The organism is Methylobacterium sp. Leaf108 (assembly GCF_001423265.1).
GTDB lineage: Bacteria > Pseudomonadota > Alphaproteobacteria > Rhizobiales > Beijerinckiaceae > Methylobacterium.
In genome coordinates this window covers 1-57,671 of the sequence record NZ_LMND01000010.1, presented here as the reverse complement: position 1 = coordinate 57,671, position 57,671 = coordinate 1, and the positions used below count along the sequence as shown (strand labels likewise).

The following is a 57,671-nucleotide window of genomic DNA, read 5'->3' as shown; positions in this document are numbered from 1 at the left end:
CTGGACGAGTTCGCTCAAGGCGCCGGATGCTTCAACAGCCATGGCATACACCTGTCATTTTTTTTAGAAGCTTGGGGGCGTGGGCGGAGTCCTTGGATAGCGACAGGCCGAGAGCTCACGTCGCTTAGGTCTTGCTCCTTGCCGCCCTTTTTTGAGGTGACCTCTTTGTCGAGGTGCCTCCGGCCATCGTCAGGGGTACCGGACCGGCGGAGGGTTTTCCGGAAGTGGGATGAACTCGGATTCGCCAGGCACGGTGTCGAAGCGAGCTTGCCGCCAGTCTTCCTTGGCTTGTTCGATCCGCTCAAGACGTGAGGAGACGAAGTTCCACCAGAGATGACGTGGGCCATCCATCGGCTCGCCTCCGAGGACCATGAAGCGTGCCGCCTCAGTCGCTCGAACGCTAATGCGGTCGCCTGGACGGAAGACCAGTAGCTGACCGGGGCCGAACCCGTCACCCGCGATCTCGATGGCGCCAGAAATCGTGTAGATCGCTCGCTCGTCGTAGGTTGGGTCGATGGGTAGGACGGCACCCGCTTCGAGCGCCACGTCGGCGTAGACCATTGGACTTGAGGTCCGAACCGGGGATTTGATGCCGAAGGCCTCGCCGGCGATTAACCGGACATTCTTGACCTCGCCGGTCAAGACCGGCAGCGCCTCGGCCTCGTAATGCTCGAAGGCCGGAGCGTTCTCCTCGTCCTTGCCGCTGAGCGCGACCCAACTCTGGATGCCGAACAGCTTCGAGCCGCTCTGCCGGAGATCGGACCCCGTGCGCTCCGAATGGGTAATGCCGCGACCCGCGGTCATCCAGTTCAGCTCGCCCGGACGGATCGGCAGCTCCGTACCGAGGCTGTCCCGGTGCATGATCTCGCCGTCGAACAGATAGGTGACGGTCGACAGTCCGATATGGGGATGTGGACGCACGTCCATCCCTTGTCCGAGCAGGAACTCGGATGGGCCCATCTGATCGAAGAAGATGAAGGGACCGACCATCCGGCACTCGGTCGAGGGAAGAGCCCTCCGCACGGCGAACGAACCAAGATCACGCGAACGCGGAACGATCAACGTCTTGATGGCATCACAGGTAAAGTGATCACCGGGGATGGGGTCTTCCGCGCTGTGCCAACTCATTGCCGATCCGCCTCTTGCTTCGTGCGATTGACGACTGAAGCGGATTGCAGAGCAAACCCGGCTACAACGCTCACCGCCATCTTGGCCACCTGTTGGGACGCGAGCCGGTGTTGAGAGGCGAGCCGGGTTACCCGGCTCGCGGTGACAGCTTCAGCCGCGTGCAAAAGCCAGCAGGTCTGGGTTGATGATGTCGGGATGCGTCGTGCACATCCCGTGCGGAAGGCCCTCATAGGTCTTCAGGGTTCCGTTCTTCAGCAGCGGGTGGGCGAGCAGCGCCGAGTCGGCAATCGGCACGATCTGGTCGTCGGTGCCGTGCATCACCAGCACCGGGACATCGATCGCCTTCAGGTCCTCTGTGAAGTCCGTTTCCGAGAATGCCCTGATGCAATCGTATTGCGCCTTGGCGCCGCCCATCATGCCCTGCCGCCACCAATTATCGACGGCTCCCTGCGAGACCTTCGCACCGTCACGATTGAACCCATAGAACGGGCCTGCCGGAACGTCGCGATAGAACTGAGCACGGTTCGCGATGAGGGCGGCGCGGAAGCCGTCGAACACCTCGATCGACAGACCGCCCGGGTTGCGCTCGGACTTGACCATCACGGGCGGCACCGCCCCGATCAGCACCGCCTTGTCGACGCGGCCTGCCTCTGCGCGGGCGACGTAGTGAGCAACTTCACCGCCTCCGGTCGAGTGGCCGACATGGATCGCACTCTTCAGGTCGAGAACCCCAACCAACTCGGCGACGTCAGCCGCGTAGGTGTCCATCTCGTTGCCGGCCGCCGTCTGTGACGAGCGGCCATGGCCGCGGCGATCATGTGCGATCACGCGATACCCATGACCAAGGAAGAACATCATCTGGTTGTCCCAGTCGTCGCCGCTAAGCGGCCAACCGTGATGAAAGACGATCGGCTGCGCGTCCTTCGGACCCCAATCCTTGTAAAAGATCTCTGCGCCGTCCTGGGTCGTGAAAGTGGGCATGTCGCTTCTCCGTGTGGTGAAGTGGAAGCGCCTCGTTTGGCGCGGTGTCGAAGCGGTGAACCTCAAGCGGCCGTGGGTGTCTGCGGGATCGCTCCCTTGAAGGCGCTGTAGCTTGTCATCAGGTTGCGGTAATCGGGGATGTGAGCGGCCAGCAGAGTCGCTAGGCCTTCGACGTCGCGGCGCCAGTCACGGTGCAGTTCGCACGCCACGCCGAACCAGTTGATGAGCTGCACCCCGGCCGACGACATCCGGATCCAGGCCGCATCGCGCACGCCCTCATTGAAGGTGCCGGACGCGTCCGTGACCGCGAAGACCTCGTAGCCATCCGCGATCGCCGACAGCGCGACGAAGGCGACGCAGACCTCCGTGACTACTCCGGCCAGGATGATCTGCTTGCGGCCCGTCGCATTGATGGCGGCAACGAAGTCGGGATTGTCCCAGGCGTTGATCTGGCCCGGTCGCGCGATGTAGGGCGCATTGGGAAACTTCGCCTTCAGCTCCGGCATCAGGGGACCATTGGGACCGTCTTCGAAGCTCGTGGTCAGGATCGTCGGAAGCTTGAAGTAGGCGGCGAGATCGGCAACCGCCAGAACGTTGTTTTTGAACTGATCGGGGTTGTAGTCGCGCACGAGCGACATCAACCCGGCCTGATGATCCACGAGGAGGACCACGGCTTGGTCAAGGTCGAGGCGGGTGTAGGGCTTGCTTATCATCGTTTCCATCGATCGAGGTGCGGCGCGTTTGCAGTGCAACAATTATGCGCTTATGTGACAGTCGTAAAACAGAAACGATAAAAACTCACCGTTTCTGGAACATGCCTGATGCGCCTACCTGACTTCGAAGCGTGGGCCATCTTTTCCAAGGTGTTCGAGACCGGCTCGTTCAGTCGGGCTGCCACTGAACTCGGGTTGTAGAAAGCGACGGTCTCGAAGGCCGTCAGTCGCTTGGAGGCACGCATCGGTGCCCGTCTGTTCCATCGCACCTCGCGCAAGCTCGCCCTGACGGAGGCTGGACAGGCCACGAAGGACAGCGCCGCACGAATCTTGTCCGAAGGAGAGGCCGCCGAGGTCCAGGCAATCGCTGGAGCTTTGGAACCTTGTGGTTTAGTGCGGCTTGCCGCGCCGATGTCGTTCGGTGTGATGCATGTCGCGCCGCGACTGCCTCCATTCCTGAGCCAGTACCCGGCCGTGTCGGTCGATCTGCACATAAGTGATGCTTTGGTCGACCTTATCGGAGGGGGCTTTGATATCGGCTTGCGGATCGCGGCTCTGGCAGACTCCTCGTTGCGGGCTCGCCGGCTCTGCGCGATCCGTCGATCGCTGGTGGCGACGCCCGGGGCGAAGATGAGCGGCACGAAAGCCTGAGCCGTGACCGAAGCGCGCTCACGCTTCCAGATTTTGGCATAGCGCCGAACGGCATCGTAGCCGCCCTCGTAGCCGAGCCCGCGCAGCGCCTCGTAGATTCGGATCAGCGTCAGCCGCTCGCGGGCGGACTTGCCGGCGTTGGTGGTCAGCATCCGATCGAGATCGTCGCGCCACGGTCCGAGCTTGGGCAGCGGCTGCACTTCGCGCTCGTAGGCGAAGGCGGTGGCCCCCGACCGGATGACCTTCCGGACCGTGTTGCGGAAGACGTGCAGGTCGCGGACGATGTCCTTGATCGCGCGGCCGCGGGTGAAGAACTCGCGCCGGATGCGCGCAATCGTGTCCACGCCCTTCATCCCCCTACACCACCCTTCCGGCCGTACCGGAGAGCAGTCTGCGAGAACGAGCTTAGGGGGTTAGAATTGGACGCCGATCCCCCACCTCACGGGGTCAAAGTTGCACGCCGATACACATCAGGTCCGAGATCGCCCGACGCAGACGCAGGTTCTCAGTCTCCAGAGACTTCAGCCGCTTGACCTGATCACCCTTCAGACCGCCGTACTCGGACCGCCAACTGTTAGACCCTGTTTCATAAGGCTCGGGCGATCCGTCTGACGAGGATCATGGCTGCGGCGAGGACGAAGAAGGCGAGCGCAGAGGACGGAGTAGCCTCGTGGTCGCGGGCCAGCCTGCGGCAGCGGGCGATCCAGCCGAAGCTCCTCTCGATGACCCACCGCCTGGGCTGCACCGCGAAGCCCTTCTGGCCCTCCTTGGGTTCGACGATCTCGACCGTGATGGTCGTGGCCGCGCCAACGCGCTCGCCGCGATAGGCTCGGTCGGCAAAGCAGTGGGCCAGAAAGGGGAACAGTCCACGCGAGGCGCGAAGCAAGGCAATCGCGCCGTGGCTGTCGTGCAGGTCAGCGGGTGAGACCGCAGCCACGAGGAGACGGCCGTCCGTATCCGTCAGCGCGTGGCGTTTGCGCCCGACGACCCGCCGGGCCGGATCGTAACCGCGCTTGCCGGCCATCCCCACGCCCCCTGAGCGGGCAGCTTGCGCATCGACGACGCAGCCGGTCGGGCTTGCCTCGCGTCCGACGCGCTCGCGGTCGGCCATCGTGAGGGCATGGGCGAGACGCTCGAACACGCCTGTCTGGGAGAGGCGCAAGAACCAGCGATGCACCGTGCTCCACGGCGGGAAGTCCAGCGGCAGATGCCGCCACGCGCATCCTGTCCGCAGCACGTACAGGATGCCGTCGAAAACCGCCCGCAGGGGCCGGCGCCATGGGCGGCCTGTGCTGGACGGCGCAGGCAGAAGCGGCGCGAGCACCGCCCACTCGGCCTCGCTGAGGCTGGTTGCGTAAGGCAGGCTCTCGCGCGCAAGCTCGGCGCGGGCGGCGGGCGTCCACATCGGGGTTCCTGGATGAGCGTCAGACACTCTCCCAACGCCCGCGATGCTCGCCGCTCACCCAAAGCTAAGCTGTTCTGCCTGTTATGAAACGGGGTCTCACGACCCAACCCAACCATGCCGACCACCATCAGCACTTTCCCAAAGCGGCCGTTTGTCTGCCCTCCGGCAACTTCGGTTAGGGGTAGATTTCGTTGAAAAACTGGTTCTCGGCCGAGATTGGAGCGTGGGCGGGATGAGAGTTCGTCCTTGGGCCGGGTATCGGAGGCCGGCCAATTGGAGTCTGCGGAGACACACAATGATACAGTCATAGTGCTATTCAAGTCCGATCGCTAGACTTTATCTTGCGCCGGCCGTCGAGCCATGCTCGGGCATCTCTAAAAAATTTCAAAACATTCAATCGGGCGAGGGAGATTTAGGAACATCAGGACGCGTGATTGCAGAACGACGCAAAGCTGGTCATCCTACACGCGGGTGGTTACGGCGGAGGCGCACTGATGGCGCGGAGCGGTGCCGATGATTGGGTTCGGGCCGAGGGTCTGGTGGAGGGCGAGCGGTCGCATGCGCAACGTGATACGCAGCAAGGCTCGTCGTTGCATTACGGGCGTGTCGCTAACCCGTACACGGCCCTGGGCCTCGCTGTCGATCATCTGATGTCGAAGCCGGCCTACGCATCGATCGGCTTCGTGGCCTGGTCGAAGGTGTTAGCGGGACAGATTAACCGCGGCCATTATGTGCTCGTGCTTGATGAGAAGAGCCAGGTCGTCGGCATGTTGGGGTGGGCTTACGCCAATCGGGAAGCGGCTTGGAGCTGGGCTTCTGGCGATGGCGGCTTGGGCGACGGCCGATCAGGCGATTGTATCGTGTTCAACGTTTGGTCGGCCAACAGCCGGGCCGTCAAGGTTCTTCTGCTCAGGGGGGCACGGCGCGCCATCATGGGGAGGCGTGAGATCGTTTATCGCCGCCTCTACCCGGACGGGCGGTTGCGACCGGTGCGGCTGTCCGTGAACGGGTTCGTCGCGAACCATCTGGCCAGACCCGATGAAGCGTCGTCCGCACACGCCTCTCGTTCGAAGGAGCATTCGCATGGCTGACTTCTACGGCACTCAGGGCGCCGACCAAATTACACGGCGCAATCAAGGCTCGGAAATAATCTACGGGCTAGGCGGAAACGATATCATCGATGCCGATAACGGACTTGATACGATATACGGGGGCGATGGCGATGACCTAATCACCGGCGACATTTTTCCCGATGTTTATGGACGGATTGACGCCTACGGCGAAGCGGGTAACGACAAGTTCGTAGTCGGCTACGGAGTTACATTCGATCAGATCGATGGCGGTGGTGACACCGACACTCTTGAGTTGCTTTATAACGCCACCACTGTCTACCTCCCATATAATGGCCGATACGGATATCTCTACCAGTTCTATAATGGGCAATGGACCGAGGGTGTCAGCCTTACCTCGATTGAGAACGTCGTTGGCGGTTACGGCAACGATTACATCTCCGGAAACGGTAGCAACAATGTCATTGAGGGTGGCTTCGGGGCCGATTACATTCTCGGCGAGGCTGGCGCGGACACGCTGAATGGCGACAGCCGCTTTAGCAGTGACTCCGCAATCGATACCGTCAGCTACGAAAGCTCGTCAGCGGGCGTGCAGGTGGGAATCAACGGGCGTGGGCGCGGCGGAGACGCCGAAGGCGACGCACTGTCCGGTTTCGAGAACCTCATCGGCTCGCAGCACGGTGACCAAATCCAGGGCGACCCCTTCGGCAACCGCCTTAGTGGACTCGGTGGGGACGACACGATCAAGGGTTTCGCTGGCGACGACGTGCTCGATGGCGGCGTGGGCGCTGACCTGCTTCAAGGCAGCGTCGGCAACGATGTTTACATCATCGACGAGTTCGACATCGTGGATGAGGCGACCCTGAATGCAAACGGCATTGACCGGGTCGAGGCCGCTGTGTCGGTCGACCTGTCGAACGCGTCGCGTTTCAAGGGCAGCATCGAGGATGTCCTACTCACCGGCACGACTGCGGCGAATGTGACGGGCAACGACCTCGCCAACACGATCACCGGCAACGGGGAAAGCAACGTGCTGGCCGGCGGGGGTGGTAGCGACACACTGATCGGCGGAGGCGGCAGAGACATCCTGAGAGGTGGATCGAGCGACGATACCTACGTGGTCGACAGCACGGACGACGTTATCGACGAGGGATTAACCGGTTCAAACGGCCTCGACACCGTCCGCAGCTCGGTCTCGTTCAGCCTCGCGGGTTCAACCACGCTGTTCGGAGACGTCGAGAGCCTTGTCCTCACGGGTACGGAGACCTTGTCCGGCACCGGAAACGGACTTGCCAACGCAATCACCGGCAATGACGGCGCCAATCTTCTGAACGGCGGGGGCGGAAATGACACGCTTTCGGGCGGCGGCGGGATTGACCGGCTTCTCGGCGGAACGGGCGTCGACTGGCTCGATGGCGGCGAGGCGGCCGACATCCTTCAAGGCGGCGCGGGCGACGACACCTATCTGATCGATGCGACCGACGAGGCCGACGAGAGCGTCGCGGGCTCAAGCGGGATCGACACCGTCGTTGCCGACTTTACCGTCTCGCTTACCGGCAATGCCAGGTTGAAGGGCAACATCGAGAACTTACGCCTGGCGGGCACGGGGAACATCGACGGAACGGGCAACGCACTGAACAACGTGATTAACGGCAACCGCGGCGTGAACGCGCTGTTCGGTCTGGACGGCGATGACACGTTTGGCGGCGAGGGTGGCGGCGATAAGCTCTACGGCGGCCGAGGTGACGACACCTACTACCTAAATTCGGACGATACGATTATTGAGAGTGCGGGCGAAGGCAGCGACAGGCTGATCTTCTACTACGGGGGCAACGGCTTCACGCTCGGCGCGGGCGTCAGCGTCGAAGTTATGGAGATGGACCGCTCGGTGACCGCCACCGCCCGCGACCTTACGGGCAATGAGATCGCACAGACGCTGCGCGGTAACGGTTTCGCAAATAGGCTCGACGGTGGTACCGGTGTCGACACCATGTCCGGCGGAGCAGGCTCGGACACCTACTACGTCGACAACGTCGGCGACAAAGCCGTCGAGGTCACCGGCGCTGTCGGTACCGATCTCGTCTACGCCTCGGTGTCGTACTCGCTNGGCTCGGACACCTACTACGTCGACAACGTCGGCGACAAAGCCGTCGAGGTCACCGGCGCTGTCGGTACCGATCTCGTCTACGCCTCGGTGTCGTACTCGCTGGGCGGCTCGGATCTGGAGAGCCTGATCCTGACCGGCACCGGCAATCTCAATGGGACCGGCAACTCCATCGCCAACACCCTTACCGGCAACGGCGGCGCCAACGTCCTCAACGGGCTCGGCGGAGCCGACATAATGATCGGCGGGGCTGGGTCCGACACCTACTACGTCGACAATGCCGGCGACCGTGCCATCGAGGCCGACAGCGCGATCGGCACCGATCTCGTCTACGCCTCGGTATCGTACTCGCTCGCCGGATCGCATCTGGAGAACCTGACGCTCACCGGCACCGGTAGCCTCAATGGGACCGGCAACTCGCTGACCAACGTCATCAACGGCAACGCTGGCGCCAACGTCCTCAACGGGATGGGTGGTGCTGATACAATGTCCGGCGGGGCGGGCTCGGACACCTACTACGTCGACAACGTCGGCGACAAAGCCGTCGAGGTCACCGGCGCTGTCGGTACCGATCTCGTCTACGCCTCGGTGTCGTACTCGCTCGCCGGGTCGGACCTGGAGAACCTGTCGCTGACCGGCACCGGCAACCTCAATAGCACCGGCAACTCNGGCTCGGACACCTACTACGTCGACAACGTCGGCGACAAAGCCGTCGAGGTCACCGGCGCTGTCGGTACCGATCTCGTCTACGCCTCGGTGTCGTACTCGCTCGCCGGCTCGGACCTGGAGAGCCTGATCCTGACCGGAACCGGCAATCTCGCTGGGACCGGCAACTCCATCGCCAACACCCTCACCGGCAACGGCGGCGCCAACGTCCTCAACGGGCTCGGCGGAGCCGACATAATGATCGGCGGGGCTGGGTCCGACACCTACTACGTCGACAACGTCGGCGACAAAGCTATCGAGGCCAGCGGCGCCGTTGGCACCGATCTCGTCTACGCCTCGGTGTCGTACTCGCTGGGCGGTTCGGATCTGGAGAGCCTGATCCTGACCGGCACCGGCAATCTCAATGGGACCGGCAACTCCATCGCCAACACGCTCACCGGCAACGGCGGTGCCAACGTCCTGACCGGCGGTGCCGGGGCGGACAGCTTCGTGTTCAGGACGGCGCTGGGCCCGAGCAACCTCGACCGCATCACCGACTTCTCGGTCATCGACGACACGGTGCAACTCGCGCGCAGCGTCTTCACGGCGCTGGGAGCCGGTCCCCTGGCCGAGGCGGCGTTCAAGGACCTCTCCACCGGAGCGGCCGATGCCGGCGACCGCATCCACCGACTTCTCGGTCATCGACGACACGGTGCAACTCGCGCGCAGCGTCTTCACGGCGCTGGGAGCCGGTCCCCTGGCCGAGGCGGCGTTCAAGGACCTCTCCACCGGATCAGCCGATGCTAGCGACCGCATCCTCTACGATAAGGCGACGGGAGCCTTGTCCTACGACGCCGACGGCAGCGGCCTGGCCTCGGCCGCGGTGCAGTTCGCCACCATCGACACCAAGGCCGCCCTCACCCACCTCGACTTCTTGATCGTATGAGCCAAGCGACATCGCAGCCGGGTCGATCCGAGCCGACCCGGCTGCGGAGCAGAGGAGATGCTTTCGATCTAGGTCGAAAGGGCCATTTTAACGGAGACGTTCCACCACCCGTCAAAGCGGCTCTATCACGTCGTAAAAACGACCGTTTTCCCGACGCTGGTGAGAGGCAGGTACTGAACCCACCAAAACGGCCGCGTTTCTGTCGGGAAAATATGACCGGTATTCTATTGCGGATCAAACGCTCCTGACTCACTACCCCGACATGCTCGTCGGATATGCCCGCGTCTTCACCCTCGATCAGAACCTCGACCTCCAGCGCAATGCGTTGAGCAAAGTCAGCTGATCAAGCGGACATTCAGTTGGATCATAGCCGCTGCTGCAGGCTAGCCCGCAATCACGAGGCCACCGTCTCTTCCGCGCTCGTTTTCATAGTGCACGTTGCAATCATCATCTTGATCACATAGCTAGTCGATGTAATATCGTAAAGCATCTAGATTGAATAAACCTATCAAACATTGCGCTTTTTTCCTGAAAGATAAATCAATTTGGTATCTTACATCAAGGCGATGCCCCCAGCCTGTGTATCACCGCTGCCACATAATATTCGCGCATGACGGCGCGGGTGCCGAATTTTTGCCCAAGTGCCATTGCGTGTGGTTATTGACTTTTGGCGAACGCCTTCGTGGGTGATGCGCCTCGTTTCATAAGGCTTCTGCCTTTAACGACGCCGCTGGCGTCACACGCGGATCACATCAATGTCGGTCACGTTCAACAACGCCGTCGACGTCATGACCGGCACTGGTCCCTATTCGGTGACGACGGCGGACGTGAACGGAGACGGCAAGACCGACTTGCTAGTCGCCAACAGCAGCGGCGACACGATCTCGGTGCAGCTGGGCAACGGCGATGGTAGCTTTACCGGCGCCGCTGACGTTGCAACCAGCAGCGTTCCCTATTCGGTGACGACAGCGGATGTGAACGGTGACGGCAAGACTGATCTGATCTTCACCAACTACGATAGCCACACGGTCTCGGTGCGTTTGGGCAACGGCGACGGCAGCTTTACCAGCGCAGACGACGTCGCAACCGGCTTAAACCCGCGCTCCGTGACGACGGCGGACGTGAACGGGGACGGCCGGACCGACCTGCTCGTCGCCAACCAATTTAGCAACACGGTCTCGGTGCGTCTGGGTAACGGCGACGGCAGCTTCACCAGCGCCGCCGACGTCTTCACCGGCAGCCGTCCCTTCTCCGTGACGACGGCGGACGTGAACGGGGACGGCAAGACCGACCTACTCGTTGCCAACGCATTCGGCGATAGGGTCACGGTACGGCTGGGCAACGGTAACGGCAGCTTTACCGCCGCCGCCGACGTCTTCACCGGCAGCCGTCCCTTATCTGTGACGACGGCGGACGTGAACGGGGATGGCAAGACCGACCTGCTCGTCGCCAACCAGGACATCAACACGGTCTCGGTGCGTTTGGGCAACGGCGACGGCAGCTTCACCAGCGCCGCGGACGTCGCAACCGGCAGCGCTCCGCGCTCTATAACGACAGGGGACGTGAACGGAGACGGCAAGACCGACATGCTCGTCGGCAACAGCGGCAGCGACACGGTCTCGGTGCATCTGGGCAACGGCGACGGCAGCTTCAACAACGCCGCCGACGTAGCAACCGGCAGCCGTCCCTTTTCGGTGACGACCGCGGACGTGAATAGAGACGGCAGGATCGACCTGCTCGTCGCCAACTACAACAGCAGTACGGTTTCGGTACTGCTGGGTAGCGAAATCACGGCGGCGACGGAGATTTTGACCAACACGACACAAATTGGCCCACAGAAGGCTGGCGATCAGATCACCTTCACCCTCGTCACCGAAGCTCCGGTAACGGCTTCAGGTAGCCCACGATTGACCCTGAGCAACGGCGCCGTTGCGACCTATTCGGGTGTGGATGCTCAATCGCGACCGCAATTCACCTACACGGTAGCGGCCGATAACGACACGAGCGATCTCGCAGTTACGGGACTCGATCTCAACGGCGGCGCGCTCGGTGTGCAAGGCCAGACCAGCTTCGGCATTGCGTCGAGCATCGCAACTGGCAGCACACCCTACTCCGTCACGACGGCGGACGTGAACGGGGACGGCAAGACCGATTTGCTCGTTGCCAACGCGAACAGCAACACGGTCTCGCTGCAACTGGGAAGCGGCGACGGCAGCTTCATTAGCGCCGCAGACGTCGCAACCGGCGACTCTCCTTTTTCGGTGACGACGGCGGACGTGAACGAGGACGGCAAGACCGACCTGCTCGTTGCCAACGCGGGCAACAATACAGTCTCGGTGCGGCTCGGTAACGGCGACGGCAGCTTCACCAGCGCCGCCGACGTCGCAACTGGCGACATTCCCTATTCGGTGACGACGGCGGACGTAAACGGTGACGGCAAGACCGATTTGCTCGTTGCTAACGCAAACAGCAACACGGTCTCGGTGCGGCTGGGCAACGGCGACGGTAGCTTTACTAATGCCGTCGACGTCGCAGCCGGCAGCGGTCCCATCTCGGTGACGACGGCGGACGTGAATAGGGACGGCAAGACCGACCTCCTCGTCGCCAACTTGAACAGCGACACGGTTTCGGTGAGGCTGGGCAACGGCAACGGCAGCTTCACCAACGCTGTTGACGTCCCGACTGGTGGTATACCTCAATCGGTGACGACGGCGGACGTGAACGGGGACGGCAAGACCGATCTGCTCGTTGCCAGCTTGGGTAGCAACACGGTCTCGGTGCGTCTGGGCAACGGCGATGGCAGCTTCACCAACGCAGCGGACGTTGCAACCGGCAGCGTTCCGCGCTCAGTGACGACGGCGGACGTGAACGGGGACGGTAGGATCGACCTGCTCGTCGCCAACCAGAGCAGCAATACGGTCTCTGTGCGGCTGGGCGACGGTACTGGCAGCTTCACTAGCGACTTCGACGTTTCAGCCGGCGGTAGTCCCTTTTCGGTGTCGACAGCGGACGTGAACGGGGACGGCAAAATTGACCTGCTCATCGCTAACGTCGGCAGCGATACGGTCTCGGTTGTACTCAACACCTCGACCAGATCAGCGTCCTTCGATCCAAACAGCCTCACCACGGCGATCGGCAGTGACACGGGGCTCGATGTCGATACGATTGCTCCGCTCCTGACGGCGGCCCTGGTCACGGATAGCGGGGCCGCCGGAAGCGATGGCCTCACCAACGATGCCACGCTGGCGACCGTGGTCTCGGACACCAACGGCGCCACCCTGAGCTACAAACTCGACGACGCGAGCACCTTCACGTCGAGCTACGACCCGACCACGTTGTCGGATGGGGCGCACACGGTGGTGGTGCGAGCCACCGATGGTGCCGGCAACGTCACCGATGAGACCGTGAGCTTCACCCTCGACCAGACCGGGCCGGTGCTGACGGCGGCTCTGGTCACGGACAGCGGAGCCGCCGGAAGCGACGGCCTCACCAACGATGCCGCGTTGGCGACCACGGTCTCGGACACCAACGGCGCCACCCTGAGCTACAAGCTCGACGACGCCACCACATTTGCGTCGAGCTACGACCCGACCGCGCTGGCGGATGGGGCGCATATGGTGGTGGTGCGCGCCATCGACGGTGCCGGCAACGTCATCGATGAGACCGTGAGCTTCACCCTCGACAAAACGGCGGCCACGGTGGCGTCGGTGACGGCCTCCGCGGTCGGCCTCATGGCGGGGGCGGGCACACTGACGGTCGGCCAGTCCGTGACGTTGACGCTGACGTTGTCCGAACCGGTCACCCTGTCCGACGCCGACGACTTTCGACTGACGCTGAATGACGGCGGTGTCGCCCTCTACGACGCTGCGGCCTCGACCACCACGCAACTCGTCTTCACGCACACGGTCGAGGTCGACCGGATCAGCGCCGACCTCGCGGTTACCGGCGTGGTCCTCGGGACCACCACGATCCGCGACGGGGCCGGCAATGACGCTGACCTTTCCGGCCTCGTCGGCAATCCCGCAGGCACGTTGGTCATCGATGGCTACACCGGCACAGCCGCGGCCGAGACTTTCCTCGGCACCACCGGTGCGGAGACCTTCCGGGGTCGCTCCGGCAACGACACCTACCGGATCGATAACGCCGGCGATGAAGTGATCGAGGCGGCAGGCGAGGGCACCGACACGGTCGAAGCCTCCATCACCTACACGTTGGCCGACAACGTCGAGACCCTGACGCTGACCGGCTCCGACGCCCTGGACGGTACCGGCAACGAACTCGCTAACCGCATCACGGGCAACAGTGCCGCCAACATCCTCGATGGTGGTGCGGGCGACGACGTCATCGAGGGCGGCGAAGACGCAGACACGTTGATTGGCGGCAACGACAACGACACGTTGACCGGTGATCTGGGCAACGACGTCATCGAAGGTGGTGACGGTCTCGATCAGATCATAGGAGGAGATGGCGACGACATTCTGAGCGAAGGCGGAGCCGCCGGCGGCGTTTTTGGCGGTGCGGGTGACGACCTCATCAAGATTGGCGTCGATGAGTATAACAACGGTTTTTATGTCGATGTAATGGTGGGTGGCGATGGCTACGACACCGTCGAGATTGCTTCGGACTCCGTCGTCGTATTGCAGGGGCTCTATCCCGGCGCCGGCTACGACGGCTGGTTCTCCGAAATTGAGAAAGTGGTATTGGTTGGAACGTCGGGTATCGATGCTTTTGGTCAGACGGAGAACCTTCTGGTCGAAGGCGGCTCTGGCTCAAACTCCATCGGAGGCGGTTCCGGCAACGATACGATCACTGCTGGTTCAGGTGACGATACGCTGGACGGCGGTGCGGGCACCGACGACCTGACGGGCGGACTTGGCGACGACCGCTTCTACGTCGAGAACATCGGCGACCGGGTGATCGAGGTAGCAGGCGAGGGTACCGATCGCGTGCTGACCAGCATCAGCTACACGCTCTCGGCCGGACAGGAGATCGAGCGGCTGGAGGTGCTGGACGCCGCCAGCACCACAGTCGTCAACCTCACCGGCAATGAGTTTGCCAACACCCTGGTGGGCAATGCCGGTGCCAACAGCCTGACCGGCGGGGCCGGCGCTGACGTGATGGAAGGTCGAGCCGGCAACGACGTGTACTCCGTCGAGGACCTTGGCGATCAGGTGATCGAGGCCGTTGGCGGTGGCACAGACCGGGTGCTGACCAGCGTCAGTTATACGATCGCCGCTGGTCAGGAGATCGAGAGGCTCGACACCACCAACGACGCGGGCACGAATTCAATCAATCTTACCGGCAACGAGATTGCCAACGTCATCACCGGCAATAGCGGCGCCAACGTCCTCGATGGGCTCCTCGGTGCCGATACGATGTCGGGCGGGGCGGGATCGGACACCTACTACGTCGACGACGTCGGCGACCGCGCCATCGAGGCCAACGGCGCCGCCGGTACCGATCTCGTCTTCTCCTCGGTGTCGTACTCGTTGGGTGGCTCGGAACTAGAGAACTTGATCCTCACCGGGACCGGCAACCTCAACGGCACCGGCAACTCCGTTGCCAACGTGATCACCGGCAATGCCGGCGCCAACGTCCTCAACGGGCTCGGCGGGGCTGACACGATGTCTGGCGGGGCGGGCTCGGACACCTACTACGTCGACAACGTCGGCGACCGCGCCATCGAGGCCAACGGGGCTGCGGGTACCGATCTCGTCTACGCCGCGGTGTCGTACTCCCTGGCTGGATCACATCTCGAGAACCTGACCCTGACCGGGACGGGCAACCTCAGCGGGACCGGCAACGGCCTCGCCAACGTCATCACCGGCAACAGTGGCGCCAACGTCCTCAACGGGCTCGTCGGAGCCGATACGATGTCCGGCGGCGCGGGCTCGGACACCTACTACGTCGACAACGTCGGCGACAAAGTCATCGAGGCCACCGGCGCTGTCGGCACCGACCTCGTCTACGCCTCGGTGTCGTACGGGCTTGGCGGCGCGGATCTGGAGACCCTGATCCTCACCGGCGCCGGCAACCTCAATGGGACCGGCAACGGCCTCGCCAACGTCATCACTGGTAATGCCGGCGCCAACGTCCTCAACGGGCTCGGCGGGGCTGACACGATGTCGGGCGGGGCGGGATCGGACACCTACTACGTCGATAACGTCGGCGACCGCGCTATCGAAGCCACCGGCGCTGCAGGCACCGATCTGGTCTACGCCTCGGTGTCGTACTCGCTCGCCGGGTCGGACCTGGAGAACCTGTCGCTGACCGGCACCGGCAACCTCAATAGCACCGGCAACTCGCTCGCCAACGTCATCACCGGCAATGCCGGCGCCAACGTCCTCAACGGCGGTCTCGGGGCCGACACGATGTCCGGCGGTGCAGGCTCGGACACCTACTACGTCGACAACGTCGGCGACCGCGCTGTCGAAGCCACCGGCGCTGTCGGCACCGATCTCGTCTACGCCTCGGTGTCGTACTCGCTGGCCGGAGCGGAACTGGAGGCACTGATCCTCACCGGCGCCGGGAACCTGAACGGTACCGGCAACTCCATCGCCAACACGCTCACCGGCAACGGCGGCGCCAACGTCCTCGACGGCCAGGGCGGCAACGACCTCCTGACCGGCGGTGCCGGGGCGGACACCTTCGTGTTCAGGACGGCGCTTGCACCTCGCGCGCAGCGTGTTCACGGCGCTGGGAGCCGGTCCCCTGGCCGAGGGGGCGTTCAAGGACCTCTCCACCGGAGCGGCCGATGCCAGCGACCGCATCATCTACGATAGGGCGACGGGAGCCTTGTCCTACGACGCCGACGGCAGCGGTATGGCTTCGGCCGCGGTGCAGTTCGCCACCATCGACAACAAGGCCGCCGTCACCCACCTCGACTTCTTCATCGTGTGAGCCACGCCGCGTCGCAGCCGGATTGATCCGAAGCTAACCCGGCTGCGATGCCAATGAGACGCCACCGCCCCACGTCGTATGCATAGGTTGTCCGACGTCAGCACCTGTGGGACAGATTGAGGGTCTTCACGAACGGAGAATGGCTAGTTCATCGTAGCCCCTGAGGAGCGAAGATGAAGCAGACATCCGGACCGGCCAAGAAGCCGGCAGAAGCGGTGATCAAGGACATCCGTCGGGCCACACGTCGGCAGTTCTCGTCCGAGGAGAAGATCCGCGTGGTACTGGAAGGCTTGCGTGGCGAGGACAGCATCGCCGAGTTGTGCCGGCGCGAGGGGATCGCCGCCTCGATGTACTACGGCTGGTCCAAGGAGTTCCTGGAGGCTGGCAAGAAGCGCCTGTCCGGCGACACCGCTCGTGCGGCCACCACGGATGAGGTGCGGGATCTGCGCCGCGAGACGGGGGCGCTCAAAGAGGTCGTGGCTGATCTCGTCCTGGAGAATCGCCTGCTCAAAAAAGCATGAGCGGGGCTGGGGGCGACGAGGCATGAGGTATCCGGCCCCCGAGAAGCTGCAGATCATCCGGCTCGTCGAGCAATCCCACCTGCCGGTGCGTGCCACCCTGGACAAGCTCGGCATCACGCGCTCGACGTTTTACCGCTGGTACGACGCCTACCAGCGCGGCGGCCCCGAGGCGTTGAATGACCATCCCTCGCGGCCGAGCCGGGTCTGGAACCGCCTGCCTGCGGAGATCCGCGAGCAGATCGTGGCCCTGGCCTTGGAGCAGCCTGAACTCAGCCCGCGTGAGCTGGCGGTGCGCTTCACAGATGAGCGTCGCTACTTCGTCTCGGAAGCGACCGTCTACCGGTTGCTCAAGTCTCAGGACCTGATCACCAGCCCGGCCTATATAGTCATCAAGGCCGCCGACGAGTTCCGCGATAAGACCACCGCGCCCAACCAGCTTTGGCAGACGGACTTCACCTACCTGAAGGTCGTTGGCTGGGGCTGGTACTACCTGCCGACGGTGCCGGACGACTTCTCGCGCTATATCGTGGCGTGGAAGCTGTGCACGACGATGCAGGCCAGCGACGTCACCGCCACGCTCGACCTGGCGCTGGGTGCGGCTGGGCTCGATCAGACGCGGGTGATGCATCGTCCCCGCCTGCTGAGCGACAACGGTCCAAGCTACGTCGCCAGCGACCTGGCTGACTGGCTCGGCATTCGGGGCATGACCCACATCCGCGGTGCGCCATGCCATCCTCAAACGCAGGGCAAGATCGAGCGTTGGCATCAGACGCTCAAGAACCGCATCCTGCTCGAACACGCCCACTTGCCCGGCGAGCTGGAGACGCAGGTTGCCAACTTCGTCGAGCACTACAACCATGCCCGAGCCCATGAGAGCCTGAGCAACCTCACGCCCGCTGACGTCTACTTCGGACGCGGCGAAGGGATCCTGGCCGAGCGGGAACGCATCAAGCGCCAGACCCTCATGGATCGCCGCTTGCGCCACCACGCGCAGGCTGCCTAACCTCTCACCCCAGATGGACCAGAGCCTCCGCTCCTGAACGCCGCTGAATGTCCCAAATCATCTGACGACGGACAATTGTTATAAGCCCGATAGCCGGAGGGGTGACGCTTCAAATCTTGTTCATACACCAACGGAGAGCGTGGCCTATGCAAACGACCGTTATGCCTTGGTCGATTTGAGCTCTACTGCCCCGCAGCCGGGTTGGCTCGGATCAACCCGACTGCGATGTGGCATGGCTCACACGATGAAGAAGTCGAGGTGGGTGAGGGCGGCCTTGGTGTCGATGGTGGCGAACTGCACCGCAGCTGAGGCCGATCCGCTTCCATCGGCGTCGTAGGACAGCGCCCCCGTTGCCTTGTCGTAGAGGATGCGGTCGCTGGCATCGGCCGATCCCGTAGACAAGTCCTTGTACGCCGCCTCGGCCAGCGGACCGGCTCCCAACGCCGTGAAGACGCTGCGCACGAGTTGCACCGTGTCGTCCACCACAGAGAAGTCCGCGATCCGGTCGAAGTTGCCCGACCCCAGCGCCGTCCTGAACACGAAGGTGTCCGCCCCGGCACCACCTGTCAGGATGTTTGCACCGTCGTTGCCGATGATCACGTTGGCTAGCGAGTTGCCGGTACCATTGAGATTGCCGGTGCCGGTCAGGGTGAGGTTCTCCAAGTCTGAACCGGCGAGCGAGTACGACACCGAGGCGTAGACGAGATCGGTGCCCGCACCGGTGGCTTCGATAGCGCGGTCGCTGACGTTATCGACGTAGTAGGTGTCCGAGCCCGCCCCACCCGACATCGTGTCGGCACCGACGAGCCCGTTGAGGACGTTGGCGCCGGCATTGCCGGTGATCACGTTGGCGAGGCCGTTGCCGGTCCCATTGAGGTTGCCGGTGCCGGTCAGGATCAGGTTCTCCAGATCCGCGCCGCTAAGCCCATACGACACCGAGGCATAGACGAGATCGGTGCCGACCGCGCCGGTGGCCTCGACGACTTTGTCGCCGACGTCGTCGACGTAGTAGGTGTCCGAGCCTGCTCCACCGGACATCGTATCGGCACCGACGAGCCCGTTGAGGACGTTGGCGCCGGCATTGCCGGTGATCACGTTGGCGAGGCCGTTCCCGGTTCCATTGAGGTTGCCGGTCCCGGTCAGGATCAGGTTCTCCAGATCCGCGCCGCTAAGCCCGTACGATACCGATGCATAGACGAGGTCGATGCCGACAGCGCCAGTGGCCTCGACGACTTTGTCGTTGATGTTGTCGACATAGTAGGTGTCCGAGCCCGCCCCACCGGACATCGTATCGGCACCGACGAGCCCGTTGAGGACGTTGGCGCCGGCATTGCCGGTGATCACGTTGGCGAGGCCGTTGCCGGTGCCATTGAGGTTGCCGGTGCCGGTGAGGATCAGGTTCTCCAGATCCGCGCCGCCAAGCCCGTACGACACCGAGGCGTAGACGAGGTCGATGCCGACAGCACCGGTGGCCTCGATGACTTTGTCGCCGACGTCGTCGACGTAGTAGGTGTCCGAGCCCGCCCCGCCGGACATTGTATCGGCACCGACAAGCCCGTTAAGGACGTTGGCGCCGGCATTGCCGGTGATGATGTTGGCAAGGCCGTTGCCGGTCCCATTGAGGTTGCCGGTGCCGGTGAGGATCAGGTTCTCCAGATCCGCGCCGCTAAGCCCGTACGAGACCGAGGCGTAGACGAGGTCGGTGCCGATAGCGCCGGTCGCCTCGACGACTTTGTCGCCGATATCGTCAACGTAGTAGGTGTCCGAGCCCCCCCCGCCCGACATTGTATCGGCACCGACAAGCCCGTTGAGGACGTTGGAAACGGCGTTACCGGTGATGATGTTGGCGAGGCCGTTGCCGTTGCCATTGAGGTTGCCGGTGCCGGTGAGGATCAGGTTCTCCAGATCCGCGCCGCCGAGCGAGTAGGACACCGAGGCATAGACGAGATCGGTGCCGGCGGCACCGGTGGCTTCGACGACTTTGTCACCGCCGTTATCGACGTAGTAGGTATCCGAGCCCGCCCCGCCGGACATCGTATCGGCACCACCGAGCCCATTGATGATGTTGGCGCCGGCGTTGCCGGTGATCACGTTGGCGAGCGAGTTGCCGGTCCCAGTGAGATTACCGGTGCCGGTCAGGATCAAGTTCTCCAGATCTGCGTCGCCAAGCCCGTAGGAAACGGAGGCGTAGACGAGATCGGTGCCGGCAACACCGGAAGCCTCAATAGCGCGGTCGCCAATGTTGTCGACGTAGTAAGTGTCGGACCCCACCCCGCCGGACATCGTATCAGCACCACCGAGCCCGTTGAGGACATTACTTCCTGCGTTGCCAATCACAATATTTGCAAACTCATTCCCGGTAATATTGATCGCGACAGTGGAAACCTCATCAATTGCCTCGAGCTGCTCAATCTCCTGACCGGTAGCTAAGATATAGTTTACACTAGTACGGACTAAATCAGTTCCGTTATTTGCAGCCTCGATCACCTGATCACTGGCTGCATAAACCAGATAGCTGTCGTCGCCGCCTCTGCCTTCAAGCCGGTCCCCATTGCCGTCGCTGACAAGAGTATTGGCGGCACTGTTACCGATAAGGATGAGCGGCGCGCTTCCAAAATCAGCCACCAAGCCTTCTACGAACGAGCCTTCGGCGAGCTGCCAATTCTGTCGCGTGTAGACGAAATCGAAACCCCCGCCGTCCTGCTCGACGATCTGGTCATCAACACTGTTGACATAATAGTGGTCGTTGCCTGCCCCGCCGATGAGAGTATCGTTGCCAGCGCCGCTAGAAAAACTGTTTTCAAGCTCGTTACCGGTCAATCTCAGCCCATTACTTCCGGCATTCGCGTGCAGGTTTTCGATCTCCTGTCCGACACTCAAAACCCAATCGATAGAAGTAAATATGCTATCTTCGCCACTGTTGGCATACTCGTCGACACGGTCGTTAATATTATCGACAATGTACAGGTCGTTACCGGTCCCACCATTCATCACGTCGGCGCCGGTGCCACCGTCGAGGATATCATCGCCGGCAGCACCGTTCAGGTAATCGACGTCGCCACCTCCGTAGAGCTCGTCATCGCCAGCCCCACCGTTGAGGTTGTCGTTACCGAATTCGCCGTAGAGTTGGTTCACTGTGCCGGCAAGGTCCTGGTAGCCAGCAGATAGGGAATCTGCGTCGTTGCCGCCATAGAGAGTATCGGCCCCGAACCCACCGTCGATGTAATCTCCACCATCGCCGCCTCGGATGAGGTCGTCACCGTTGTCGCCATACAGATTATCTGTGGCTACGCCGCCATCGATGTTATCGTCGCCTTCACCCCCATAGATCTGATCGTAGCCGTCGAGCCCAGTGATCGTGTCGGCCCCGGCCACGCCGTAGATCTGGTCGGCCACGGCCGTGCCAGTTAGGGTGTCGTTGCCCGCGCCCCCGACAATCACCTGGAATGTGTTGGCCACGAAGTCCGACTGCGTCAGCAGGGTAGGGGCAGAAGCGCCGGTCAGTTCGACCACGAAGTCGCTGCCGTCGAGCATATTGTTCTGGTTGAGATCAGCGATCATCACCGTCTTGGCCGAGGGCCCAGTGCCGAGGCGTACCGACCAGACCTGAATGAAGTCGGTGCCAAGGTCCTGGCCCGGCAGGGAGGCGCCATCGGTATAGGTAAAGCCAGGGCTCACTGCCAGGAGATCGCCCTTGAAGACCAAGGGATCGTAAGGGCCAAGACCGGCAAAGTAGTTCTGGCCGATGTCGATCTTGTCGCCCTGGGCACGGCTGAAGTCGGTGATCTGGTCAGGAGTGGCGAACGAAGAGATCGAGTAATTGGTGTAGTTCGCGCTGAAGGTGAACACGTCTGCTTCAGTGCCACCCGTGAGCGTGTCCTTACCCACATCGCCTGTCAGCCGGTCGATGCCGGCTCCGCCCAGCAGGGTGTCGTTACCCTCGCCGCCGGAGAGTGTGTCGGCGCCATCCCCGCCATCGAGCCGATCGGTACCGGCAGCACCGTACAATCCATCGTCGTCCGCGCCTCCGTAGAGCTCGTCATTGCCAGCTCCACCGTTGAGGTAATCGTTGCCGAACTCGCCGTAGAGCAGATTCGCCGTGCCGGCGACATCGTTGTAGCCGGCGTTGAGGCTGTCGGCATCGTTACCGCCGTAGAGAGTGTCACCCCCGATCCCACCGTCGATGATGTCCCGACCATCGCCGCCCAGGAGGGTATCGTTGCCGTCCTCACCGTAGATGGTATCTSCGTCGAGCCCACCGTCGATGCTGTCGTTGCCRGTGCCGCCGTAGATGCGGTCGTAGCCGTCGAGCCCKGTGATCGTGTCGGCCCCGGCCACGCCGTAGATCTGATCGGCCGCCGCCGTACCGGTCAGGCTGTCGTTGCCCGCCCCTCCGACGATCACCTGGAAGGTAAGTCGCTGCCGTCGAGGAGGTTGTTGCGGTTGAGGTCAGCGATCAGCACCGTCTTGGCGCTGGCGCCACTGCCGACCCGTACCGACCAGACCTGATCGAAGCCGGTGCCAAGGTCCTGGCCCGGCAAAGAGGCGCCTTCGGTATAGGTAAAGCCCGGGTTCACCGCCAGGAGATCGCCACGGAACACTAACGGCGTGGTGCGGTAGTAGTCACCCGCAAAGTAGTTCTGGCCGATGTCGATCTTGTCGCCCTGGATGCGGCTGAAGTCGGTGACCTGGTCGGACGCAGCAAACGAGCCGTCATTGTAGCCAGCGTAGTAATAGCCGAAGGCAAAAACGTCAGCTTCGGTCCCACCCGTGAGCACGTCCTTGCCAACGCCGCCCGTGAGCCTGTCAGTGCCGGCCCCACCCAGGAGGGTATCGTCGCCCTCGCCGCCATTGAGCGTGTCGGCGCCATCCCCGCCGTCGAGCCGGTCGGTGCCGGCACCATCGGACAGAGTATCGTCGTCGGCGCCGCCAAAGAGCTGATCGTTGCCAGCCCCACCGTTAAGGTAATCGTTGCCGGCCTCGCCGTAGAGCAGGTTCACCGTACCGGCGACATCCTGGTAGCCGGCGTTGAGGCTATCGYTCCCGATGCCGCCGTAGAGCGTGTCGGCCCCGAGGCCGCCATCGAGGTTATCTCCGTCATCGCCGCCTCTGAGCAGATCGCCGCCGTCCCCACCTTGAAGCTGATCTATCGTTGCCGAGCCCACCATAGATGATGTCGCTACCTCCCGCTCCCAAGACGCTGTCTGCGCCCCCGAGAGCGTAAATCGTTTCAGCAGCATCCGAAGCGACGAAAGCATCGTCCGTTTCAGTGAGACGGATGACAGGAAAGTTGTTGACGAAGTCGTTAAACTCGATCGTGGTCGAGCCGTCTGCCGTCCTCGGCAGGAAAATCAGCATATCGACTTCACTGAATTGGCCGTCGTCGTTCGCGTCGACCCAGATCTCGTTCTGGGTCAGTGCCGCATTGTAGCGCCAAAACACATCGACGAACCCGTCGCCGGCGTTTGCGCCCGGTTGCGACCCCGAGGTGCCGAACCCAACGAAACTGAAGGCAATCGGATTGATGTTGAACGCGAGGGGCAGATAATTATTGAAGCCAGGCAAGCTGATAAGATCGCCGCCGGCAGTGCCACGTCCCTCGAAGTCCGTGATCGTGTCGGCCAGATTCGGCGCGCTTTCGCTACGTGGAATGCCAAACCCGAACGTATAGACATCGTTGCCGGCTCCGCCCGTCAGTGTCTCCTGACCGAGACCACCTGTGATCGTGTCGTTCCCGCCACCACCTGACACGGAGTCATTGCCGTCACCGGCATTTAGCACATCGCCTCCAGAGCCTCCAATCAGGGTATCGTTGCCAGCGCCTGTGTTAACAAACAGCGTTCCGCTCGTGACGTTCGAGCCGTCGAGAAAGGTGAGATCCGCCTGCGTCTGCATAGAGCCGTCATAGGTCAGGCGGTGGGAGACAGCATCTGGGGTCGTGCTGGCGACGGTATTGTCAGCTAGCTGCAAACGGATCTGACTGTTCACCCCTGCCCGGATGGTCTCGACCCCGGTGATCGTCGTGGCCGTCAGTGAAATGGTGCTAGCATAGCTCCCGGAAAGTCGCAGTTCATCGGCCGTACCTACGCCAGCGTCTATTCTGTCCGCTACGTCAAGGGCTGACCCTACAACAATGAGGTCGTTCCCACTACCAGCAGTAACTGTATCGCTTCCACCTTTTGTAATGTTGACGTAATCGCTACCTGTGTTAGTCGATAATATGTCGCCTCCGGATGAATCTAACTTTACAAGGTCACCATTTGAGAAACTAAAACTCGCGCTGATCAAAGCAGCAAAATTCAGGTTCGCAAAGCGGACCAATTGGCCATAAATAAATACGATAACATCAGCCCCGTCCTGCTCAATGCGCAATGAATTTGCGTTTCCGGACTCGAACAATAGAACGTCAGATGACGGCGCATCTGGATTAAAAGCGATGGTTTTGCCAACCACGTCGCTGAATTTAAACGTCGTCATCCACACAACCTTCGTAATCAGATCAAATTTATCGGCTGATTCCGCTTTTTAAAATATATGCAAATCAAAAATCCAACAAAGGACTAAGCTTGCATCAAAACGCGGCATGACGATAAAATTGAGATCAAACAATTTTGCCGAACATTCATCATTGTGCGATGGACGCCAGATCCCCGACTTAAACCATGTCGCGAGGAAACAGACAATTTCATTTTGAGGATCGATCGCTCCCCCTCGTAAATCTTTGGTAACCGATGCCTCGGAGCAACACTGAAACTACCGTCCTCAGCCTCACTTCCAGCATGAATAATACGCGATGAGGCCGAACATTTGATATGGCATTCGAGATAGATATATATGTTAGATACACAGTGCCAAGATGCTGCTTAAGAAGACGAATTAATCCATCTTATTCACTGTGGTTCGGCTGACGCCGTGCTTTGTGCTGACGTCGAGCGGGATCGTGTGTCTGCTCTGACGCATATTGAGCAGCCGCAGCCGGATCGTCGTGAACTCGGCTTTGGCAAGGCGATGCGTGGTCGGGGTGGCGTCTTGTAGGGCGAGCATCAGCGAGTAGGCCGCGGTGTGGAGGACGAGCCGCATCTGATTGGCGGCCGGGTGCCGGAAGGAAGTGCGGTCAAAAGCGAGCTGGCCTTTGTGCAGCTTGATCAGGTTTTTGGCCTGACCGCGGGTGCAGTACAGTTGGGCGTAGAGCCATTTCGGCGTGCCAGTGGCGATGTTTGTGACCATGTAGCGGATGTCGAGGCCGAGCCGTGTGGCCTCAATGCGGGCGGCGACGCAGCGCTGCTGCCGCCAGGACTTGGCAGCGTAGGTGGTCTCTGCAAAACCACGCACCGCCTCCTTGTCGCATAGGGCCCGCACCACCCAGATATGATTAGCGGTCGGCTCGACCTTGGCGGCGAGCGCCTTCGTGCCGGTAATGCCAAAGACGTAAGCGATTCCTGTCCATCGGACTGCGCCAGTGGGCCTATCGGTTATGATTAATGCCGGTTGGTATTAGGTTTCGGTCGCGGCTGAGCGATGCTGTTGGACATGGTTATAGAGTCTCGGTGGACTCGTCGACCAGCTAGCATGGGGCGGCTGCGGGTGAGCGTCTGCAACTTACGGGTTCGGATGGCAACTGTAAGTTACGACTCAGTGGATCGGGACGAAACGCGACCGGTATTTGCCCGGGGACAAGGTCGGAGTGGCGAGCGAGCAACGTTGCTCGGGCACCGCACGAATGATCTTGACACCCGACGGTCAAACTGTGCATTTTCAATAAGTCAGAAGTCGTGTGTCCGCAGGGACCCGCTCTGACTTGCCAGCAATCGTTATCTTTTTCGAACGGTGCGCCTGAACGGCTCGCTGCGCGATTGCTTGTTTCGGCACCCCGACGCATCCGCTCCGGGGCGTTCCTGTCGCTGGGCCTGAGCAGCCCTTCTCCAAACCACTGCGCCGACCTTCACCCTGCTGCCCTTCGGCACGCGGGCTCGATGTCGTGCGCGCTCTTGAAGGACATCCGCATCATGACGACGAATGCGCCTGCTTTCCCAACGGCCGGGTTGACCATCCTCGACCAGGCTCCGACTGCCCTCAGGGCCAACCCGAGCAACGCCCGTACGCATTCCAAGAAGCAGATCACCAAGATTGCCGATAGCATCAGAGCGTTCGGCTTCACCGTGCCGCTCGTCGTCGACGAGACCGGATTCGTGCTCGCCGGACACGGACGCTTGTTGGCCGCCAGGCAGCTCGCCCTCTCCACAGTCCCGACCGTCCGGCTCGATCACCTCAGCGAGATGCAGAAGCGTGCCTATGCGATCGCCGACAACAAGATCGCTACCTTGGCCGGCTGGGATCGCAGCACGCTTGCCCTCGAACTCGGCGAACTCGCCATCCATCTGCCCGAGATCGACCTGGATCTCTCCGTCACCGGCTTCGAGATCGCTGAACTCGACCTGCTGACCGCTGATCTGGAGGAGGAGCGCCTCGCTTCGCGCGAGGACGAGGTGCATGAACCGGACGCACCGGTCTCGCAGCTCGGCGATCTCTGGCAGCTCGGTCCGCACCGCATCCTGTGTGGCAACGCTTGCAACCGCATCGAGGTGGAGCGTCTGATGGGCGGGCGTGAAGCCGACATGGTCTTCACCGATCCGCCCTACAACGTACCCATCAGCGGTCACGTCATGGGCCGTGGCCGTATCCAGCACGGCGAGTTCGTCATGGGTTCGGGTGAGATGACGGCGCAAGCCTTCACAGCCTTCCTGAGCGAGAGCCTCGGGCATGCGGTCGCGGTCTCACGTGACGGCGCTCTCCACTACGTGTGCATGGATTGGCGCCACCTGCCTGAACTGCATGGCGCCACCTGTGGGCTCTACGGCGAGCAGAAGAACCTCATTGTGTGGAGCAAGACCAACCCAGGCCAGGGATCGTTGTACCGCTCCCAGCACGAGTTGATCGCGCTCTACAAGGTCGGCACGGCCAGCCATACCAACAACGTCGAACTCGGCCGGCACGGACGCAATCGTTCGAACGTATGGAGCTATTCCGGAGTCAACACCTTCAAGGGCGCAGGCGATCTGGCGCTGCATCCCACGGTCAAGCCGGTGGCCCTGGTCGTGGATGCGATCAAGGATGTCACCCGTCGCGGTGCGATCGTGCTCGATCCGTTCTCCGGCAGCGGCACGACGTTGCTCGCAGCGGAGAAGACGGGGCGTGAAGCCAGGGTGCTCGAACTCGATCCCGTCTATGTCGATGTCGCGATCCGGCGTTGGCAGGCGTTCACGGGACGCGACTCCATCCTCGAGGGAACCGACGAGCCCTGGGACGAGGTCCGATCGACCCGTATGGACCCTGCCTCGATCGCGGAGGCTGCGTAATGTCCGAACGCTCGAGCGGCACGATGGTCGGACCGAAGCGATCCACCGCTTATGAGGTCGGCTATGGCAAACCGCCGGCCGACCATCGCTTCCCGAAGGGTCGATCCGGCAACCCGCGCGGCCGACCGCACAAAGGCTCGGCGCCGTTCGGCCGGCGCGATCTTCTGGACGTCCTCACCCAGGCCGCGCGTGAGTCGATTGCGGTCACCAAGAATGGCCGCACCACCCGGACGACCCGGATCGAGGCGCTCGCCCAACAGCTACTGTTGAAGGCGCTGCAAGGCGACATGAAGGCCGCCAAGCTGCTCTTCGATAACATCAAGGCTTTGGCGCCGGCGACGGAGGCCGATGGCCATTCGCAGCAAGAGGGGCGTACAGCCCTCGACGATCGACTGAGGTATCATCCTGGCATCGAGGTCAGGTTCGTCAGCCCAGGCGACGTTGTCTCGAAGCCGATAGGGACCTGAACTTCTCCCCTCTGTTTCCTCGAACCCGATGCAGCCGGAGAGCCCCGCGGCTCTCCGGCTTTCTGCGTTTGACCCCGTGCGGTCCCTGATCCGGACAGACGAATGATCTATTTTGACCAAACGCATGCCTGTTTGGCCAGGACCAATTCCCTGTTCCGCCGCACACGGAATTGCTCCTTAAGTCGTTGCTTCCGCATCAGTATTGGCTGCCAAAATCACGATTGGGCGCTGCATCGCGCCGTTTTCCCTGTTATTTTCCCTGTTAGCAGGGAAACGGCGCCAGAGACTGGTTTGGCAGCGATGCGTGCCCCACCACTACACCCCTAAGTGCTTGTGGCGGAACAAAATACTGAGAGAAAACGGGCTCGTTAGCGCGACTGTGACACAGGATTGTGACACATGGCGGATGAACCCGTGGCCCATTACCCGAACCTCACGACGCGCGGTGGGACGTACTACCTGCGTATGCGGGTGCCCCTGGAGCTGGTTCAGGAACTCGGACGAACGCACATCACCAAGAGCCTGAGGACCAAAGAGCACCGCGTGGCGCTGGCTCGCCTTCGATTGCCTCAGGCAAAGGGTGAGAGAGACTTCGAGGCCGCCCGGCGTCAGATGAAGGATGCAAATGCGCTACGGATGCTTCTAGCTAAGGGGCGCCTTGAGTGCTTAGAGCGTCTGACAGAACAGCACCGAGCGGGGTTTTCACGGTTGATTTGGCATGGTCAGACTGCTTCTCCCCGATGATCTCTGGGATGAGATCGCTCCGCTCCTCTCGCCGCCTCGGCCGCGTCCGAAGGGTGGGCGTCGTCCGATCGAGAACCGGGCTGCGCTGGCGGGTATCCTGTTCGTGCTGCGCTCGGGGCTATCGTGGGAGATGCTGCCAGCCGAGATGGGGTGCGGCTCCGGCATGATTTGCTGGCGTCGGCTGCGGGATTGGCAAGCGGCGGGCGTGGAGAGCCGCCTGCATCACGTGCTTTTGGAGCGCCTGCACGCAGCGGGCGAGATCAACTGGAGCCGGGCTTGCCTGGACAGCGCGTCCGTCCCGGCCAAAAAGGGGGCCTGCCACCGGCTCGAACCCGACGGACCGGGGCGAGCCGGGCACCAAGCGCCACCTCGTCACCTGAGCGTGCGGTACCTCGCTCGGCTTCTGCCTGAGCGGGCCAACCGGCACGACAGCGTGCGGAGTGGTCGGCGCGGGCGACCGCGATGCCGTCCAGACAAGCGGCACGCCGACAAAGCCTATGATGCCAGGTCCCGCCGGCACGAATGCCGGGCGCGCGGAATCGTGCCGCGCATCGCGCGCAGAGGTATCGTGAGCCGCGAGAAACTCGGTCGCCACCGCTGAGTCGTGGAGCGTACCCACGCCTGGTTCAACCGCTTCCGGCGCCTGCCCGTTCGTTACGAGCGACGCGCCGACATCCACGAAGCCTTCACCAGACTCGCGGCCAGCCTCATCACCCTCAATCCGATCAAACGGCTTTATCAGGCGCTCTGAGGACGTGACGGTCAAGCGCTACCACTATGACAGCCACGAGCAGCTCCGCGTCCATCTGGCCGACTTCGTCAGCGCCTCGAACTTCGGCCGCCCCCTGAAGACTCTACGTGGTCTCACGCCCGACGAGGGTATCTGCACAGCATGGGCCGCCGAGCCCGGTCGCTTCAGGTCAAACCCGCTCCACCAAATGCCGGGACCAAACATCTAGCGGAGCCACGACATCGACGTGATCAGCAAATTGTTCGGATGACAAGGTACGAATTTAGCAGCCGAAAGGTCGGTCACACCACTACATAATTTTTGGCGATCTGCAGGATAAGTTCTTGCTTCAACATCGGACGCCCAAGGTGGTAGCCCTGCAATAGGTCGACGCCGAAGGAGGCGACGAGTTCGACTTGGTCCGCTTCCTCGACGCCCTCCACAATCGTTCGCTGCGCGCAGCTACTTACGAGATCAATGATGTTTTTCAGAAGCTTTGCGCCCCGTGGGGTATCGCAACTCTGAACGAAAAATCGATCGATTTTCACCATGTCAAAGCGCAACTCGCTGAGACAGGTCAGGCCGGCAAACCCAGTTCCGAAATCGTCGAGCCAAACGCGGATCCCGATCGCGGACAGCTGTTCCATTAGCAGGGCGACCCGAGGGTTTCCGCTGATCTGGCCACCCTCGGTGATCTCGAGGGCTAAGCGGGAGGGCGCGATCCCGGCGGCCTGGACAATCGCGACAATGACGCCCACGAAGTTTGGGTCCTCGATTTGCCGCCAGGAGACGTTGACGCTGACGACCGGAAGCGAGGGTTCGCTGGCCAGAAGATCGCAGGCCTCGCGCAGCATCCATTCGCCGAGTTCGAGGATGACACCCGTCCGCTCGGCCACGGGGATAAAAGTGTCCGGCGAGATCGCCCGACCTTGTGGGTCCTTGAGGCGCATCAGGGCTTCCGCGCCCCAAATCAGGCCGGACGTCACGTCGACGATGGGCTGAAATGCCGCCGAGATGCGCTGTTCCGTGACGGCCGAGCGCAGCATCTCAGCCGTGAGGGTGTCGCCCGCGTCGGATTCCAACATCCGCCGGTCAAAGATCCGGACGCAGTTACGCCCCTCATCCTTCGCCACATAGAGTGCAATATCTGCCGCCGTGACCGTCCGTTCGGGTTTGTCGCCGGCAACATCCCCCGAAAAAGCCGCGCCGATGCTGACCGTGATTGCCGAGAGGTGATCGCGGCGCGCCGTATGGCCAATCTGCAAGCTCTCGACCGCCAGGCGGATCTCCTCGGCGAACGCGGCGACCTGTTCCATCGAATCGGCCGCAAAAAGAGCGGCGAACTCCTCGCCGCCGAAGCGGCCGAGGGCGTAGCGTCGAGGCTCGGCCATACTCGACATCGCGCGACTGATCCCGGCCAAGCAGCGATCACCCTGCTGATGCCCGTATCGGTCGTTGTAATATTTAAAGTAATCGACATCGATCAGAATAACGCCGAACGCTTGGTTCGACTCTTTGCTGTCGAGCCAAAGATTTCGCAGGATGTCGTCGATCGCCCGGCGGTTCGCCAGGCCGGTCAAGGCGTCTGTGGTCGACAGCCTAACGAGCTCTTCGCCACGTTTCACGATCTCCTGCTGACGCAACTCTGCCCGACATGCATTCAAGTGAACGCGATAGCGCTCGCGATTGTACTTATAGTTCAGAAAAACGGTCAACATAAAACTGAATAGGTATAGTGATCCGAAACATATAATATAAGTAGTATCGCCGACGAACATCAGCGCCCAAATCAGGAAAACTGCGGATATCAGACCCGATGATAGAAGCGCGAACTCGAAGCTGAGATTGAAAAAAAGATTGGCAACGAGCATAAATATCAGCCCGTAGCCGGCATAGTACAGCGTTGCCGTTGTCTCTTTGCTCTGAGAGGCGAGGAGCAGCCACGCGGTGAAGCCGATGACGATTCCGATCGCGCATTGAAATTCGAGGATGCGCGTTCCCACGCCGCGCCCAACCTGCATTCCGATCGCGACCACGTAGACCGCACCTACGGCTAAGCGGAGCGGCAGGATGTAGGGGAGCATGTCGTGGATGAGCAGGGCGTCCATCGCCCCGAACGCGACGTACAACATGCCGACGAACTGGCACGCCCTTGTGAGCTCCAAGCGCAGGGCTTTCGAGTGTTGCACCTCGAAGGCCGCATCGAGCTGAGGCGAGCGACGCTCGAACCAACGCTTTCCGAGTTCCTGGTCGAGCAGATCTAGCGTTGCTGTGGCCATCGTTCTGGCGCCTCCCACACGGTGGTAGCAGCGCAGATTTCCTAAAACCCTAAAGGAATGAAAACAGACGCCTACCATTCGGGCGCCGATCGTCCATGCGCTGGCTCGGTCCACAACCTTCGAGCATCGCGTCTTTACGCCGCGAGAGCCTGCGTGAAGCACGCATTACCTGCGCGTCTACGCCCGGAAACCGAGCCCGGTGAGCCGTTTACAGGGGGTAGGCACGGCGGCATCCAACTGCCAACGGGTTCGCCCCCCCAGCTCGCACGCACCTCCAAAAATTTTAAGCAATGGGAAAGTTTGCACCGCACTCTGGACAAGCCGTAACCCCTGGTTAACCTTAACTTGCGCGCCCGGAATTCTCCGAGCGTTGGTGCGCAAGGGCGTTGAAAATATGGCTAGCGGGGGACTTTCGCTTGTTGGTGAACGCAATCGCCTGAGCAACTTCAGATCTCTGGAGGGTGGCTTACGGCAGGTTGTCGATAATAAATATTCGCTTTTACTGCCGGAAGCGCTTTATCCCGTTGTAGCCGACGATGTCGGTCGGGCCTTGAACGATATTATCGATCTTGCAGATCCCGGCGACTACACGGCACTGACAGATACGCTCATAGACCTTTTAAGCATTTTAAAGGAAACTTTCAGCGATCTGACGTGGCGCGAGGCGGTGCTGCCGGCTGCTCGTTCTCATGCTATCGCAGATCTGGTCCACGAATGTCCTTTCACATGGCACTCATTCTCGAAGCCGCGCGGGTACCCCGGCGATGCCGGGCTTATCGACTTCGTGTATCGCCATCCGGCAGCGAGACCTGCGCAGGAAGCAGCTACGAAAGCTGGTCGCACGGTCATGACTTTCACCGTCGACGTGACGGCCTGTGAGGCGGTTCGCCACAGACGCTCCATTCTGGCCGCGAAGATCGACGAAGCAGCCGCCCGCCGCGAGATGCCCTCGATCCTGTCTCTGGCCAGCGGCCATCTCCGGGAGGCGGAATTAAGTATCGCCTTGAAGGAGGGGCGCGTCGGACGGCTGCTCGCCGTTGACCAGGACGCCGAAAGCCTAGCTACGGTCGAAGGATATTGCCGCTCGGTCTCGCGCGCGATCGAGCCGCGGCAGGCGACCGTCCGTCAGATCCTGGCGGGCAGGACTGATCTGGGGCGGTTTGATCTCGTCTATGCCGCCGGGTTGTACGATTACCTCGATGCCAGGGTGGCGGCGCGCCTTACGCGAGTCCTGTTCGATCATCTGAAAGAGGGCGGCAGACTTCTAATCCCGAATTTCTTGTGGGGTGTCCGTGAAGAGGCCTACATGGAAGTGTTCATGGACTGGCACCTTCTCTACCGCACGCCTGACGAGATCCAGGGCTTCGCACAGGAAATTGCACCGGCTGCGATCCGGAACACGCGATATACGCAAGATGATGCTGGTACAATCGGTTATTTAGAGATCGAACGGATCTAATTGGTGCTTAGAAATTCTGGTGACGTATGGCGACACCTCATGGATATCAACGGATACGCCGTCGCTTTTTCGTTCCGCCGGACTCTATTGGGGCCCGTCCGACAACGTCCGGCAGGGGTTGAGTGGCCGGAATGGCAGTGATTCCAGAAGGGTGCCGAAGCCTGACCTGGAAGTGCCATGTGGACCCCGGCCACTCGCCGGCAGCATAGCCGCGCCGACATGCGCTACGAAACCGACCTGACGGATGGTAAGCGGGCCGTAATCGCGCCGCTGATGCGGAGCCGGCCTCGTGCGGTCGTCCGCCTGTCTGGACGATGCGAAAGATTCTGAACGCTATTTTCCACGTGCTGCGCGGCGGCATCGCGTGGCGGATGATCCCGAAGGACTTGCCTCCGCGCAGCACGACGTTCGGCTCCTTTGCGCGCTGGCGCGACGACGGTCTGTTCGGCCGGATCAACCATCACCTCGTCATGGCGGACCGCGAGCGGGTCGGTCGAAGCGCCTCGTCGACCGCCGCATCAGCCGCAACCGTCGCCTTTGGAAAGACCCGGAGGCGACCCTCGCCTCGGCCCAGGCCTTCCTCTACGCCGCCGCCGTCATGATCCTCGTCCGAAGGCTCGGCCGAGCGGCATGACTTATCGGACGGACTCTGAGCTCGACTTTGGCCATTCGACCGGTCGTGGAACGCGCTGGGTGACGAAGCGGGCGTGATGGATAGGCTTATGGTGTCCCTCGCCAGAGACGCCTCATGCCGCACCTGCCTGCCCGCTTCGCCGGGATCATCCTGTCCTTCGCTCCGCTGTTCGTCCACCGGTCGTGGCGGCACGCTCAGGCCCTGCTGATCGGTGCGATCCTCTGTCCGGGCCGGCGCACGGTAGCGAGCGTGCTGCGGATCATGGGCCGGGCGCGGGACCGCCATTTCGTGAACACCCACCGGGTGCTCAGCCGAACCGCATGGTCCCCCCATGCTGGAGCCCACATGCTGCTTCGGCTGCTCGTCGAGGCCTTCGTCCCACACGGCCCCGTGGTGCTGGCGCTCGACGACACGATCGAGCGGCGCTGGGGCCGCCGCATCCAGGCCCGCGGGATCTACCGTGATCCGGTGCGTTCGTCCGGTGCCCATTTCGTCAAGACGAGCGGCCTGCGCTGAATGAGCCTGATGCTGCTCGCACCCATCCCCTGGGCTGGTCGGGTCTGGGCATTGCCGTTTCTGACCGCCCTCGTCCCCTCGGAGCGCGCCTGCCGGGAACGCGGTCATCGGCACAAGACCCTGCTCGATGTCGGACGGCAGATGGCCTTGCAGGTGCGACGCTGGCTGCCGGGGCGCGATCTCGTGCTGGTCGGCGATAGCGCCTTCTCGGCCTTACTGTTTCTCGATGCTCTACGCCGCGGCGGCGTCACCGCCATCACCCGCCTGCGCCTGGATGCGGCACTCTACGATCCAGCGCCTCCAAGGCTTCCCGGTACGATCGGGCGCCCGCGTAAGAAGGGTGTGCGGCGGCCAACCTTGTCCAAGATCCTGACCGACCCGGGTACCATCTGGCAGCAGGTGCGCGTGCCGGGCTGGTACGGCATGGGCGAGCGCAGGATCGAGATCGCCACGGCCACCGCCGTCTGGCATCATTCCGGTCTACCAGCAGTGCCGATCCGCTGGGTTCCGATCCGCGATCCCGAGAACCGCTTCGAGCCGCAAGGGCTGCTCTGCACCGACACCGCACGAGACCCTACGCAGATCGTGACGTGGTTCGTCCGACGCTGGCAGGTCGAGGTCACGTTCCAGGAAGCGCGTGCCCATCTCGGCGTCGAGACACAGCGTCAATGGTCCGACAAGGCCATCGCTCGTACGACCCCCTGCCTGCTCGCCCTGTTCTCCATCGTCACCCTGCTCGCCACGCGGCTCTCCGCACGTGAGAGGCGGCAGGTCGCGGCGACAGCGTGGTACCCCAAATCGCAGCCGACCTTCTCCGATGCTCTCGCAGCCGTCCGTCGAACCATCTGGCGCGAGGAAGCTTCTTCGATGTCAGGCCGCAGGCGCGACCGCAGGAAACGTCGGTTCCGTCTTCCACCACCCTGGGCCTACGCCCTGTGCCAGGCGGCCTAAATGGCCAAAATCGAGCTGAGGAAAAGACACTCGGGGTAGGGTATTTCCCCCAGTGAGGAGTGTTTTTACAAATATCATTCAGGATTCGGAAATGAAACCTTCGCGTCGATTGGGGAAGCCGGCCTGAACACAGGACGGTCCTCGCATTTGACCGGGTCGGCGAATGCCGCCCGCGTCGCGCGGAGGGTATCATGGCCGTCCATCTCAACCAGCAGGATCTGACCTTCATCTTGAGGCAGATCAAGATCGCCGAAGCCCACGCGAGCGGCGTCAAGCTGACCGAGTTGAGGGTCGACGCCGCCACCGGCGAACTCCTGACGGACCGCGCCCTTTACGACACGGGCGGCAACTGGTCGGGGCTGCCGGACGCGCCCCGCGCCGTTCCCGACCCCCACACCCCGTACGGCCTGCGCACCGTGGACGGCACCTACAACAACATCGTCCCGGGTCGGGAGACCTGGGGGGCGTCCGGCCAACCCATGCCGCATCTGCTCGATCCCAGCTTCGCGAGCTCCGGCTACCCGATCGCCGGCAGCGTCACCGACGCGGATCCGCGCACCATCTCGAACCTCGTCGTCGACGCGAGCCTGGACAACCCGGCCGCCATCGCCGCCGCCCTCAGGCTCGCCGGATCCGCGGACATCCTCGGCGACTTGGCGCTCGTCACCAATGCCTACGAGGCCGTGAGGTCGGCCCCGGCGACCACCTCGGCCGAGGCCCTCGCTGTCCTGGAGACCAACCTAGCAAGCGTCCTCGCGGACAAAGGCATCACCCTGACGAACGGGTCGATCGACGTCCTGAACGTCACCCCGGACGAGGGCCTGTCGAAACCCTTCAACGCCTGGATGACCTTCTTCGGACAGTTCTTCGACCACGGCCTCGACCTCATCTCGAAGGGCGGCAACGGCACGGTCTTCATCCCGCTCGCGGCGGACGACCCGCTCGTGACCCATGGTCCCGACGGCATCCAGGGGAACGGCGACGAGGTCCGGCCGGAGGCGCAGTTCATGGTGCTGACGCGCTCGACGCCGGTCGACGGCTCGCAGCGCAACGTCACCACGCCCTTCGTCGACCAGAACCAGACCTACACGTCGAACCCTTCCCACCAGGTCTTCCTGCGCGAGTACGAAATGGTGGACGGCAGGCCCGTCTCCACCGGCCGGCTGCTTGGCGGCGAGAATGGGGGCCTGGCGACCTGGCACGACGTCAAGGAGCAGGCGCGGACGATGCTGGGCATCGACCTGAGGGACAGCGACGTCTCTTCGGTGCCGCAACTGCTCACCGATCCCTACGGCGCCTTCATTCCCGGTGCCAACGGCCTGCCGCAAGTGATGGTGCGCACGTCCGAGGGTGACATCGCCTACGTCTCGGGGAGCATCGCGGCGCCCCTCGCGCTTTCGGCCACGCAACTGACCGCGGGCGCAACCATCGCGAACGCCGACGGGACGCCAACCACCCTCAGCGCCAACGAGACGTTCGCCATCGCGCGCACCTTCAACGCCTTCCTCGACGACATCGCCCACAACGCCGTGCCCGTCCTGGCAAACGGCATCCTCGTGCCGGACTCCGGCGATGCCGTCGGCAACGACGTGGCGGTGCTCAACGGCAGGAACACCGAGTACGACAACGACCTCCTCGACCGTCACTTTGCCACCGGTGACGGGCGCGGGAACGAGAACATCGGCCTCACCGCCGTTCACCACATCTTCCATTCGGAGCACAACCGGCAGGTCGACGCCCATAAGCTGACGATCCTGACGGACGGCGACCTCGCCTTCGTGCGGCAATGGCTCGACGCCCCAATCACGCAGGCCGACCTGACCGCGATCAAGGCCGGCCTCGCCACGGCCCCGAACCGGGATGCCTTCGTCACGGCGCTGGCGGACGGCGACGCCTCGACGGGCCTCATCGGCATCGAGCTGAACTGGAACGGCGAGCGCCTGTTCCAGGCGGGCCGCTTCGCCACCGAGATGCAATACCAGCACCTCGTGTTCGAGGAGTTCGCCCGTAAGGTGCAGCCCCTGATCGACCCCTTCGTGTTCAACTCGGTGACGGAGATCGACCCGGCGATCTTCGCCGAGTTCGCCAACACGGTCTATCGCTTCGGGCACTCGATGCTGACCGAAAACATGCCGCGCGTCGGCGCGGACGGACAGGCGCTCGACGGGGATCTCGGGCTGATCGATGCCTTCCTCAACCCGGTGATGTTCGACAGCCCGGGCGACCTCGCGGCCGACGGAACGCCCACGCTGAACCACGATGCCGCCGCGGGCGCCATCATCCGCGGCATGATCGTCGAGCGCGGGAGCGAGATCGACGAGTTCGTGGTCGGCGCCGTGCGCAACAACCTGCTCGGCCTGCCCCTCGACCTCGCCGCCATCAATATCGCGCGCGGCCGCGAGACCGGTACGCCAACCCTGAACGAAGCGCGCACGCAGCTGTTCGCCGCCACGGGTTCGACCTTCCTCACGCCCTACACGAGCTGGGCGGACATGACGGGCAACCTCAAGAACCCGATGTCGATCGTCAACTTCGTGGCCGCCTACGGCACCCATTCGTCGATCGCCGGGGCGACGACGCTCGACGGCAAGCGAGACGCGGCGATGGCGCTGGTCCTCGGCGGTAGCGGAGCCCCGGGCGACAGGCTCGACTACCTCAACTCCCGCGGTACCTGGGCGGGTATCGAGACCGGCTTGAACGCGGTCGATCTGTGGATCGGCGGCCTCGCGGAGAAGCAGATGCCGTTCGGCGGCCTGCTCGGCTCGACCTTCAACGCCGTGTTCGAAGCACAGATGGAGAATCTCCAGGACGCCGACCGCTTCTACTACCTCACCCGGGTCCAGGGGCAGAATTTCCTCGTCGAGCTGGAACAGAACTCCTTTTCGAAGCTGATGATGGCCAACACCGACCTGGCGCTGCCCGGTCCCGATGGAGTGCGAGGCACGGGCGACGACATCGTCCCGCGCCATATCGGCGTCGATGCCTTCGCGGACTACGATTACGAACTTGAGGTCGACATCAGGAACCAAGTCGACCAGAACGGTGTCGATAATCCTCTCGATCCAACGACCGTTGGCAAGGACCCGACGGGAAACGACCCGGTGCTCGAGGCTATGGGCCTTGGCAAGGTCATGCGCGACGACCCGCAGACGGACGTTGACGAAAACGCGATAAGCGGCCTCCAGGCCTCAGTGAATGCCCTCGTCAGGCACTACAACGCCGATGGCACGCCCTCGGATCGCCTCATCGACGGTGCCGAGGACGGCAACGGAAACGCCGCCAGCCCGGTGACCTGGTCGGACGTCAAGGCGAACGCCCGCAAGCTCGGCATCGTCCTGACCGACGCCGACCTCGGGAACGCACCCGTGCTCCGGGTAGATGCCGATGGGAGCTTCGGCTTCGCGCCGAGCGTCGACGTGACCCGGCCGGTCGTCCTCGCAAATGGAAGCTTCGACGATCGGGTGCTGATCGCCGGCACCGCGGGCGTCTTCTCCGACCCCAGCGGCAATTATACGGTCGCGAGCCCTGCGGGCTGGACCATCACCGGGGGGCATGGCGGCGGCACCTTCGCGCCCTTCGCCACGACCGTCGACGCCGAAGGACGCGACGGCACCAACGTCGCCTATCTGATGAGCGGGGCCACGATGGCCCAGGCGGTCGGAACCACCCTCGTGGCCGACACCCGCTATACGTACACCTTCCAGGTGGGCGACCGATTCGATATCGCCTGGCCCGGCGGCGTCGCGCGGCTGATGGTCGGCAACACCGTCGTATCCTCCGTCGACCTGCTTCCCCCCGCCAACGGACAGTGGCGAGATTTCACGCTCGACTCCGGCGTGATCCCCACCAACCTTGCCGGCCAGCAGATGCGTCTGGTGGTCCAGAGCACCGGCCCGGCCAACACCCAGATGCTGGTGGACGACGTCGACATCATCCGGACCTCGGAGACGGTCTACCGGTCCGACCTGACTCCGGCGAACACCCCCGACTATCATGCCGCGTCCGACCCTTTCGCCCGCGACGCCGACGGCAACGTGCTGCGCACGGGCCAAGCCTTGGCCACTCCCGGGCCCGTCATCGATGCGACCCTCATCGATACAGCCGCGCTCGCCCGTGTGTTCGACTCCGGCCATTACCTCCGCTTCACCGGCGGCGAGCACGTTCTTGCGGGGGGCACCGACGGTAACGACACCATCATCACGGACTTCGGCGACGACGGGATCTGGGGCGACGCGGGCGACGACCGGATCGAGTCCGGCGCGGGCGTCGACCTCGTCAACGGCGGCGACGGCGACGACATCATCACCGATTCCGGCGACACAGGCGACTTCCTGAAGGGCGAGGGCGGTAACGACGTCATCGCCAACTCGAACGGCATCGACATCCTGATGGGTGGCACCGGCAAGGACGTCGTCTTCGTCGGGGTGGACTCCACCGAAGTGTTCGCGGGAGCCGGGGACGATTTCGTGCTCGGCGGCGACGGCGCCGACCTGCTGATGGGCAACGAGGGCGACGACTGGATGGAGGCCGGCGGCGGCTTCGACACCACGGCCGGCGATAACTCGGAGCTGTTCTTCAACTCCGTCATCAAGGGCCACGACGTCATGTTCGCCGGCGGCGACGAGCACGATTTCGACGGCGAGTCCGGCGACGACATCATGGTGCAAGGCGAGAGCGTCATGCGCAGCGAGGGCATGTTCGGCTTCGACTGGGCGATCTTCAAGGGCAACGCCCTCAACGGCTACGCCGACATGCGCATTCCGATCTTTACGACGGAGGAGGCCGACATCCTGCGTAACCGCTTCGACTCGACCGAGGCGCTGTCTGGCTGGAAGAACGACGACACGCTGATCGGCGACGACCGCACCGCGGCCGATGCCGCCGATCCCGGTGGCGGTACGGTGGCGGCCAACGAAGGGGTGTTCTTCAACGACGGCCTCGACGCGGCCGGGCTCGCCCGGATCGCCGGGCTGAACCAGATCGTCACGCTCGGCGCCAACGGCCTCTTCGAGGCGGGGAACATCCTGCTCGGCGGCGGGGGCAGCGACCGACTCCAGGGCAACGCCGCCGACGACATCCTCGACGGCGACCGCTGGCTGAACGTTCGCATCAGCATCAGGGGCGGGGCCAACGGCGACGGAGCGGAGATCGCCACGGTCGACAGCCTCAAGCATGCCTTCCAGAAACCCGAGGGGTGGGAAGCCGGCGACCCACTCGGCTTCCCGGCGGAGTGGGAGGGCAAGTCGCTTTTCGAGCTGATGATCGCCCGCACCGTCCGGCCGGACCAGATGCACATCGTGCGCGAGGTCCTCGATGTCGGTTCGACGCCGGGAGAGGTCGATACGGCCGTCTTCTCGGACGTTCGCGCCAACTACACGGTGATGAACCTCGGCGATGGCACCTTCAGGGTCAGCCATACCGGATTCGTGCAAGGCCCGGCGACGAGGTTGTCGGACGGTGTCGACACGCTCCACAACATCGAGCGGGCCCAGTTCGCCGATCGGGCAGTGTTCCTCACCAACGTGGCCGCCACCGGGGCCCCGACCGTCAACGACACGACCCCGACGGAACTGTCCCAATTGCAGGCGAGCGCGGTCGGCATCGCCGACCTGAACGGCTTGCCCGCGACGTTCGGCTACCAGTGGCAATCTCTGGGTGCCGACGGGGTAACCTGGACCGACATCGTAGGAGCGACGGGCCAGAACTTCACTCCGCAGCAGGCTCAGGTCGGCCGTCCCGTCCGTGTCGCCGTGAGCTTCACCGACGAGGGCGGCTACGCGGAGCGGGTCTTCTCGGCACCGACGGACATCGTCGGCGACACCATCACCGATGGTGCCCAAGGAACCACGATCACCGGCACGAACGGCGCGGACCGCATCCTCGCCAATGGCGGCAACGACACGGTCAACGCCCTCGCCGGCGACGACTTCGTCCAGGGTGGTGCCGGCAACGACACCCTCAACGCCGGTGCCGGGAACGACGAGGTGGAGGGCGGCGCTGGAACCGACGTCATCGATGGCGGGACGGGCGACGACCTCATCACCTGGAACGGCGGAGTGTTCTTGAACCCCAACGACGGACGCGACATCGTCGATGGCGGAATCAATGGAACGGACGAGTTCGTCGTCAACGGAGCGGTTCTGGCCGCCGAGACCTTCAGGGTCTACACCCGCGCGGCGTGGGATGCGGTCGCCGGGAACGACCTCGCAAGCCTCAACGGCCTGACCGAGATCGTGATCACGCGGGGCGGCACCGGTAACGCGAACATCATCGCGGAGCTGCGGGACATCGAGGAGATCCGGATCGGCACGCGCACGGTGTCGGGCACCAATCCTCCCACCGGCGGGCTCGCGGGCTTGGGTGACACCGTGATCGTCTCCGGCGACTTCTCAACGACAAGCCTGAACCTCAACACGATCACCATCGAGGGCACGGCCGGCAACGACGCCGTCGACGTGTCCGGTCTCTCTTCCGCGCACCGAATCGTCTTCCGCTCCAACGGCGGCGTCGACACGATCGTGGGAACGCTTCGGGAGCAGGACGTCATCGAGCTTGCGCCGGGCACGACCCGTTCCGATTACGTCGAGACGCACGCCAACGGTATGACGACCCTGACCCACGGCTCGCACACCATCACCTATGCGAGTGCCGGAACGCCTTCCTTCGCCGAAACCCTGGACCCAGGCGAGGAGCAGCCCGGCGGTGGGGGCGGCATCGACGGCGCATTCGCGCTCACGGTGGCAGACCTCGCCGGGATCAAGAACCTCGTTCAGGGCCGCCCCGCGTTCGAGGACGACGATGACACGGACGGGGCAACCGGCGTGCGCTCGCTTTCCGGCGCCGGCAACAACCCGGCCCATCCGGAGTTCGGCGCTGCCGATCAACCGTTCATCCGCCTGACGGACGCCCATTACGGCGCCTTCGACCCCGCCATCGGCAACAACGCCCTGAATCCGCTCTACGCCGGCCTCGACGCCCGCGCCATCAGCAACGTGCTCGGAACCCAGGAAGCCGGCCTGCCGCACCAGGCCAACGGCTCGAACATCTTCTTCATGGCGTTCGGGCAGTATTTCGACCACGGCCTCGACTTCCTGCCGAAGAGCGCGGCCAACGGCATCGTGCAGATCGATCAACTCGGGACGGGACGGACATCGACCACCAACAACCCCGCCGACCTGACCCGCGGAGAGGTGTCGTCCGTCGTGGACGGCGTACCCCAGCACCTCAACAAGACCTCGCCCTACGTCGACCAGAACCAGGCCTACGGCTCGCACGAGCTCGTCGGTCAGTTCCTCCGGGAGAGCGACGGCAACCAGGGCGTGGGCGCGCGTCTCCTCGCCGGCGCGGCCGACCCGACCGCCCTCGGCTTCAACCTGCTGCCGACCCTGCGCGAGCTCATCCAGCACCATTGGGAGGCGGACACCGTCTTCGACGACGCCTCGCTTCCCGGCGGCTCGATGAGCTTCCGAGCCTACTTCTCGAACTTCCCCATCACCGAGACCAGGTCCGGCTCCCTGTTCAACGCGGCCGGCGCGTTCGACCCCGAGGCCGTGAGCGCCTTCGCTTCGAATTTCATGGGCAGCGGCAACGCGCTGCTCCTCGACACGAACCCCTTCGTCAGCCTGCTCGACCACTACGTGGCCGGTGACGGGCGGACCAACGAGAACGTGGCGCTGACCGCCATGCACACGATCTGGGCGCGCAACCACAACTTCCATGCCGAGAACCTCGTGGAGGCGGGTTTCGAGGGGACGCCGGAGGAGGTGTTCCAGGCCGCCAAGATGCTCAACGAGTCGGAGTACCAGCGCGTCGTCTTCGACGAGTTCGCCGACCAGCTCATCGGCGGCATGCGCGGGCTAGGCACCCACGGCCACGACGGGTACAACCCGGACGTCGACGCCCGGATCTCCCACGAGTTCGCCTCCGCGGTCTACCGCGTCGGGCACTCGCTGATCGGCGAGACCCTGACCGTGATGGGGCCCGACGGGCAGCCGCGGCAGGTCGCGTTGTTCGACGCCTTCCTCAACCCGTCGAACGACGCGTCCGTATTCACGGCGCCCCTGCCTCCCGGCTACGTGCCGCAGCCGGGCTATGCGCAGCTCGGGGCCAACGCCATCCTCGCCGGAGTCGCGACCCAGCCGGCCGAGGAGGTCGACTTCAACATCGTCGACGCCGTGCGCAACGACCTCGTCCGCATCAGCGCCGACCTGTTCGCCTTCAACGTCGCCCGTGGCCGCGATGTCGGCCTCGGCTCGCTCAACCAGGTCCGCGCCGATCTCATGGCGTCGGCCGATCCCTACATCCACGAGGCGGTGGGCTATGCGGGCGACCTCCGGCCCTACGCCTCCTGGGAGGACTTCCAGGCCCGGAACGGCCTCTCCGCCACCGTCATCGCGCAGTTCAAGCAGGCCTATCCCGACCTGGTGCTGGCGACCCCCGCGGAGCGTGCGGCCTTCGTGGCAGCCAACCCGGACATCGCCATCCACCAGCGGACCGACGGCACCGAGTACGTGTCCGGCATCGACCGGGTCGACCTCTGGGTCGGTGGCCTCGCCGAGCAGCACATCAACGGCGGCGTCGTGGGCCAGACGTTCTGGGTCGTGCTGCACGAGCAGTTCGACCGCCTGCAAGAGGGCGATCGCCTCTACTACACCGACCGATTCGACAACTTCGACTTCTACGAGAACATCGTGGACGGCCAGAACTTCTCGGACATTGTCGCGCGCAACACCGGGCTGACCGGACTGCAGGAGGACATCTTCGCCGTCGACGACGAGGACGGGGACAATGGTGACGGCGGCACCGTCGGCGACGGCGACGGCGACGATGACGATGACGGCGATATCGATACCGATCCCGACGACGATGGTGACGAGGATAGCGATACCGATCCCGACGACGACACCGAAAACGATGACGACGGTGATACCACCGGCGGTGGAACGGACAACCCGCCGACCGAGCCATCCTCGAACCAGCTCGTGGGTACCGCCAACGGCGACGTCCTGTCCGGAACGGCACTGGCCGACACGGTCCTGGGCTTGGAAGGCGACGACAACATCCTCTCCGGGGAAGGAGCGGACGTCATCCGGGCCGGCGACGGGAACGACTTCATCGAAGCCGGCGGTGGGCGCGACATCGTCTTCGGAGGCGCGGGCGGCGACGACATCCTGGCCGGCGCGGGAGCCGACATGGTCTACGGCGACGCCGGCGCCGACCGCATCCTCGCCGGGGCCGGCAACGACCTCGTGACGGCGGGAGCGGGCAACGACATCGTCATCGGCGGTGACGGCGACGACCTGATCATGTCCGAGCTCGGCGACGGCGACGACAGCTACTGGGGCGACGAGATGGGAGGCGGCACCGGTATCGACACGCTCGACATGTCGGCGATCACCGCCAACATTACGGCCAACTTCGGCACCGGCCTCGCCGGTCGCGGCGGCGTCTCCAGCGGCCAATCCGGAAACGACACCCTCTGGGGCATCGAGAATTTCGTCGGCGGCTCCGGCAACGACGACGTCACGGCGAGCGACGCCGTGAACGTGATGGATGGCGGCCTCGGCGCCGACACCTATCGCTTCCAGACCGCGGCGGCGGCCCACGGCGACACCATCGCGAGCTTCCAGCCCGGCGACCGGATCGACCTCAGCGGCATCGACGCGAACCAGGGCGTGACCGGCAACCAGTCCTTCACGCTGGCGACGGGCGCCGCCTTCACCGGGGTCGGGCAACTGCTCGTCACCCAGGAAGCCCGGGCGGACGGGGACTACACCGTGGTCGCGGGGAACACGGGGGGCGACGCGTCACCCGAGTTCAAGTTCAGCATCAAAGGAGCCCCGGCCGCGACGGCCGCGGACTTCGCCCTCTGACGCGAGAGGGGCCCATCGCCGGGCCCCTCCCCATCGATTGAGCGCAGGAGGGCCCCGCCATGCGATCCAAGGACCAGAAACAGCTCGCCAAGAAGCGGAGCGTCGAGCGGCTGACCCGCCATTTCGGGATGCCGTTCGTGTTCCTGTTCGGGATGTCCGGGACCATCAACATCCTGGCCCTGACGGGGTCGTTCTACATGCTGCAGGTCTACGACCGGGCGCTGCCGAGCGGCAGCCTCCCGACCCTGATCGGCCTCTCGACGCTCGCCATCGGACTCTACGTCTTCCAGGGCATGTTCGACGTGCTGCGGCTCCAGATCCTGGTCCGCATCGGGGCGCAGCTCGACCGTCGCGTCGCGCCCCTCGCCCAACGCGTCTCCATCGACATGCCCCGCTACGGGTTCTCCGCCGCCGAATCGATGGAGCGCAGCCGCGACGTCGACACCGTCCGGGGCTTTCTCGGAAGTCCCGGATTGGTCGCGCTGTTCGACCTTCCCTGGACCCCGATCTTCCTCGTCTTCGTCTACATGCTCCACCCCTGGCTCGGAGCCCTGACCATCGGGGGGGCGGTGCTGCTGACCTTCATCACCATCCTGACGGAGCTCCTGACGCGGGGGTGGACGGGCGCGACCCAGCAGGCCGTGGTTGCCCGCAACGCCATCGCCGATTCGAACGCCCGCAACGCCGACGTCCTCAAGGCGATGGGCTTCGCGGACCGGGCGGTGGACCGCTACCGCCTCGCCAACGACGAGCACCTCGAACTCCAGACCCGCACGACCGACATCGCCGGGACGTTCGGCGCCATCTCCCGCGTATTGCGCATGATCCTGCAATCGGCCGTGCTCGGCCTCGGCGCCTACCTCGTCATCGGCGGCGAGCTCTCGGCCGGGGCGATCATCGCGGCCTCCATCACCTCGGCCCGCGCGCTCGCCCCCATCGACCAGACCGTGGGCAACTGGAAGGCCATCGCCGCGGGACGGACGGCCTTCGGGCGCCTGAACGACACCTTGGTGGCGCTCGCGGGCAACGAGAAGCCGATGCCGCTGCCGGCCCCGCGCACCTCCCTGCGGGTCGGCTCCATCACGGTGGCGGCGCCGGGCTCCGGCCGGGTGCTGCTCTCTGACATCGCCTTCGAACTCAAAGCCGGGCAGGCGCTCGGCGTCATCGGTCCCAGCGGCGGCGGCAAGACCACCCTGAGCCGGGCGCTCACGGGCGTCTGGCCGATCCTGCGCGGCGGCATTCGCCTCGACGGGGCAGACCTGCCGCAATGGGACGAGGAAAGCCTGGGGCGGATCATCGGCTACCTGCCCCAGGACGTCAGTCTCATGGATGCGACCGTCGAGGAGAACATCTCTCGCCTCCAGGACAACCCCGACCCGGCCCTCGTTGTCGCCGCGGCCCGGGCCGCTGGCGTCCACGAGATGATCCTGCGGATGCCCGACGGCTACCGCACCGAGCTCGGCCCGTTCGGCACCGCCCTTTCGGGCGGGCAGCGCCAGCGCATCGGCCTCGCCCGCGCCCTTTACGGGAACCCGTTCCTGCTCGTGCTCGACGAGCCGAACTCCAACCTCGACGGCGAGGGCGAGGCGGCCCTCGCCGCGGCGATCCAGGGGGCGCGGGCCCGCGGCGGCATCGCCGTGGTCATCGCGCACCGTCCCAGCGTCCTGGCCGCCGTCGACACCGTCGCGGTGATCCAGGACGGCAAGCTGACGGCCTTCGGTCCGAAGGAAGCGATCCTCGGCAATGTGGCCCGCGAGGCCGCGCAAGCCTCCGAGCCGTCCCGTGTCGCAAGGGAGCGCTCCACCGTAGAGCGGGTGACCGCATGATGATCGAGACCAAGGGCACGAAGGCGGTCGAGGCCGCGGACGGGGCGCAGAAGTACGACCCGCAGAACGGTCAGGCCAAGACCGGGACGCCCTATTACCTGGCGCTCGCCGTCGCGGCGCTGGCGGCTTACCTGAAGTCGCTGTTCCAGACGCCGGCCCAGGCGATGGCACCGTCCGAGGAGGAGTCGTCCCAATCGAGGGCCATGCCCAAGCTCTCCGTGGTGCCGGCCACCGCCGAGGAAGCCGACGCCGGGGAACCGGAGGCCCGTCTCGCGAGGTCTTCCGGGTCGGCGGCGCAATCGGAGGCGCCGGCCTCGCCGTACGATTCCCCGCAATTCCTCCAGGCTCGGGCACTGCGATTCGCCAGTCCGGATTCCGGTACGGACCTCAACGACTTCAAGGCCTCTCCCGTCATCCCGACGCCGACCAACGACAACGGCGGCGCGGCCTCCCGCGGTGGCGGGGGCGGTGGCCGGAACCGCGACGGCGGCGAGAAGACGGGCGACGACGGAAGGCCGGACGGTCACGATCCCGCCGGCCACGATCCCGCAAGCCATGTTCCATCCGGGACGGACGGGACCGATCCTCGGACCGGCGACGATGCCGGACTGCCTGGAGGAGGGACCGGAGACGGCGACGCGGGTACCGTGCCCGGAAGGCGCAACCGCGCGCCCGTTACCACTGGCGCGGTCCACCTCGCCGACGTGACCGGCTGTGCCCTGCTCCCCATCGCGCTGTCGGACCTGCTCCGCAACGTCGAGGACCCCGACGGCGACAGCCTCTCGGTGCGTGACGTCACCGCTTCCTCCGGGATGCTGACCCGCGACGGCGACGGCTGGGTCTACGACGGCGGCGCCCTCGGGCCCGTCACCATCACCTACGAGGTAACGGACGGCGAGTTCTCCATCACCCATGCCGCGATCTTCAACGTCGTCGAGCGTAACCTGATCGGCGGCACGAACGGGGACGACCTCATCCTCGGCACGCCCTGCGGGGACGAGATCGACGGCCGCGACGGCGACGACAACATCGACGCCCGCGCCGGGGACGACGTCGTCGACGGCGGGGCGGGCCACGACCACATCGTCGGCGGGACCGGCGACGACGTCATCCGCGGCGGTGCGGGCGACGACGTCGTGCTGGCCGGAGCCGGCGCGGACCATGTGTCCGGCGGGACCGGCGCCGACCGACTGTTCGGCGAGGAGGGTGACGACGTCCTGTTCGGCGACGCCGGCGACGATCTCCTCGACGGCGGCGAAGGGCACGACATCCTCGTCGGGGGTGCCGGGAACGACCTCCTCGTCGGCGACTTGGGCGACGATCGCCTGGACGGCGGCGATGGCGAGGACCACGCCTTCGGCGGCGCGGGGCGGGACGTCGTCTCGGGCGGCGCGGGCGACGACCGCCTCGACGGCGGCGCGGGGGACGACGCGCTCACCGACGGCGACGGCACGGACGTGGCCCTCGGGCAGGAGGGAGACGACGTCTTCGTGGTGGCATCCGACGGCGCCGACGACCGCTTCGACGGCGGCGGCGGCACCGACGCCCTCGATCTCTCGGGCACGGTCGCAGGGGTCGTCGTGGACCTCGCCGAGGGTACATCCGCGGGTCCGGAGACCGGCCGGGACCTTGTCGCGTCCATCGAGGACGTCCGGGGTGGATCCGGGGCGGACAGGCTGGTGGGGAATTCGGCCTCCAACCACCTCGTCGGCGGGGCGGGTCGCGACAACATCTCCGGCGCGGCCGGCAACGACCTCCTCGACGGCGGTGCGGACGGCGACACGCTCTCGGACGGGACCGGCTCCGACACCGTGCTCGGGGGCGGCGGGGACGACGTCATCGTGGTGGTCGCCGACGGCGAGGACGACCGCTTCGACGGAGGCGACGGCACCGATGCCCTCGACCTATCGGCCACCAAGTCCGGCGTCGCGGTCGACCTCGTGGCGGGTACGGTCGTCGGACGGGAGACCGGACGCGACACGATCGCATCGGTCGAGGTTGTCGTGGCGGGATCCGGCGCCGACGTCCTCACTGGAAGCGAGGCGAGCGAGACCCTGCTGGGCGGGGCGGGGCGGGACCGCGTAGCGGGCGGCGGCGGGAGCGACCACCTCGACGGCGGGGCCGACGACGACGCCCTGATCGACGGGGCCGGTTCGGACATCGTGCTGGGCGGGTCCGGAGACGATATCCTGACGGCCTCCCTCGACGGCGAGGCGGACCGGTTCGACGGCGGATCGGGACGGGACGAGCTCGACCTGTCGGCCACCATGGCCGGCGTCACGGTCGACCTCGCCGCGGGCACGTCGGCGGGACGGGAAACCGGGCGGGACGCGGTCGCCGGGATCGAGGACGTGGCGGGAGGGTCCGGCGACGACGCGCTCTCCGGCGACGACCGGGCCAACGCCCTCGTGGGCGGCGACGGACGGGACCGCATCTCGGGAGGCGACGGCGGGGATCGCCTCGACGGCGGCGCGGGCGACGACACGCTCTCGGACGGCGCCGGACGGGACGCCGTCCATGGCGGCGCAGGGGACGACGTGATCGTGCTCGCCCTGGACGGAGAGGGCGACGTCGCTTCCGGCGGCGCGGGCATGGACACCCTCCACCTCGGCGCCGCCACGAAGGACCTCCTCGTCGACCTCGTCAGCCATGTCGTCTCCGGCTCCGAGAACGGAGTGGACACGATCGAATCGATCGAGCGGATCGTGGCGGGATCGGGCAGCGACCGCTTCGTCGTCGGGGACGAAGACGTCGTCCTCACCGGTGGCGACGGGGAGGATTGCTTCGCGTTCGATGCCGGCGCGAACGGGGAAGCGACGCGCGTGGTGCAGATCACCGACTTCTCGGTCGGCGACTACGTCAGCCTGCTTCGATACTCCCTGTTCGATCAGGGTTCCGACGCCCTGGGCCACTCGCTCGCCGAAGCGATGGAGCGCAACGACGGCACCGTGTCGGGCATCCAGTACCGGTCCGCGCGCCTCGACGACGGTGACGTGACGGTGATCACGGCCGACCTCGACCGCGACGACACCTTCGAGACGACGATCATCCTCGACGGCCACCACACCCTCCTCTTCGTCGAGACGGCGAACGCGGCGGCACACCCCGCCCCGCCTTCCCATTGACCCATCCACCAGCGGGACCCGACCATGCGCAGCCCATCCGTCGATGACCGTCCTCGCAGGTCCCTCGCGGGCCTCGACCTCGGGCCGGAGCCCTCCTTCTCGGTCGTCCCCCGGATCGCGCTCGGATTCTCATTGGGAGCGGCGCTCATCGTCGGGGTGGGTGGCTGGGCCGCCACCACGGACCTCAACGGAGCCATCATGGCACCCGGGTCCGTGACCGTCGAGCTGCACGCCAAGGCGGTGCAGCACCGCGACGGTGGCGTTGTCGGCGCGATCCTCGTCCGGGACGGGCAATCCGTGACGGAAGGGCAGGTCATCATCCGCATCGACGACGCCCAGACGCGGGCCGAGCTCGCCATCGTCAGGGGGCAGCAGGTCGAGCTGTCGACCAAGAAGGCGCGCCTGCTGGCCGAGCGGGACGGACTGCGCGCCGTCGCCTTCCCGGCGAGCCTGTCGGCCGGCGACGCCGAGGCGCGGGCCATACTCGACGGCGAGTCCCGGATGTTCCGGGGAAACCTCGCCAGCCGCGACAGCCAGCGCCAGCAGCTCGAGCTGCAGATCGGGCAGGTGGCCGAGGAACTCGCCGGGCTGGTGAAGCAGAAGGACGCCAAGCGGGACGAGTTCGTCATCCTGACGAGCGAGCACATCAAGCTCCAGGGCCTGGTCGACAAGAACCTGTTCGAGAGCTCGAAATTCCTGCCCCTCACCCGCGACCGTCATCGGCTGACCGGTGAGCAGGGTGCGCTGGAGGCCTCCATCGCCCGAGCCAAGGTGCGCATGAGCGAGATCCGGGTGCAGCTCCTCGCCATCGCGGACACCGCCCGCACCGAGGCGCAAAAGGAGCTCGGCACCGTGGACGCCAAGCTCGCGGAGCTCGGCAACCGGCGCCTGGCCCTGGAGGACCGGCTGACACGCACGGAGATCCGCGCGCCCGCCACCGGCGTGCTGCACGAGCTGAAGACCTACACGGTCGGCGGCGTCATCACCCCGGCCGACGTGCTCGCGTCCGTCGTGCCGGAGGATGCCGCCCTCAGGATCGAGATCCATATCCCCCCGGCGAGCATCGACCAGATCAGCGTCGGCCGGCCGGCCCGGCTCCGGTTCACGGCCTTCAACCAGCGCACCACCCCGGAACTGAAGGGGGAGCTCGTCTACGTCTCGCCCTCGACGACCAAGGGGGGCAAGGACGAGGTGTTCTACGTGGGATACGTGGAGCTCGGCGTCGGTGAGTTGGACCGGATCGGGAAAGGGAAACGCTTGGTTCCGGGCATGCCCGTGGAGGTGCATGTCGCCACCGAGGAAAGGACCGCCTTGTCCTACCTCGTGAAGCCGGTCCAGGATCAATTCAGCCGGACCTTCAGGGAGAGATGAAATTCAATGAAACCTCGCGCGACGAATGCGTCGAAAGCAGTTTTGACGATAGCTACAAGTCGTTATTTGATTGACTCCGGCTTAGAAGATTCGTAGGTTTTTTGAGTTGAGTTTAAATGGTGGAGCTGTTCCGATGGAACCTTCCACGTGCGGTGTAACGGACTTCAAGGACGCGCCGATCCCGATCGGCCTCGAACGTTTCCTCGGTCTGGTCATCCGGTCCCTCAGCACCGCCCTCGAAGACACCGTCGGTTCACATGAGGCCGGTGGGTTCATCAGCCTCGTGGGCATCGCCATCTCCGAGGAGGTTCAGGCCGAGTATCTTCGGGCCGCAGGCGCCGAACGGCTCGGTCGTGAAGCGGTGTCCAATGCCCTGATCGACCTGAAGCGCCGCCTCGGCGGCGACTTCTACGTCATCGAGGACACGGCAGAGCGCCTCGTCCTCGGCAACAGGCGCTGCCCCTTCGGCGATCTGGCGAAGGAGTGCCCCTCGCTTTGCACGATCACCTCTCACGTGTTCGGCCACATGGTTGCGGAGAGCCAGGGCTATGGACGGGTCACGCTCGCTGAAACCATCGCCCGCGGCGCCCAGGAATGCAGGATCGTCATCGACCTGGATCCCGATGCCCCCGACCATGGAGGGCAATCGTACTTCGGGAATGGGAACGCCTAGTCGCGATTTCACGACGCTGTTCGAAGTCGTTCCTAATCCCATGCTGGTCGTCCAACCCTGTGGGACGTTGGTGGCCGCCAATGCGTCCGCACGCGAAGTCATGACCGACCTGCGGATCGGCGGCGTGCCGCCCGTCCACGGCTCCCGGCTGGTCGGGTTCATCCGCTACCTGGAACGCTGCGCCCGCACCGACGCCATCCTGCCCGGGACACTGTTCCTGGTGGCCGATGACGGAAGCCCCGAGCGACATCCCTGCCACGGGGGTCGCACGCGGTTCGAGGCGTTCGATGGACGGGTCCTGGTCCTGGTTCATCTCGACGGTCCGGCGCTCGACCGAAGGTTCAAGATCCTCCTGGAAAAGCTCCACGGCACCCGCGGCATCGTGCAGGAACGGAGGCGTCGGACGCGTCGGATGCAGGCACTCCTGGAGGAACGCGGTCGGCTGCTCGTGCGCCTGGAGGAGGACGCGACGGCCCGCGTGGCGGCGGAACGGGAACGGGATAAGGTCCTGACCCGATTGTATCGCGCGGGCCAGGACGAGCGTCGCCGCCTCGCGCGCGACCTGCACGATCACGCCGGCCAGCACCTGGTGGCCATGACCTTCGGCCTGCGACGGCTGACCTCCCATCTGACGGGGGCCGAGGCATTGGGCGAAGTCGATCGGCTCCTCGGCCAGGCCCGGGATATCGGCATGGCGCTGAGGCGCGTCTCGCTCGAACTGCGCCCCGCCGCCCTCGATGAGTTCGGGTTCGTCACCGCCTTGCGGTACCTGGTGCAGGAGTGGAGCCGTGTGACCGCGTTCGCGACCGAGTTCCAGGTGGTCGGGCAGGAGGTGCCGCTGTCGACCGAAGTCGCCGTCACGCTCTACCGCCTGTCGCAGGAGGCCCTGAGCAATGTGGCCAAGCACGCCGGCAACCCGAGCGCCGTCTCGGTGGTGCTGCTGTTCGGCGCGTCCCATCTCACCCTCACCGTGGACGACAACGGCGGCGGCTTCGATGCCGATGCTACCTCCCCGCTCGCCCTTGTCGCCGAGGGCAAGCTCGGTCTGATCGGGATGCGTGAGCGCATGTCCCTGGTGGGCGGTAGCCTGGAACTCGAATCCATGCCCGGCCATGGCGCGACCGTCATGGCGCGGGTTCACCTCGCGGGGGATGGGTCGGTCGATGCTTGAGCGTGCAATGATCCGCGCCGTGCTCGCGGACGATCATCCGGTGTTCCGGCACGGCGTCGCCGGCCTTCTCGCGGATACGGGCGAGGTCGAGATCGTCGCCTCGGTGGAAAACGGTACGGCTGCGGTCCAGGCAGCGATCGATCACGTGCCCGACATCGCCATCCTGGACCTCGCCATGCCGGAGATGAATGGGGTCGCGGTGATCCGCAGGCTGGTGGAACGAGAGAGCCCGGCACGCACCATCATTTTGAGCGTCTACGAAAGCCGGGTGTACGTCGATCAGGCCTTCGAGGCGGGCGCGAGCGGCTACGTCCTCAAGCGGTCGGCCTTCACCAGCATCGTGCAGGCCGTGCGGGCAGTCCATGCCGGCGGGACATACACCGACCCCTCCCTCCCGGCACGCAGCATCGGTCCGCATCGGCCCGTCGCCAGTCCCATCCACGAGAGCATGCATTCCCCCCTCACCGAAAGGGAAGGTGACATCCTGCGCTTCGTCGCCTTCGGCTTCACGAGCAAGGAAGTCGCGATCCGCCTCGGAGCTACTCCCAAAGCCGTCGAGATCCAGAAGGCGCGGGTGTGTTCCCGCCTGGGTATCACCAGCCGCGCACAAATCGTTCAGTTCGCCATCCTGCAGGGTTGGCTGCAGGGCGAGATCCCCGTTCGCTGAAACCGCTTGGCCCCATGAGAGAATCGATCCGTGTCCCAAAGAGACGTCACGCAGGACATGGGCCCTGATCCGACCGATCGAGCAGAGGTCGGCTTCCATCACCATGAGGCGTCTTTCCGCGTCTGTGAAAAAGCGTTGAAGCTTGCTCCCTTCACCGACCATCTCAGGCGCCTGCAACACATGAATATTCTCTAATAAATTCAAAGTCATGATCGGCGCCGATCGTCGTATTAATCTTGGTAAAATCTCGCAGATCAACCAACAAATTACGTTTCATATTACAGGGGGTACGCTTCGGCGGCTATTCACAGACATGAGCAAACGATAGCGATCAATGGCGGCAGCGCGCGGAGATGGTAGAATTCATGGACGCGGCATTGCTTTCGTGTGATGCATAACCCCTTGAAACCTTGGGTCTGGGGGTCGCATTGGCAATCACGTATACATTCACCAATTCGACTGGCATTACCATTGCCAATATCGGTCGATGGAGCCAGGCCCTGCTTGTCTATGGATTAGCGCCTGACAGTACGATCATCGATGTCGCTGTTAACCTCACAGGCCTGGAGCACACTTTCGCGACAGACCTGGACATGCTGCTGGTCGCGCCGGACAATGCGCGCAATCTCGTTTTCTGGTCGGATGTCGCCAGCTTCTCTGACCTGAGCGGCGACTACTCTGTATCGGACAACGGTACGGCGAGTTTGCCTTTCGATTTCACATCAGACGCTCTCGCCCAGGGCGCATACCGTCCAACCGATTATGACAATACAAGTGCAGAGACGCCCTCTGATTTTGGCGACACGGTAGGCGCGATCACGCACGCAGGGCCGAGCGGAGCCGGAACCTTTGCCGGTTCTTTCAATGGTCTCGATGGCGAAGGGCTATGGACCTTCTACCTCGCCGACGACACTCCAGGCGATTTTGGCACATTGGCTGGCTGGGGCCTGTCGATCACGAACAACCAGAACTTCCTCCAGTTGCTCGCAGGGGCGAGTGACGACGTGATCACGGTGACGGCCGCCTCTGGCGATGGAACCTATTCGATCAACAACCAGGGCACGGTCGTCTATTCCGGTGTGACCGAAGGGCGCTTCATCAATGGCGACTCCGATGGCGACAGTTTCATCGTCGGTTCCGGCCGCACGATTTTCGCCGGCAACGATACGATCTCCGTCGAATCCACCGATATTCTGAGTGCGGATTTCGATACGGTAGCAGTAGGCGGGTCATTATTTGGTGGTGACGACGTCATTGTTTTTACAGGTGGCATCGCTCAAGGCGAAAGCACTTCAGTCAGCGGTTTCCTCTCCGGCGGCAATGACGTGATGTCGGTCAAGGCCGGCGGCAGCGCGAGCACATTTGTAGGTGACGTCCGCATTATTAATGCGGGTGGGAGTGCCGCTGGCGGCAACGATATCCTGAACTCGGCCGGCGTCACCGATTCCGTCTTTGGCGACGCCATCGAGGTTTCCGGCAATCTGGTCGGCGGCAATGATGTCATCAACGGCGGTGACCTCGGCATCTCACTTTTCGGAGACGTCGAGACCGTGCTGGCCACGGGGTCGTTGCGCGGCGGGTCGGACACCCTCCGTGGCGGCGGCGGGTCGGACACGATCTACGGCGACTGGGCAACCGTCGACACGGGTGGCCAAGCCCGCGGCGGCAACGATTTTCTCTACGGCGATGCCGGTGCCGATACGATCTACGGCAACGACGGTAACGATCTGCTCGACGGCGGAACGGAGTCGGACAATCTGGTCGGCGGCAACGGCAACGACACCTACTTCGTCGACAATGTCGGCGATGGGGTGTTCGAGGCAGCTGGCGCTGGCGTCGACCGGGTGCGGTCGAGCGTGAGCTACACGCTGGCGGCTGGCCAGGAGATCGAGCGGCTCGATGCCGTTAGCGAGGCCGGCATCACCGCACTCAACCTGACCGGGAACGAGATCGCCAACACTCTGGCCGGCAATGCCGGCGCCAACGTCCTCGACGGTGGCCTGGGTGCCGACACGATGTCCGGCGGGGCGGGCTCGGACATTTACTACGTCGACGACGTTGGCGACCGCGCCCTCGAGGCCACCGGGGCCGCGGGCGCCGATCTCGTCTACGCCTCGGTATCGTACTCGCTGGCCGGAGCGGAACTGGAAGCCCTGGTTCTCACCGGCACCGGCAACCTCAATGGCACCGGCAACTCCATCGCCAATACCCTCACCGGCAACACCGGCGCGAACGTCCTCGACGGCGGCCTGGGGGCCGACACGATGTCCGGCGGGGCAGGATCGGACGCCTATTACGTCGATAACGCCGGCGACCGCGCCATCGAGGCCAACGGCGCCGTCGGCACCGATCTCGTCTACGCGTCGGTGTCGTACTCGCTCGCCGGATCGCACCTGGAGAACCTGGTCCTGACCGGGGCCGGCAACCTCAGCGGGACCGGCAACTCGCTCGCCAACACCCTCACCGGCAACGGCGGCGCCAACGTCCTCAACGGGCTCGGCGGGGCCGACACGATGTCCGGCGGGGCCGGGTCCGACACCTACTACGTCGACAACGTCGGTGACCGCGCTCTGGAGGCCAACGGCGCCGCGGGCACCGATCTCGTCTACGCCTCGGTGTCGTACTCGCTCGCCGGAGCGGAACTGGAGGCCCTGGTCCTCACCGGCGCCGGCAATGGCCAACGGCGCCGCGGGCACCGATCTCGTCTACGCCTCGGTGTCGTACTCGCTCGCCGGAGCGGAACTGGAGGCCCTGGTCCTCACCGGCGCCGGCAACCTCACCGGGACCGGCAACTCCATCGCCAACACGCTCACCGGCAACGGCGGCGCCAACGTCCTCGACGGCCAGGGCGGCAACGACCTCCTGACCGGCGGCGCCGGGGCGGACACCTTCGTGTTCAGGACGGCGCTGGGNCGGCAACGGCGGCGCCAACGTCCTCGACGGCCAGGGCGGCAACGACCTCCTGACCGGCGGCGCCGGGGCGGACACCTTCGTGTTCAGGACGGCGCTGGGCCCGAGCAACCTCGACCGGATCACCGACTTCTCGGTGGTGGACGACACGGTGCAGCTTGCGCGCAGCATCTTCACGGCGCTGGGAGCCGGTCCCCTGGCCGAGGCGGCGTTCAAGGACCTCTCCACCGGAGCGGCCGATGCCGGCGACCGCATCCTCTACGACAAGGCGACGGGGGCCCTGTCCTACGACGCCGACGGCAGCGGCCTGGCCTCGGCCGCGGTGCGGTTCGCCACCATCGACACCAAGGCCGCCCTCACGCACCTCGACCTCTTCGTGGTGTGAGCCGCAGGACCAGGCCGTAGGGCTCGAAGCCAAGAAGCGCCTGCCGGAGGTCGNGCGACCGCATCCTCTACGACAAGGCGACGGGGGCCCTGTCCTACGACGCCGACGGCAGCGGCCTGGCCTCGGCCGCGGTGCGGTTCGCCACCATCGACACCAAGGCCGCCCTCACGCACCTCGACTTTTTCATCGTGTGAGCGCCGCCGCATCGCAGCTGGATTGATCCGAAGCCAACCCGACAGCGGGGCAGATGAGACGCAATCGACGCAGGTCGAAGTGGCGATTCACCAGAAATGCTCTACCAACCGTCAAAACGTCCTCATCGCTGCGAGCAACCGACTGCCGTCACGGAATGGAATTGCCGCGGTTTGGTGGTTCTCCCGCAGTTTGCGTGGAAGGGTCGCGGCGACGCAGCGTCGATGGACTGATTCACACCGGGGATGATCCTATCGTCATCCCTGCCGGGCTGCG

22 protein-coding genes and 9 pseudogenes (1 of these 31 running past the window's edge) are annotated in these 57,671 nt (G+C 64.2%); 20 read left to right on the top strand and 11 right to left on the bottom strand.

What is annotated here, in order from left to right; genetic code table 11:
- The 4 genes from ASF39_RS07850 to ycaC form a co-directional block, all read right to left on the bottom strand.
- Positions 1–42 carry the start of a monovalent cation:proton antiporter-2 (CPA2) family protein gene (locus tag ASF39_RS07850; RefSeq protein WP_055883508.1) on the bottom strand. 1,722 nt of this gene lie to the left of the window's left edge, so the window shows 42 of its 1,764 coding nt (coding positions 1–42); it begins with the start codon at positions 40–42; its stop codon lies beyond the left edge, outside the window.
- Positions 43–189: 147 nt separating this feature from the next.
- Positions 190–1,128, bottom strand: a complete 939-nt coding sequence (locus ASF39_RS07845) for a pirin family protein (RefSeq protein ID WP_056282527.1) — start codon at positions 1,126–1,128, stop codon at positions 190–192.
- Between the two features lie 150 nt (positions 1,129–1,278).
- Positions 1,279–2,109, bottom strand: a complete 831-nt coding sequence (locus ASF39_RS07840; RefSeq protein WP_056282525.1) for an alpha/beta hydrolase — start codon at positions 2,107–2,109, stop codon at positions 1,279–1,281.
- Between the two features lie 62 nt (positions 2,110–2,171).
- Positions 2,172–2,819 carry an isochorismate family cysteine hydrolase YcaC gene (gene ycaC / locus ASF39_RS07835; protein ID WP_055884610.1) on the bottom strand — a complete coding sequence of 216 codons (648 nt, stop codon included), beginning with the start codon at positions 2,817–2,819 and terminating at the stop codon, positions 2,172–2,174.
- A gap of 111 nt (positions 2,820–2,930) precedes the next feature.
- On the opposite strand from ycaC, the pseudogene ASF39_RS07830 reads away from it, so the two are divergent.
- A pseudogene (locus ASF39_RS07830) lies at positions 2,931–3,443 on the top strand (LysR family transcriptional regulator); the annotation flags it as partial.
- Here ASF39_RS07830 and ASF39_RS20350 read toward each other — a convergent pair.
- Both ASF39_RS20350 and ASF39_RS07825 read right to left on the bottom strand, forming a co-directional pair.
- Positions 3,440–3,826, bottom strand: a pseudogene (locus tag ASF39_RS20350) (IS21 family transposase); the annotation flags it as partial. The pseudogenes ASF39_RS07830 and ASF39_RS20350 overlap by 4 nt on opposite strands.
- 233 nt (positions 3,827–4,059) lie before the next feature.
- Positions 4,060–4,878, bottom strand: coding sequence for an IS5 family transposase (locus ASF39_RS07825; RefSeq protein ID WP_056282523.1), 819 nt, complete (start codon positions 4,876–4,878; stop codon positions 4,060–4,062).
- 434 nt (positions 4,879–5,312) lie between these two features.
- Between ASF39_RS07825 and ASF39_RS21115 the strand changes: the two genes are divergently transcribed.
- The 4 genes and pseudogenes from ASF39_RS21115 (at position 5,313) to ASF39_RS07800 (ending at position 18,067) form a co-directional block, all read left to right on the top strand.
- Complete coding sequence (locus ASF39_RS21115; protein ID WP_156387624.1) at positions 5,313–5,969, top strand: hypothetical protein; 657 nt, start codon at positions 5,313–5,315, stop codon at positions 5,967–5,969.
- Positions 5,970–8,721: 2,752 nt separating this feature from the next.
- A pseudogene (locus tag ASF39_RS21995) lies at positions 8,722–9,504 on the top strand (hypothetical protein); the annotation flags it as partial.
- A gap of 894 nt (positions 9,505–10,398) precedes the next feature.
- Positions 10,399–16,425 (top strand): FG-GAP-like repeat-containing protein, encoded by a 6,027-nt coding sequence (locus tag ASF39_RS07810; protein WP_056282517.1) that lies wholly within the window; start codon positions 10,399–10,401, stop codon positions 16,423–16,425.
- Positions 16,426–16,716: 291 nt separating this feature from the next.
- A protein-coding gene (locus ASF39_RS07800) for an IS3 family transposase (RefSeq protein WP_156648424.1) occupies positions 16,717–18,067 on the top strand; the annotation gives its coding sequence in 2 pieces (ribosomal slippage) (positions 16,717–17,054 and positions 17,053–18,067; 1,353 coding nt in all).
- Positions 18,068–18,304: 237 nt separating this feature from the next.
- Here the strand turns inward: ASF39_RS07800 and ASF39_RS07795 are convergent.
- The 4 genes and pseudogenes from ASF39_RS07795 to ASF39_RS07785 all read right to left on the bottom strand — a co-directional run.
- Positions 18,305–22,471, bottom strand: coding sequence for a calcium-binding protein (locus ASF39_RS07795; RefSeq protein WP_056282513.1), 4,167 nt, complete (start codon positions 22,469–22,471; stop codon positions 18,305–18,307).
- On the bottom strand, positions 22,468–23,235 hold the full coding sequence (locus ASF39_RS07790) for a calcium-binding protein (RefSeq protein ID WP_056282510.1): 768 nt from the start codon (positions 23,233–23,235) through the stop codon (positions 22,468–22,470). Before ASF39_RS07790 ends, ASF39_RS07795 begins: the two co-directional genes overlap by 4 nt.
- The gene (locus ASF39_RS22525) at positions 23,165–24,544 is read right to left on the bottom strand and encodes a hypothetical protein (protein WP_156648423.1); all 1,380 of its coding nucleotides are present in this window, start codon (positions 24,542–24,544) and stop codon (positions 23,165–23,167) included. The genes ASF39_RS07790 and ASF39_RS22525 overlap by 71 nt, the downstream gene beginning before the upstream one ends.
- Positions 24,545–25,024: 480 nt before the next feature.
- Positions 25,025–25,504: pseudogene (locus ASF39_RS07785) on the bottom strand (transposase); the annotation flags it as partial.
- A 569-nt stretch (positions 25,505–26,073) separates the two neighbouring features.
- On the opposite strand from ASF39_RS07785, the gene ASF39_RS07780 reads away from it, so the two are divergent.
- The 4 genes and pseudogenes from ASF39_RS07780 to ASF39_RS22280 all read left to right on the top strand — a co-directional run.
- Entirely contained in the window at positions 26,074–27,423 is a 1,350-nt protein-coding gene (locus ASF39_RS07780; RefSeq protein WP_056282584.1) for a DNA methyltransferase, read from the top strand.
- Entirely contained in the window at positions 27,423–27,890 is a 468-nt protein-coding gene (locus ASF39_RS07775) for a DUF5681 domain-containing protein (RefSeq protein ID WP_056282507.1), read from the top strand. Before ASF39_RS07780 ends, ASF39_RS07775 begins: the two co-directional genes overlap by 1 nt.
- Before the next feature lie 718 nt (positions 27,891–28,608).
- A pseudogene (locus tag ASF39_RS20345) lies at positions 28,609–29,385 on the top strand (IS5 family transposase).
- Positions 29,384–29,593, top strand: a pseudogene (locus ASF39_RS22280) (IS481 family transposase); the annotation flags it as partial. The pseudogenes ASF39_RS20345 and ASF39_RS22280, both read left to right, overlap by 2 nt.
- 73 nt (positions 29,594–29,666) lie before the next feature.
- Here ASF39_RS22280 and ASF39_RS07765 read toward each other — a convergent pair.
- On the bottom strand, positions 29,667–31,643 hold the full coding sequence (locus ASF39_RS07765) for a GGDEF domain-containing phosphodiesterase (RefSeq protein WP_056282505.1): 1,977 nt from the start codon (positions 31,641–31,643) through the stop codon (positions 29,667–29,669).
- A 373-nt stretch (positions 31,644–32,016) separates the two neighbouring features.
- On the opposite strand from ASF39_RS07765, the gene ASF39_RS07760 reads away from it, so the two are divergent.
- The 11 genes and pseudogenes from ASF39_RS07760 to ASF39_RS22625 all read left to right on the top strand — a co-directional run.
- A complete protein-coding gene (locus tag ASF39_RS07760; protein WP_244472315.1) occupies positions 32,017–33,102 on the top strand; it encodes a class I SAM-dependent methyltransferase in 1,086 nt (361 codons plus the stop codon).
- Positions 33,103–33,279: 177 nt separating this feature from the next.
- A pseudogene (locus ASF39_RS20340) lies at positions 33,280–33,736 on the top strand (transposase).
- Positions 33,737–33,850: 114 nt separating this feature from the next.
- Positions 33,851–35,203 (top strand): annotated as a pseudogene (locus ASF39_RS07755) (transposase).
- A 191-nt stretch (positions 35,204–35,394) separates the two neighbouring features.
- A complete protein-coding gene (locus ASF39_RS07750) occupies positions 35,395–45,075 on the top strand; it encodes a peroxidase family protein (protein WP_056282499.1) in 9,681 nt (3,226 codons plus the stop codon).
- Between the two features lie 59 nt (positions 45,076–45,134).
- The gene (locus tag ASF39_RS07745; protein WP_056282496.1) at positions 45,135–46,901 is read left to right on the top strand and encodes a type I secretion system permease/ATPase; all 1,767 of its coding nucleotides are present in this window, start codon (positions 45,135–45,137) and stop codon (positions 46,899–46,901) included.
- Entirely contained in the window at positions 46,898–50,026 is a 3,129-nt protein-coding gene (locus ASF39_RS07740) for a cadherin-like domain-containing protein (protein ID WP_056282494.1), read from the top strand. The genes ASF39_RS07745 and ASF39_RS07740 overlap by 4 nt, the downstream gene beginning before the upstream one ends.
- Before the next feature lie 24 nt (positions 50,027–50,050).
- Positions 50,051–51,397, top strand: a complete 1,347-nt coding sequence (locus ASF39_RS07735; protein ID WP_055885224.1) for an HlyD family type I secretion periplasmic adaptor subunit — start codon at positions 50,051–50,053, stop codon at positions 51,395–51,397.
- Between the two features lie 106 nt (positions 51,398–51,503).
- Entirely contained in the window at positions 51,504–52,070 is a 567-nt protein-coding gene (locus ASF39_RS07730) for a methanogen output domain 1-containing protein (RefSeq protein WP_244472312.1), read from the top strand.
- Positions 52,071–52,170: 100 nt separating this feature from the next.
- Positions 52,171–53,241, top strand: a complete 1,071-nt coding sequence (locus ASF39_RS07725; protein ID WP_244472311.1) for a sensor histidine kinase — start codon at positions 52,171–52,173, stop codon at positions 53,239–53,241.
- Positions 53,234–53,908: a response regulator transcription factor gene (locus ASF39_RS07720; RefSeq protein ID WP_056282488.1), complete on the top strand. Its 675-nt coding sequence runs from the start codon at positions 53,234–53,236 to the stop codon at positions 53,906–53,908. The genes ASF39_RS07725 and ASF39_RS07720 overlap by 8 nt, the downstream gene beginning before the upstream one ends.
- 2,913 nt (positions 53,909–56,821) lie before the next feature.
- Positions 56,822–57,203: pseudogene (locus tag ASF39_RS22625) on the top strand (hypothetical protein); the annotation flags it as partial.
- Between the last annotated feature and the right edge of the window lie 468 nt (positions 57,204–57,671).

Excerpts from the sequence above, each read along its gene's own strand:
- ASF39_RS07845 (WP_056282527.1), bottom strand. The coding sequence starts at position 1,128 with ATGAGTTGGCACAGCGCGGAAGACCCCATCCCCGGTGATCACTTTACC.
- ASF39_RS07720 (WP_056282488.1), top strand. The coding sequence starts at position 53,234 with ATGCTTGAGCGTGCAATGATCCGCGCCGTGCTCGCGGACGATCATCCG.
- ASF39_RS07745 (WP_056282496.1), top strand. The coding sequence starts at position 45,135 with ATGCGATCCAAGGACCAGAAACAGCTCGCCAAGAAGCGGAGCGTCGAG.
- ASF39_RS07825 (WP_056282523.1), bottom strand. The coding sequence starts at position 4,878 with ATGTGGACGCCCGCCGCCCGCGCCGAGCTTGCGCGCGAGAGCCTGCCT.
- ASF39_RS07765 (WP_056282505.1), bottom strand. The coding sequence starts at position 31,643 with ATGGCCACAGCAACGCTAGATCTGCTCGACCAGGAACTCGGAAAGCGT.
- ASF39_RS07810 (WP_056282517.1), top strand. The coding sequence starts at position 10,399 with ATGTCGGTCACGTTCAACAACGCCGTCGACGTCATGACCGGCACTGGT.
- ASF39_RS07725 (WP_244472311.1), top strand. The coding sequence starts at position 52,171 with ATGACCGACCTGCGGATCGGCGGCGTGCCGCCCGTCCACGGCTCCCGG.
- ASF39_RS07775 (WP_056282507.1), top strand. The coding sequence starts at position 27,423 with ATGTCCGAACGCTCGAGCGGCACGATGGTCGGACCGAAGCGATCCACC.
- ASF39_RS07780 (WP_056282584.1), top strand. The coding sequence starts at position 26,074 with ATGACGACGAATGCGCCTGCTTTCCCAACGGCCGGGTTGACCATCCTC.
- ASF39_RS07750 (WP_056282499.1), top strand. The coding sequence starts at position 35,395 with ATGGCCGTCCATCTCAACCAGCAGGATCTGACCTTCATCTTGAGGCAG.
- ASF39_RS07740 (WP_056282494.1), top strand. The coding sequence starts at position 46,898 with ATGATGATCGAGACCAAGGGCACGAAGGCGGTCGAGGCCGCGGACGGG.
- ASF39_RS07840 (WP_056282525.1), bottom strand. The coding sequence starts at position 2,109 with ATGCCCACTTTCACGACCCAGGACGGCGCAGAGATCTTTTACAAGGAT.
- ASF39_RS07735 (WP_055885224.1), top strand. The coding sequence starts at position 50,051 with ATGCGCAGCCCATCCGTCGATGACCGTCCTCGCAGGTCCCTCGCGGGC.
- ASF39_RS22525 (WP_156648423.1), bottom strand. The coding sequence starts at position 24,544 with ATGACGACGTTTAAATTCAGCGACGTGGTTGGCAAAACCATCGCTTTT.